The following is a 57033-nucleotide window of genomic DNA, read 5'->3' on the forward strand; positions in this document are numbered from 1 at the left end:
AGCTTGTCGAGACCATATCGTGCACGGATTATGGTCTCGACAAGCTCGACCAACGAACAACGAACAACGAACAACGAACAACGAACAACGTATCTCGACGGTTAGCCGACGTGGCCGGGGCGACGCCACCGCACGGCGGCGATGACCACGGCCACGAGGGCGAGCGCGGTGCCGGCAATCGTCGTCACGCCGAGCGGATGCCCGGCCGACGGTGCGAGCAGATCCAGCGCGAGGGCGCAGACCAGCTGGCCGGCCACGATGCACAGGCCGAGCATGAGCACCCCGGTGGTGCGCACGACGAGAGCGGCCCCGGCGATGAAGATGCAGCCGATCAGTCCGCCGGTGTAGAGCCACGGGTTGGCCGGCAAATCGAGCGCAAATCCGACCACCAGGCCGTTCACGACCGCGGCGAGCACGAGGGCGATGGTGCCGGGGAGAAAGTTCAGAAAGGTCGCCGTGAGGGCGCTCTGCGCGGTGACCCGCACCTGACCGTTGACGGCCTGCTGCCAGCCCTGGCCGATGCCGGCGATCAGCGGTAGCGCGAGCAACCAGAGCGCACCGCTGCCGTGCAATTCGCCGCTCACCGTGAACCCGACGGCGACCAGGGCGAGCAGGGCGCCGACGATCTTGGACGCGTGCAGCGGACGCCGACCACCCGGGCCGATGCCGAAGCGGTCCATGAGCACGCCGCTCACGGTCTGGCCGGCCACGACGGCGACGGTGAACAGGGCAATGCCCAGCGGCGCGGCGACGAGGCCCTGCGACAGCACGAAGAGGGCACCGGCCAGGCCGCCGAACAGGTGCCACCACGACAGGCTTTTCGCCGAGACCGCGCGCGCGACGAGTTGTAGGCCGCGGCGTCCGCGGCGGAACACGATGAGGCCGAGGCTGAGAATGACCAGGCCGGTACCGAAGGAGATGACGGCGGCGGTGAATCCGTTGCCGATTTGATGCCCGAGTTCGCCGTTCACCCGGGATTGCACGGCGTACAGCGCACCGATCAGCACCGAGAAGACGAGTGCAAGCCAGACCGGCACAGCGGATGCTGCGGGCGCGGCCGAGGCATCCATTCGGGTTTGTGCGCGCGTCTGGGTCACGTGGCAATACTACGAGACGGAGGCCGGAGGGCGAGACGAGGGCGGCCACACAGGGCGGCCACATAGGGCCGATCTCGCCGCGGGCCCACCTCCGGGCACTGGTTCCATGATGGCCCCATGATCTAATCCGGGCCCACGTTCCGGGCCCGGGCCCGGAACGTGAAACGGAGGCCGGCGCAGCGGGCGGGCTAGGCTGCGCGCACCTCGATCTCGCCGGGAGCGGCGCCGTCACTGCCGAAGACGAGGTGGCGATTGGCGATCTTGTCGGTGAAGAACCGGTCGTGGCTGACGACCACGACGGCGCCGGGAAAGTGCACGAGGGCGCGTTCCATCACCTGGGTGCTCGACATGTCGAGGTGGTTGGTCGGTTCGTCGAGCAGCAGCACCGAGGCACCGGAGAGCAGGCACTGGGCCATGGCGACGCGGGCGCGCTGCCCGCCCGAGAGGGTGCCGATCTTCTGCTTGAGGTCGGCCTCGCTGAACTGGAACATGGTCAGAAAGCGGTTGACCGACTTCTTCGTCGCGGTGAGGGCCAGGCTGCCGGGCATGGCGTTGACGGCATGACTGACCGTATCGCTCTCGTCGAGTTCGGCGAGAATCTGGTTGTACGAGACGACGCCGGCGCCGCTGGCCCAGGCGACGTCGCCGTGGTCGGCCGTTTCCTCGCCGGTGAGTACGCGCAGCAGGGTGGTTTTGCCGCTGCCGTTACTGCCGAGCACGACGATGCGGTTGCCACGGTGCACCTCAAAGCTGAGGTTCTCGAACAACAGCTTGTTGCCGTAGCTCTTGGCGAGGCCGTCCACCCGGCAGAGTACGTCTTTGACGTGCAGATTGCCGTAGATCTCGGTGATGATCTGGTCGACCGGGCGCGGCGTGCGCGACTTCTTGATGTGCGCGAGCTGGTTGTCGAGCTGGCGGCTCTTCGCTTTGGCGGCTTCGCGGCGGTCGGAGATGCCCTCGGCCTCAAAGGCGAGTAGCTCGGATTCGTGGACGAACTGGGCCTCGAGGGTTTTGAGTCGAAACTGCTTCTGCACGATGTACTCGCCGAAGTTGCCGGGGTATTCGTGCAGGTGAAAGTTCTCGACCTCGATGATGCGGGTGACGACGGCGTCGAGAAATTTGCGGTCGTGCGAGACAACGATGGCGGCACCCTTGAAGCTCTTGAACCAGGCTTCGAGCCACTCAACACCGGCCACGTCGAGGTAGTTCGTGGGCTCGTCGAGCAGCAGCACGTCGGGGGCTTCGAGCACGATCTTGGCCAGGGCGGCACGGTTGCGCCAGCCGCCGGAAAGCTCGTCGATGGCGCAGACGCGGTGCGCCTCGTTGAACCCGAGGGTGGTCAGCGCGGTGTCGATGTGGCGCTTGTAGTCCCAGCCGTCCAGGCGGTCCATCTCCTCGAACAGCTCGCCCTGGCGGGTGATCAGCCGGTCGAGTTCGGCGCTGGCCGAGGAATCGAGGGCGATCGCCGCGTCGATCCCGGCGAGTTCGGCCTCGGCCGCTTTCACGGCCACGAACAGTTCGTCGAGCACCTCGGTGATGGTCTGCTCGCCATTGAGCTCGGAGAACTGGGAGAAATAGCCCACGGTGACGCCCTCCTCGAGGGTGACCTCGCCGGTGTCGGGCGAGACCTGGTCGAGGATCAGCTTGAGAATGGTGGACTTGCCGGAGCCGTTCTTGCCGATCAGGCCGACCCGGTCACCGGGTTCGAGGCGAAAGAACGCTTCGCGCAGAATCTGCGTGTTCTCAAAGCAAATACTGACGTCGTCCAGCCGGATCAGGCTCATGCGCGTTTCCTCTCGGAGGTGCCGGCGCCGAGCTGCGCTAGAAGACCCCGGCATCCCAGTCGGGAGCAGGGGGTCACAGGGCCGGCCACGGGACTTGAACCCGTAACCCCCACTTTACAAGAGTGGTGCGCTACCAATTGCGCCAGGCCGGCATGAGGCATGGGCCTCAAGGAACCATCCTAAATGATTTCAGCGCCGCCACGGGCACCGCCGAAGCGGCTGCGCGCGGCGCGCGCCGGCGCATCCGCTTGACGGAACGAACGGCTAAAGCTACCCGCCCGGCGTCGGGGTGGGCGTCGGCGTCGGCGTCGAGGTGGAGTAGGTCTCGCCAAGGGCCTGCTGCACGAAGGACGCGAATTCCTTCGGGTCCTTGAGTGAGCCGGTGTACGGCTTGCCATTGACCAGGATGGTGGGGGTTCCGATGATGGACTTCATCGAGGAGTTGGGGATGGGGCCGTCGAGCGAGCGATCGGTCGCCGACTTGACCCACGACTCGTAGGTGCCGTCGTCGATGCAGGAATTGATGCTGGACACCGCCGTGCTCACGCCCGAACCCTTGGCGACGGCCTTGAGCTCCGCGTTGCTGCGGCCGGGCGAGGTTTCTTTCGGCTGGTCGACGAACAGCGCGGAGCTGAAGGCGAAGAAATCGTCGGGCGAGTAGTTGGCGACGCAGGCTGCCGCGTTCGCCGCCCGCAGGGAGTACCTGGTGCCAGCGGATTTGCTCGTGAGAATCGCCACCGGGTGAATTTCGACGGTCGCCGCGCCGGAGTCGACCCATTGGGCGATCTGCTCGGTATTGGCGCCTTCGAAGTCGCCGCAGAGCGGGCACAGATAGTCGACGTAGATGCGAATGTTCGCGACGGCGCCGGTGGGATCCGGTTTGGACGGCCGGGGCTTGGCATCGGGATCCAACGCGGGTGTCAGGGCCGTGACCATGCCCTCGCCGATCAGCGCACCGTCACTGGCCATGTTTTTGGGGCCGGGACCGGCCGGTTTGATCGAATTCACGATGATGACGGCGACCAGCACGACGATGGCGATTGCGGCGATGCCGATGCCGCCCTGCAGAAAGACCCTGTTGCGGCGGTCCTTCTTCTTCTGACTGACCCGAAGCTGTTTCGCCTTCACCCGGGCGGCGTCACGCCGGCGGTTCTTTGAGGGACTGCTGTCGCTTGGTCCGCCAATAGTCATAGAGGATCGCTTTCGAGAAGTAGGGGCGCGCTTGGACGCACCTGTCGAATAGTAGATGCCCTGACTGGGAAACGACCAAACGGGGAGCCGACCTCGAAAATCTGAGCCGCGGCATCCGTCGTGTAATAATGAGATGTATGCGTGCTGACTTCGGTCGACACGCGGCGAACAAATACTATTCACAACGGATCGTCCGGCACGTTCCTGCCGGTGAAGGAGTAATAATCATGGCTTCCGTGACCTTTGACAAAGCAACCCGGCTCTACCCGGGTTCCACCCGACCGGCTGTTGACCAGCTCGACCTGCAGGTCGCCGATGGCGAATTCCTGGTTCTGGTCGGCCCGTCCGGCTGCGGCAAGTCCACCTCGTTGCGTATGCTCGCCGGCCTCGAAGAAGTCAACGATGGCGACATTCTCATCGGTGAGCGCAATGTGACCGATGTTCCGCCCAAAGACCGCGACATCGCGATGGTCTTTCAGAACTACGCGCTGTACCCGCACATGACCGTCGCCGAGAACATGGGCTTCGCGCTTAAAATCGCCGGTATCAACAAGGATGAGCGCGCCGTCCGCGTGCTCGAAGCCGCCAAGCTGCTCGACCTGGAGCCGTACCTCAGCCGCAAGCCGAAGGCGCTCTCCGGTGGCCAGCGGCAGCGCGTCGCCATGGGCCGCGCGATCGTGCGCCAGCCGCAGGTGTTCCTGATGGACGAGCCGCTCTCCAACCTCGACGCCAAGCTGCGCGTGCAGACGCGTACGCAGATCGCCAGCTTGCAGCGTCGTCTCGGCGTCACGACCGTCTATGTCACCCACGACCAGACCGAGGCGCTCACCATGGGTGACCGGATTGCGGTGCTGAAGGACGGCATCCTGCAGCAGGTCGGTTCGCCGCGCGACCTGTACGCGAAGCCGCAGAACGTGTTCGTGGCCGGCTTCATCGGCAGCCCCGCGATGAACCTGTTCCTCGCGGACACCGTCGACGGCGGCATCAAGTTCGGCACCGCGATCGTTCCGGTGCAGCGCGAGACGCTCGCCAGCTCGACCGGCAAGAAGGTCACCGTGGGTATTCGCCCGGAGGACATCCAAATGTCGTCCACAGCCGGCGAGGGCCTGCAGATTGAGGTCGACCTCGTCGAAGAACTCGGCGCCGACGGCTACCTCTACGGTCACTCCACGATCGAGGGCAAGCGTACCGACATCGTCGCTCGCGTCGACGGCCGCTCGCACCCGAACGCTGGTGAGACGGTGTACCTCACGGCCACACCGAACCACCTGCACGTGTTCGACGCCGAAAGCGGCCTCCGCCTCGGCGGCGCCGTCACCGACTGATCGGTTCTGGAACGGCTGGAGGGAGTTCGCTCCTTCCAGCCGTTTTTTCGTAAGTTAGGGTCAAATAATGAGCGGTTCCCTCAATATCATCTCGGCCACGGCCGACCCTGCCCTGCTCGACCTGCCGTGGCAGCTGCCCCTCGACGCCTGGCCGAATGAGAACATCGCCTCGCTGCCCAAGGGCATCTCGCGGCACCTCGTGCGGTTCGCCCACCTGAGCGGGCGGGTGGTCGCCATCAAGGAGACCACGAGCGAAATGGCCAAGCGCGAGTATGACATGCTGCGCACACTCGCCAACCTCGAGATCCCCTGCGTCGAGCCGGTCGCCGTCATCACCAACAGAACGGATGCCGACCTCGAGCCGCTCAATTCGGTTCTGGTCACGCGTCACCTCAAGTTCTCACTCCCCTACCGTGCCCTGTATTCGCACGCCCTTCGACCGGATACCGCCACCCGGCTGGTCGATGCCCTCGCCGTACTCCTCGTGCGCGTGCACATGATCGGGTTCTTCTGGGGCGATGTTTCGCTCTCGAATACCCTGTTTCGGCGCGACGCCGGCGCGTTCGCCGCCTATCTCGTCGATGCCGAAACGGGGCAGTTGTACTCGGGCGGACTCTCGAATGGTCAACGTGAGAATGATCTCGAGATTGCCCGGGTGAACATCGCCGGCGAGCTCATGGATTTGGAGGCCGGCGGCCGCGTGGCCGACGAGCTCGACCCGATCCGGGTCAGCAACGGGATCGTCGCCGCATACCGACTGCTCTGGACGGAGCTCACCGGCTCGGAATCGTTCTCCAACTCCGAGCGCTGGCGCATCACGCAGCGCGTGCAACGCCTGAACGACCTCGGTTTCGACATCGAGGAACTCGCCATCAAGACCGACAGCGCCGGTTCGAGCGTTCGGATTCAGCCGAAAGTCGTTGACGCCGGGCACCATCAGCGTCGACTGCTGCGTCTGACCGGGCTCGACGCCGAAGAGAATCAGGCCCGCCGCCTGTTGAACGACCTCGACTCCTACCGGGCCGCCTACGGCGACCCCGGTGCCGACGAGGAGATGGTCGCGCACGAGTGGCTCGTTCGGGTGTTCGAGCCGGTGGTGCGGGCGATTCCCGAGGAGCTGCGGGGCAAGCTCGAGCGGGCTCAGGTGTTTCACCAGCTGCTCGATCACCGCTGGTTCATGGCGCAGAACCAGTCGCGGGATATTCCGTTGGCCGAGGCGGTGACGTCGTACGTGCAGGATGTGCTGCGGTACCGCCGCGACGAGGCGACCGTGATCGACCCGCTCACCGGCACCATCACGCTACCCATTCGCACGCCGCGGGGCGACGACGCGTCCACTCAACCCGGCGACGCCGACGACTGGATGCAGAAGGTCTAGCGCTCCCCTCCTCTCGTGTTGTCCGGGCCCGGGCCTCTCGTGTTGTCCGGGCCCGGGCCCGGTGCACAGAGAGGGGAGGGGCTAGTGCTTGGCTTTCTTGATTTGGGCACGGAGACGAGCCACCTCGTAGAGGGTGACGCCGACGGCGATTCCGGCATTGAGCGACTCGGTCGCGGCGCTGATCGGAATCGAGACGATCGCGTCGCAGGTCTCGGTGACGAGGCGGGACAGGCCCTTGCCCTCGCTGCCGACGACGATCACGATCGGACGCTCGGCGAAGCCGATGCCGAGGTCGGGCAGAAAGATATCGCCGCCGCCGTCGAGACCGAGCACAAACACCCCCTGCGCCTTGAGCGCCTTCAACGTCTGGGTGAGGTTGCTCGCCATGGCGACGGGTGTGCGTGCCGCGGCGCCGGCGCTGGTCTTCCAGGCGGAGGCGGTCACGCCGACCGAACGACGCTGCGGCACGATGATTCCGTGGCCACCGAACGCAGCGGTCGAGCGGATGATCGCACCCAGGTTGCGCGGGTCGGTGATGCCATCGAGAGCCACGAACAGCGGCTTGTGGCCGCGGCTGATGGTGAGTTCGAGCAGCTCCATCGGGTGCGCATACTCGTAGGCGGGAACCTTGAGCGCGAGACCCTGGTGCACGGCGTCGCGACCGGCGAGACGGTCCAGCTCGGGGCGCATGACCTCGAGAATGGGGATGTTGCGGCTCGTCGCCATCAACAGCACCTCCTTGACCCGCTCATCCATTTCGATGCGCGCGGCAATGTAGAGGGTCAGCGCGGGAATCTTCGCGCGCAGCGCCTCGAGCACCGAGTTGCGCCCGGTGACAATCTCGTGCTCGTCGATCTGCTTGGCCCGGCGCGTCGAGGATCCGCCGCCGCCGGTGTTGCCGGTGCCGCGCTGGGGGGCACCCTGGGAGGCGCCACGGACGCCACCACGCGGGGTTCCGCCACGGGCTGCTCCGGCGGGGCCGCCGCGCGCGCCGCCACGGTTGCTCGTCGCATCCGCTGCGGGGCGCGAGTTGAAGCCGCCGGCCGCGGTGAAGCGCTCGGCGGCCGCCTTGCGCTTGCCGGCGGGGTGGTACGGACGGTCTTCGGCCTTCGGGGTGGGCTTTTTGCCCTCAAGCGCCTGCCGGCCCTGGCCGCCGGAGCCGACCTGGGCTCCGCGGCTGCCCTTGCGCACCGCTCCGGTGCGCGATTTGCGGTCTAAGTTCTTCATCAGTCAAAGCTCCAATGGGCACCCGACGGGGTGTCTTCGATGGTGATTCCGGCGGCGACGAGTTCGTCCCGGATTCGGTCTGCGGCCGCATAGTCGCGGTTTTCCCTGGCGATGTTGCGGTCGCCGAGCAGTCGCTCGACCAACGCACTCAGGGCCACCATGGCCGGTTCGTCCGTCGCCACGGCCCAGCCGGGCGACAAAGGGTTGATTCCCAGCACTTCGCTCATCGCGAGTACTTCACTGCGAGCGGATGCTGCAGCGTGAAGGTCTTCGGCATCCAGCGCGGCGTTGCCGGCACGGACGGTGTCGTGGAGCACGCCGAGCGCCTGCGGAACGGCGAGGTCATCGTCCATCGCCGCGGCGAAATCATCGGGCACGACCTCGACGCCGCTCCCGGCGAAACGGGTGCCGGCAAGCCGGCGGTCGGCACGGTCGAGAAAACTTTCGACCCGTTCCAGGGCCGCTTCGGCCTCGGCCAGTGAACCATCGTTGTAATCGATGGTCGAGCGGTAGTGGGCGGCTCCGAGAAAATAGCGCACGACGATGGCCCGGGCCTGGTCGAGCAGTTCGACCGCAAACACCGAGTTACCAAGCGACTTCGACATCTTCTGCCCGTTGACGTTGACCAGGCCGTTGTGCACCCAGTAGTTGGCGAAGTCGCTGCCGGCCGCGTTCGACTGGGCGAGCTCGTTCTCGTGGTGCGGAAACCGCAGGTCGAGGCCGCCGCCGTGAATGTCGAAGTGGTCGCCGAGGTAGCGGGCGGCCATGGCCGAGCACTCGATGTGCCAGCCGGGACGGCCTTGGCCCCACGGCGAGGGCCAGGCGGCCGAGGTGGGTTCGCCCGCCTTGTGCCCCTTCCACAGGGCGAAGTCGCGCACGTCGCGTTTGGCGCGGGGGGAGACATCCGTCGCCGCTTCCATGTTGCCGGGCGACTGGTGGGTGAGGGCGCCGTAGGCGGGCCAGCTCGCGCTGTCGAAGTAGACGTCGCCGGACTCGTCGGGGGCGGTGTAGGCGTGGCCCCGTTCGATCAGGGTCGCGATCATGGCCTGCATCTCGGTGATGCTCGCGGTCGCGCGCGGTTCGTAGGTGGGGGCGAGAATGCCCAGCCGCTGGTAGCCGACGGTGAACTCGAGCTCGTACCGGTAGGCGAGGGCCCACCACTGCTCGTTCGAGCCCTGTGCGTTGATCAGAATCTTGTCATCGATGTCGGTGACGTTGCGCACGAAGGTGACGTTGAGGCCGCGGTAGCTGAGCCAACGGCGCAGCTGGTCGTAGACCAAGGCGCTGCGCAGATGGCCGATGTGCGGGCTGGACTGCACGGTGGGTCCACACACGTACATCGAGACCTGGCCCGCTACGAGGGGGACAAAGTCACGTAAGGCCCGAGCCTTCGAGTCGTACAGTTGCATGGTCACACCTCCCAGTTTAGGTCAGGGGTCGTGCCCGGCTCGGGCGTGCGGCTGGGCGCGGTCGGCTGCCCGGGGCGCGGGGCGGGATAGACCAGCGCGGTCGCCGTCGCCGCCACGCCCTCGCCGCGGCCGGTGAAGCCGAGCGCGTCGGTCGTGGTCGCGGCAATATTGACCGGTGCCGAGAGGATGCCGGCGAGTAGTCTTTCGGCTTCGGCCCGACGCGGCGTGAACCGGGGGCGGTTGCCGATGATTTGCACCGAGACGTTGCCGACGAGGTAACCGGCGGCGTAGACCAGTCGCACGGTTTCGGTGAGAAAGACGTCGCCGTGCGCGCCGCTGAACCGCGGGTCGGCCGTACCGAAGACGCTGCCGATGTCGCCGAGGCCGGCGGCGCCGAGCAGGGCGTCACAGATGGCGTGCGCGGCGACATCGCCGTCGCTGTGTCCGCTGAGGCCGCGCTCCCCCGGCCAGTACAGGCCGGCCAGCCAGAGCTCGGACGTGTCGGTCTTGTCGTCCTCGGTGGCGAAGGCGTGCACATCGAGGCCGGTGCCGATGCGTGGAAGGAGCGGGGGCTGCGACGCTGCGGCGGCGGCATGCAGGATGAGGTCGGCGCGTTCGAGGTCTTCGGGGGTTGTGATCTTGAAGGCGAGCGGGTCGCCGGGAATGACGCGTACCGGGTGCCCGGCGTCGGCGACGAGGGCGGCATCGTCGGTGAGCGCCTCGAACCGTCCGTTCTGCACGGCCCAGGCGCGGGCGGCCTCGAGCATGGCTCGGGGAAAACCCTGCGGGGTCTGCACCGCGGAGAGCTCGGAGCGGTCGACGGTGCCGAGGATGGCGCCGGAGCCAGCGACGCGCTTGATGGTGTCGACCACGGGCAGGCCCGGAATGATGCCGTAGCCGGTGGCGCGCACCGCGGCGACGACGTCGTCACAGAGGGCGGCGGGCGTCAGCGCGCGGGCGGCGTCGTGCACGAGCACGATGTCGACGCTCGGCAGCAGGGCGCTCATGCCCCGGTCGACCGAGTCCTGGCGGGTGCGTCCGCCGGCGACGATCGTGACCGTGCGGACAAGGCCCGCGGCGGTGCTGGTCGACGCAGTGTCGGTCGCTGGGGGGTGTGTCGCCGCAGGGCCCGGCCCGACCGAGTTGGAGGAGGCGAGCGCTCCGTGGCGGTTGGCGGCCTGTTCGGCGATGGCGCGGGCATCCGCTACCCGATCGCTAGGGGCGACCACGATGGTCTGCACCGGTTCAGTCATGCCGAAAATGGAATCCAGGGCGTGGTCGAGCAGGGAGCGCATATCAAGCAGAACGAATGCTTTGGGTTCGGCGTGGCCAAGGCGGGTTCCGCTGCCGGCGGCGACAACGATGACGGCGACCGTGGCCGCAGCGGCGGCGGTACCGGAAACGGGTTCGGCACGGGCGCCCGGGAGGTGCGCGGCCGGCAGCGCGAGGGGAACAGTCATATCTGGAGGGTATCTATCTGGGTTCGGGCTGAACAGCACGCTGGGGACGAACACGCAAAAGGCGGCACCTGTCGGCGCCGCCTCCCACGAAGCAAATGAAGAATTCAGGAAGCGAGGACCTCGTCGAGAACGGTGGAGGCCTTCTCTTCGTCGGTTTTTTCGGCCAGGGCCAGCTCGCTGATGAGAATCTGGCGAGCCTTGGCCAACATGCGCTTTTCACCGGCGGACAAGCCACGGTCCTGGTCACGACGCCACAGGTCGCGCACGACCTCGGACACCTTGAGGACATCGCCGCTCGCCAGTTTTTCAAGATTGGCCTTGTACCGGCGAGACCAGTTCGTGGGCTCTTCGGTGAACGGTGCACGCAACACCTCGAAGACCTTCTCGAGGCCTTCCTTGCCGATCACATCGCGCACGCCGACGAGGTCGACGTTCTCGGCAGGAACCTCAATGGTGAGATCTCCCTGGGTGACATTCAGCTTGAGGTACAGCTTCTCTTCGCCCTTGATAATGCGGGTTTTCAATTCGGTGATCATCGCAGCGCCGTGATGGGGATATACGACGGTTTCACCAACCTCAAACAGCATGGATGTGATCCCTTCAGCAGCGCAAAGCTTACCACAGGCGCAAGGTGCTACAGTACGCGCGCCCGCGAGGGGTGCCGACGATAAACCCCTGCCCACACACGCCGCTAAGCTAGTAACACAGAGAATTCTGCAGCGCCGGCCCACCGTCGAACGCTGCTTCAGTAGTGGAGGTCTTGTGAGAGCGCGCATCGCTGCATCCGTTGTATTGGCTGCTGGCATTCTGTTGGGCACGAGCGCGTGCGGGTTTTTTGCACCGCAGGCCACCATGATTCAGTACAACGCGAGTGACGGTGTGAGCGGGGATGTCGGAAAGATGCACATTCGCAATGCCCTGCTGCTGTCAACCGACGGCGAACGGGCCAACCTGGTCGTCTCCGTCGTGAACCCGACGGACACCCAGCAGAGCCTGCTCGTGCAGTATGAGTCCAGTACCGGAAAGGTGTCGCGGGAGGTTCCCGTCGACGGCAACACGACCGTGACATTCGGCACCGACGGCGCCCCCTCGGTGGTTTTGGAGAACATGGACAGCCAGCCCGGTTCGCTGTTCCCGGTGTTCTTCCAGTACGGCGAAGAGACCGGCGTCGAGCTGCTGCTGCCGGTTCTCTCGGGTATCCAGGGCGAGTATTCGACCCTGATGCCGACGCCCGCACCGACCGAGGCGCCATCAGAAACACCGACCCCGACAGCCACGCCCTCGGCGTAACCCGCGCCGCGTACAGCTCAGGCCGCCATCCTCTCGGGGACGGCGGCCTGATGTGTGTCTGGGTTCAGGCTTCGAAGCGGTAGCCGAGGCCGCGCACGGTCACGAGCATCACCGGCTCGGACGGTGCCGCCTCGATGCGTGAGCGGATGCGTTTGATGTGCACGTCGAGGGTTTTCGTGTCGCCGAAGTAGTCGGTGCCCCAGACCCGGTCGATGAGCTGGCCGCGGGTGAGCACCCGTCCGGCGTTGCGCAGCAGAAACTCGAGCAGTTCGAACTCTTTCAACGGCATGTTCACGATCTCGCCGGAGACCGTCACCACGTGTCGTTCCACGTCCATGCGCACCGTGCCGGCCGTGAGCATGGTGTCCATGTCGGTCGCGCTCTGATCTTCGTGCCGACGAAGCACCGCGCGAATGCGGGCGACCAGTTCACGGGTGGAATACGGCTTGGTAACGTAGTCGTCGGCGCCGAGCTCGAGCCCGACCACGATGTCGATCTCGGAATCCTTGGCGGTGAGCATGATAATCGGCACCGTCGAGCGGGTGCGAATCTCCCGGCACACCTCGGTGCCGGGAATACCGGGCAGCATGAGGTCGAGCAGAATGAGGTCGGTGCCGTTCTGGTCGAATTTGCTGATCGCGCTCGGTCCGTCTTCGGCGACGACGACCTCGTAGCCTTCACGTTCGAGCAGGAAGCTCAACGGTTCGCTCAGGGCGCTCTCGTCTTCAACCAAGAGAATGCGTGTCATTGTGTGTCTCCTGCGGCCGCACGGGCGACCGGTCGCGGTTTGGTCGGGCGTGGTTCGATCATGGGGCCAGCCGCCTCGGGTAGGCGGATGGTGAAGGTGGATCCGCTGCCGGGCTGCGACCAGACGCGAATGTCGCCGCCGTGGTTCTGCACGACGTGTTTGACGATGGACAGGCCGAGGCCGGTACCGCCGGTGTGACGGGACCGGGCCTGGTCAACGCGAAAGAACCGTTCAAACACCCGGTTCAGGTCGGTGTCGGCAATGCCGACCCCCTGGTCTGTCACGGTGATCTCGACGATGCCCTTCTGCAGGCGCACACCAACGCCGACCCGCGACCCCTCGGCGGAGTAATTCACCGCGTTCGCGACGAGGTTGTGCACGGCGACGGTGAGCAGGGCTTCGTCGCCATAGACCTGGGCGCCGGACTTCTTGCCGATGACGATGGTGATGCTTTCGGCTTCGGCGACGACCCTGCTTTGGTCGACGGCGGCGGCGACGATGTCGTCAACACTGAGATTCTCCGGTTCCGCGAGCGCGTCCTGCGCCTGCAGCCGGGACAGTTCGATGATCTCCTGGGTGAGGCGGCCGAGTCGGGCCGACTCCGTCGTTAACCGGTTGGCGAAGCGGCGAACCTGCTCCGGCTCATCCGCCGCCTTGTCGAGCGCTTCGGCGAGCAGGCCGACGGAGGCGATGGGAGTCTTGAGTTCGTGGCTGATGTTGGCCACGAAGTCACGGCGCACCTCGTCGAGGCGAAACGCTTCGGTGCGGTCTTCGGCCAGCAGGAGCACGTAGCGGGTGCCGAGCCGGGCCAGGCGCACCCGAAAGCGCATGCTCGCGTCGCCGAACGGACCGCGGGAGAGCACGAGGTCTTCGGAGATCGGCTCGCCGGTCAGGCGCACCCGCCGGGCGAGTTCGAGCAGTTCCGGGTGCACGAGCTGCTGATTCCAGACCAGGCCGAGGGTCAGGGCACCGGGGCTGGTTTTGATGACATTGTTCGACGGGTCGAGCACAACCCCGGCGGTCTCGAGGGCGTCGAGCACCTGGTCGATACCGTCGGGAACGGCCGGGTTAACCACCTCGGAGGCGCGCCGCCCGTGTCGTTCGGCGAGGTGCAGCAACGACACGAACCCGGCACCGACACCGAGTCCGAGTGCCAGCGACAGCAACACCAGCCACGTCGATTCCATAACCTACAGATTACTGACAGTCTTTGACCGTCGTTCGCAGCGGACCCCGCCCGCGCCCTGTACTTTAGAAAGTGTTCAAGTGGGCGGCACCTGCCGTTAACCTGAATTCGGCATCATAAACCGGTGCCCAAGGCTGGCCACACCGATCGTGCGTGTTCGCGCGGCAAGGAAGGATCACCCCATGCGCGATGTATTCCAACAAGAACTCGCCGAAGTTCAACAGCGACTCGTCGACATTTCGCGCCTCGTCGCGATCTCGATGGACAAGGCCACCCGCGCCTTCAACAAGAGTGACGTGAGCCTCGCCGAAGAGGCCATCACCGAAGACGAGAAGATCGACGAACTCTCGGTCGAGCTCGACGAACTGGCCATCACCATTCTCGCGCGCCAGCAGCCGGTGGCCCGTGACCTGCGCATCGTGGTCAGCGCACTGCGCATCAGCGCCTCCCTCGAGCGGATGGGCGACCTTGCCACACACATCGCGCAGCTGGCCCGTTACCGCTTTCCCGACAAGGTCATTCCCAAGGGGCTGCGCGGCACGTTCGCCGAAATGGGCGCGCTCGACGTGGTCATCGCGAACATGCTCACCGAACTGCTCACCCACCAGGACCTGCAGCTCGCCGATACGATCCGCAACGAAGACGACAAGGTCGACGCCCTGCACCTGAGCGTGTTCGAGGCCGTTCTCGGCGAAACCTGGAAGGGTCTCGCGGCCGACACCGTTGACGCAACCCTGGCCAGCCGGTACCACGAACGTTTCGCCGACCACGCGGTCTCGATCGCGAAGAAGGTGCAGTACCTCGCCACCGGCGCCTGGCACCAGGACGACCACATCTGATCTCGGGTACGAAAAAGGCCCCGGAGCATCCGCTCGCGGGGCCCGTTTCGTGACTGGGCCGGCTACCTCTTGTTGCCCTGGGCGGCTACGGCGGCCGCGCCGGCCGCGGCGGCCTCCGGATCGAGGTACTGGCCGGGGCCGAGCGGCATGAGGTCCTCGCCGAGCTGGTAGACGAGCGGGATTCCGGTGGGAATGTTCAGCCCGGCGATATCGGCGTCGCTGATGCCGTCGAGGTGCTTGACCAGTGCACGCAGGGAGTTGCCGTGCGCCGTGACCAGAACGGTCTTGTTCTCCCGCAGGTCCGGCGCGATGTCGGACTGCCAGTAGGGCAGCATCCGCTCAACAACGTCTTTGAGGCATTCGGTGCGGGGCAGGTCCGGGCCGAGGTCGGCGTAGCGCGGGTCGTGCGCCTGCGAGAACTCGGAATCGTCGGCGAGAACGGGCGGCGGGGTGTCGTAGGAACGGCGCCACAGCATGAACTGTTCCTGGCCGAACTTGGCTTGGGTGGCGGCCTTGTCGAGGCCTTGCAACCCGCCATAGTGGCGTTCGTTGAGGCGCCAGGAGCGCTTCACCGGGATCCACAGGCGGTCGGCTTCTTCGAGCGCGAGGTTCGCGGTCTGGATGGCGCGGGAGAGCAGGCTGGTGTGCAGCACGTCGGGCAGCAGGCCGGCGTCCTTGAGCAGCACGCCGGCGCGCGCGGCTTCGGTGGTGCCCTGGTCGCTCAGACGAACGTCCACCCAGCCGGTGAACAGATTCTGCTGGTTCCACGTGCTTTGGCCGTGGCGGAGAAGGACGAGTGTGTAGGGGGCAGACATGTGCCCACTCTATCGACCGTAGACAGTGCGTTGGTCGAGCCCGTCGAGGCCACTCTGAGGTTGTGATCTCGACACACTCGACCAACGGGCCTTGGTCGAGCGTGTCGAGATTTCGACCAACGACGGTGGGGCTAGTGACCGGGGGTGCGGATTCCGAGGCGGGGTAGGCGGGGGATATCGGCGACGGATCCGGCCGACTGCGGCACAATGATCTCCTGGCCGGCCGAGATGAAGATTCCCTCGGACTCGACGTAGAGCGTCGACGTCGCCGGAATGGTGCGCTTGATCACGGCGAGCGCGATCGGCCCGAGCTCGAAGTGGATGCCGCTTGAGGTGATGGCGCCGACTCTGACGCGTTCGGCTTCGCCTTCCGGCCGGACGCGGTCGGCCTGCACCGAATCGCCCGGGGCGGGCAGCACACCCTCCGACCCGTCGAGGTGCAGCATGACCAGGCGGCGCGGCGGGTGGCCAAGGTTGTGCACCTTGGCCACGGTTTCCTGGCCGCGATAACAGCCCTTGTTCAGGCGCACGGCGGTGCGCAGCCAGTCCAGCTCGTGCGGGAGGCTCTTCTCATCGACCTCGCGGGCCCGGCGTGGCCGCCACGCGGCGATGCGCAGCGCCTCGAGCGCGAGCAGGCCGGCGGGGGTGATGATGACCGGTGAAGCGGATGCTGCGGCTCCGGCGGCGAGAGCTCCGGCGGCGAGGGCTCCGGCGGCGAGGGCATCGCGCAGGGCGGGAAGGCTCGCCCGGGGCACGAGGGTCTCGCTATAGGTCCATCGGGTTCCGGGGTGCTCGGGCGTTTCCGCGTACTGGTACCCGCCGCGGGCCACCGCAGCCCACGGGTCGCGCCAGGTCAGCGGCACATCGTTCGGGGCGGCGGCGGCGATGCCGTTGGCGCTCAGTCCAACGGAGGCGGGGGAATCCGTCATGGCGCCGATCGTGGCGTAGGCGAGCGTGTGGTCGACGACCTGCACGCGCAGCGTGAACTTCATGCGGTCGAGGAACTTCTGTAGCCCGGGCAGCTCGGCGGCCTCGACGAGGAGCCAGGTTTCGACGCCGTCGTCGAGCACGCGGATGGCGTATTCGAGGCGCCCGGTGGGGTCGAGCAGCAGCATCTCGGTGGATTCACCGGCGGCGAGCGAGCGCAGTTCCTGGCTGGCGATCGAGTTGAGCCAGGTGAGCCGGTCGGGTCCGGAGACCCCGAGTACGCCGCGGTGCGAGAGGTCGACGATGGCTCGGCCGGCGGCGAGCGAACGCTGCTCGATCATGGGGTTGCCGTAGTGGGCGGCGACGCCGGCGTCAGTTCCTTCGGCCTGAACCGCGCCGGGCAGGCCCAGCAACGGTGAGGCGGGGGCCGACGGTGCGGAGGTCTGGATGGTGGCTACCTGGTCAGTCATGTCGCTCAATTCTGCCGACCCGGGTTGAGGGTCGGCGATCGTGCAGAAAGATCGTGGGCGTGCTTGGCGCACTACTCATCGAGATCAACACTACGGCCACACAATTTATTCGGGGGCGCGGTGCCCGGCCGGCCCGCCTTATGAACGCGGGCCCCTGATCTAACCCGGGCCCGCTTTCCGGGCCCGGGCCGGGTGCAGAGGGCGAGGCGAGCGGGGGCCTACTCGACGCGGGCGAGGCGGCCGGAGGCGTGGGTGCGCAGATCCTGGCCGAGGGCGGCGATGTCCCAGGCCCAGAGCAGGTGGTTGTCGACGAGTCCATAGAGACGGGTGGCGGCCGCGTAGGGTTTGGCACCGGCGGTGCGCAGCACGGCATCCGTGACGAGGTCGATGCGCGGGCCCTTGACTTGGCCGAGGTAGAGCTCGGCCACGCCGCCGGGGTGCACGAGGGTGACCTCAATGTCGAAGCCGCCATCGCGGTTGCGCAGGGTTTCCACGGCCGCGGCCGAGGTGAATGGGCGCTGGCCGGTGCCGGGCAGCATGCCGGGGCCCGGGTCGCCGTCGCCCTGGTGGCGACTGAGCCGCCAGTATCCGCTTTCGGTGACCAACGGGGTTTTCTCGTCGGACATCATCTCGGGGGGCAGGGTCAGCGCGGGCAGCGCGGCGGTTGGGGCGGCGGCATCCGTCTCGCTGGAAGGAACGGCAGGATCCGTGTCGGCGGGAGCAGCAGAAACGGGCGTTTCGGGCTCGAGCCAGGTGTAGGAGCTGTAGTTCAGGTGCGGGAGGCCGTCGTGGCTGAAGCTGATGCGGTGGCCAAAGGTGCGGCTGACCGACTCCTCGCCGATTTTGTATTCGAGCACACCGGAGCCCTCCCAGACTCCGATCAGCCAGGAAAGTGGAACAAGTTCGGACGGCAAGCCGACCGGGAGGTCAAACACGCGTACTTACCGCTGCCCCCGGAACAGCTTGTACACGACCATGCCGGAAACCCAGGCGATCGACAAGCTGGCCAGCCCGAGCAGGCCCAGAAAGAAAAGTTCTAGCGCTAACAGTTCCATGCTTCGAGTCTAGCGGGAGTGGTCAGGACAGGACGACGACGATGGTCGCCACCACGAGAATAACGAGGGCTCCGACGACACTGAGGGTGACCCGTTTGACATAACCCTCTTTGGTGCCGGTGGCGATCTGCAGGCCCAGCGTGACGAGCGTGCAACCGGCCAGGGTGAGGCCGATCCAGCTGATCGCGGAGGCCTCGGTGGCGAAAAATCCGGTGAGGATCGCGCCCACAATCGCCAGTACCCACACGGTAGCGATCGTTTTCCAGTGCCAGTTCACGTCTCTATTGTGCCTGACGGCCCGTGTTCCATGGCACGCTAGTATGAAATTCGAGATTCTTGGAGGGCGCGAGTGGCGCAGTTGTTGATCCTGACCTCGGCGGCCAACAATGACGTGCTCCCCGCCCTGGCATTGCTGTCACACAGCGCGAGGCTGATTCCCGCCCACGCGGACCAGCTCATCAACGCGCCGGATTCGGACCTCATTCTGGTCGATGCCCGCAGCAACCTTGCCGCTGCCAAGTCGCTCTGCCAGATTTTACGCACCATGGGCAACTCCACTCCCCTGCTGCTCGTGATCACCGAGGGTGGCCTGGCCGCCGTCAGCCCCGATTGGGGTATCGACGACGTCATTCTCGACACGGCCGGTCCGGCCGAAGTGGATGCCCGCATCCGCCTGACCGCGGGTCGGCTGGCCCGCACCGAGCCGTCGAACACGATTCGCGCGGCCGGGGTCGTCATCGACGAGGCGAGCTATTCAGCGAAGGTGCACGGCAAACCGCTCGACCTCACCTACAAGGAGTTCGAGCTGCTGCGGTTTTTGGCCGCGCATCCGTCTCGGGTTTTCACTCGCGAACAGCTGCTGAGCGAGGTCTGGGGCTACGACTATTTTGGCGGCACCCGCACGGTCGACGTGCACGTGCGGCGCCTGCGAGCGAAGCTCGGCGACCAGGAGTCCCTCATCGGCACGGTGCGCAACGTCGGCTATCGCTTCAATGTGCACGACGAGAACGATGAGCGGGTGCCGAATTCTATTCGCGCTTAGCACAGCGGATGCTGCGAAGCTGGCCGACTTTCACCGGGTCGCCTCGGTCGCGCTCGGCTTTGACGGGTACGCGCCCTTCAACGAGCAGGCGCTGTTTGACCTGCAGAGCGGCCTTCGGACGGCTTATGTGGTGCTCGTTCCCGGAATGGCGGTCTCGGCACGCTCGACCACCGAAGATGCTGACGTTTCACAGGCCGGGGGCAGTTCTGCGGATGATGGCGCGGGGCGCGGTTCCGAGGCCGGAAGTGGCGGCGTGGATGGCGGCACGGACGGCGGCGCGGACGCCACGATTGTTGTGGGGGCGGCGCTCGGCGGGCGCGGGGAAATTGACCTCGTCATCATCCCGGAGTATCGGCGGCGCGGATACGGGCGCGCGGCGGCTCGCGAACTCGTCGCCAACGAGCCGAACGGGCTGACCGCCTGGGCACACGGCGATCATCCGGCCGCGCGGGCCCTCGCGAGCGAACTTCGGTTCGTCGCCGCCCGCACGTTGTTGGAATTGCGCAAGCAGCTCATAGCCACCGAGGCCACGTCTGGGCCGGAAGCAATTGCAGCCGAGGCTGCGACGGCACCGGGAACCGCGCTGGAATCCGGGGCGGAACCCGCGGCCGAATCCGGGGCGGGGGCCTTCCGAGCCGCGGCGGCCCGCGAAACGGAGGCGGGAGCATCCGCCGCGCTTTGGGGCGGGAGTGTTTCGGCTTTTCGGCCGGGGGTTGACGACGCCGACTGGGTGGCGCTCAACGCGCTCGTGTTTGCGACGCACCCGGAACAGGGCGCGATCACCGAGGCCGACCTCGCGGCCCGGCAGGCCGAATCGTGGTTCAACGCCGACGACTTTCTGATTCTTCGCGACGCCGAAGACCGCATGATCGGCTACAACTGGCTCAAGGTTGACGGGGTGATCGGCGAGATTTATGTGATCGGGGTGCATCCGGATGCCGCTGGGCGCGGCCTCGGGCGCGTGCTCATGCAGGCCGGCCTGCAGCGCCTCGTCGATGCCGGCTGCGCCACCGCCGCGCTCTACGTGGAGGCCGACAGTGTCGGCGCCGTACACCTGTATCGGGCACTCGGTTTCGTCGACCACACCGTCGATGTGCAGTACCGCCGGCTGGCCGACTGAGGCCGCACCACAGCATCGGCGCGGCTACGCGGAACGTGACACTACCCACTCCGCATACCCGACGCACCGAAAAAGCAAGGCCTGCAAGATAATTTCGCCTGACGTTCACTCCGTTCGTCGCGGTGGCGTGACCAAGGGTGTCAGGATGGTCAGATGGACGGCGAAATCACTCAAGCGGACTCGGGTCTGGGCACAGACTTTGATGACGACTTTGACCCACTTTTCGGAAAGCTCGATCCGGCGCTGCCCGACGACCGCTACCTGGACCGTGAGCTGAGCTGGCTCGCCTTCAACCAGCGCGTGCTCGAACTGGCCGAAGATGAAACCCTGCCGGTGCTTGAGCGCACCAACTTTCTCGCAATTTTCGCGAGCAACCTCGACGAGTTCTTCATGGTGCGCGTCGCCGGCCTGAAACGCCGCATTCTCACCGGGCTGGCCGTGCCGACCAACGTCGGCCGTGCCCCGCAGGACGTGCTCAGCGACATCTCGGCGGCCGCACATGCCCTACAGAACCGCCACGCGCTCGCCTTTCAGAATCTCGTGCGTCCCGCCCTCGCCGAAGCCGGCGTCGACGTCGTCGGCTGGCAGAGCCTCGATAACGCCGACCGTCGTTCGCTGCGCACGTATTTCTCGAACCAGATCTTTCCGGTGTTGATGCCCCTCGCGGTCGACCCTGCGCATCCATTTCCCTATATTTCGGGCCTGTCGCTCAACCTCGCCGTGCGGGTGCGCAACACCAAGACGGGCAAACAGGAGTTCGCCCGGCTCAAGGTTCCGCCGATGCTGCCGCGGTTTGTGCGGGTGGATCGCACCGAGTCGGTCGATCGCATCCGCTATATCGCGCTTGAAGATCTCATCGCCAACCAGCTCGGCGATCTCTTTCCGGGCATGGAGATTCTGGAACACCACGTGTTTCGGGTCACCCGCAACGAAGACGTCGAGATTGACGAAGACGAGACCGAAAACCTGATCAAGGCGCTCGAGAAGGAGCTGCTGCGGCGCCGGTTCGGTCCGCCCATTCGCCTGGAGATCACCGAGGACATGGACGAGGTCACCCTCGGCCTGCTCGTGCGCGAACTCGACGTGACCGAGCAGGAGGTCTACCACCTGCCCGCACCGCTCGACCTCGGCGGGCTGTTCGACCTCCGCATCGACCGCCCCGACCTGCACTTCTCCAAGCATGTGCCGACAACGGCAGCCCAGCTGCTGCCGAGCGAACCGAACGCCGATCAGGATATTTTTGCGGCGGTCGCGCACCACGACGTGCTGCTGCACCACCCGTATGAGTCATTCGCGACGAGCGTACAGGCGTTTCTGGAGCAGGCCGCAGCCGACCCGAACGTGCTCGCCATCAAGCAGACGCTTTACCGCACCTCCGGTGACAGCCCCATCGTCGAGGCGCTCATCGCCGCCGCCGACAGCGGCAAGCAGGTGCTCGCCCTGGTCGAGATCAAGGCCCGCTTCGACGAACAGGCGAACATCACCTGGGCGCGCAAGCTCGAAAAGGCCGGTGTGCACGTGGTGTACGGCCTTGTCGGGCTGAAAACCCACTGCAAGCTCGCCCTCGTGGTGCGCTACGAGAAGGGCGTGCTGCGGCACTACAGCCACATCGGCACCGGAAACTACAATCCGAAGACCAGCCGTATTTACGAAGACCTCGGCTTGCTGACGGCGGATGCGCAGGTCGGCAAGGACCTCACCCGACTGTTCAACGAGTTGTCGGGTTACGCCATTGAGAAGAAGTTCAAGCGTCTGCTCGTGGCTCCGCTGCACCTGCGCAGGGCCCTGCTCAAGCAGATTCAGGCGGAAACCGAGAACGCCCTCGAAGGCAAGACCAGCGGCATCCGGATTAAGGTCAATTCGATGGTCGACGAGGACATCATCGACGCGCTGTACCGGGCCAGCCAGGCCGGCGTGCTGGTCGACGTCTGGGTGCGGGGCATCTGCAGCCTCAAGCCGGGCGTCGACGGCATGAGCGAGAACATTCGGGTGCGGTCGATTCTCGGCCGGTACCTCGAGCACTCGCGTATCTTCTCCTTTCACAACCTGGGCGAAACGCAGGCATACATCGGCAGCGCCGACATGATGCACCGCAACCTCGACCGCCGGGTCGAAGCGCTCGTGCGTCTGATCGACCCGGAACACCTGGTCGAGATCGAGGCGTTGTTCGAACGGGCGATGGATCCGCGCACCTCCAGCTGGTGGCTCGATGAAACCGGCCACTGGACCCGCCACGACGTGGACGAGAACGGCACTCACCTTGACGACATGCAGAACCGGTTGATGCAGCAGATCAGCCAGCGCAAGCGGCCGGACGGGCGTCGCTGATGGCGATCAAGGTTGTCGACCCCGCTGTCTACGCCGCCGGAGCAGTCTGCTGGCGCCTGATCGAGGGCCGCATGCACGTGCTGCTCATTCACCGCACGGTGCACGGCGACGTGACCATTCCCAAGGGCAAGGTGGATCCGGGCGAGTCCCTGCCCCGCACGGCGGTGCGCGAGGTCGAGGAAGAGACCGGCCTGGCCGTGGCACTCGGGGTTCCACTTGGCATCTCGCACTATGACATGCCGGATGGTCGCACCAAGATCGTGCACTTTTGGGCCGCCGAGATCACCCCCGACGCCATTGCACGCTCGACCTTCGTGCCGAACGGCGAGGTCGCCGCGATCGAATGGGTCACCATCAAGAAGGCCCGCACCTACCTGAGCTACCCGGCCGACGTGATCGTTCTCGAAACGTTCTCGGACCTTGTCGATGCCGGTGTGACCCGCACGTTCGCCGTCATCGCGCTGCGGCACGGCAAGGCGGTGTCGCGCACCGGCGCCGGGCCCGACGCACGTCGCCCGCTGACCGCCCGCGGGGTGATGCAGGCGGCGGGCCTGGTCGACACGGTCACCGCCTGGCGGCCGCTGCGCATCATCTCGAGCACGGCGACGCGGTGTGTCACGACGGTGGCTCCGCTGGCTGCCGCCACCGGCATCACGATCAAACAGACCGATCTGATCAGCCAAGACGCTCTCGAGAGCGGCGAAGCGGATGTTCGCACCGTCGTCGGCAAGCGAGTGCGCGCCCGCAAGACGGCCGTTCTGTGCAGCCACGGGCCGGTGTTGCCGGAGATTTTGCGCGAGATCGCACTGGCTACCGGCACGCAGACGTCGTCGGCACTCTTTGACGCCGCGGATTTGGACACCGGCGGGTTCTCGATCGTGCACCTATCGGCGGAGAACCCGGCCGCGGGTATCCTCGCGATAGAGACGTACCCCGCGACGGCCTGAGGATCGCGACGCGGCCGTTATCCCACGTTTACCTTCCGTTTACCCGGAGGTCGGTCGACGGTTACTTGACTTGTTTAACCTCTTTCTGGGCCAGCACCGGCCCGGCACCCGCAATCAAAGTCTTGTCAAACCCTCGAAAGGGAATCACGTGAACTTCAAGCGTTTCGGCCGCCCTGCGGTCATCGCCATTGCAGCAGGCCTCGCACTCTCGTCCTGTGCAGCAAACGAAGGTGGTGTCGCCAACACCGGCAACGATGCATCAGCCAGCACGCTCACCGGCACCCTCAACGGTTCCGGTGCGTCCTCCATGGCCGCCGCGCAGGAGGCCTGGGCCGCTGGATTCCAGACCGCCAACCCCGACGTCACCGTCAACTACGCACCCGATGGCTCGGGCGCCGGCCGCAAGGCCTTCTTCGCTGGCGGCGTTTCGTTCGCTGGTAGCGACTCCTACATGAGCACCGAAGAGCTCGCGGGCACCTTTGCCGCGTGTGCACCCGACACCAAAGCGGTTGACCTTCCGGTCTACATCTCGCCGATCGCGGTCATCTTCAACGTTGAGGGCGTCACCGATCTCAACGTCGACTCCAACACCCTCGCGAAGATCTTCAACGGCACCATCACCAGCTGGGATGACGCAGCACTCGTTGCACTGAACCCGGATGCAAGCCTGCCGTCCACCCCCATCACCGCCGTGCGCCGCTCAGACGACTCGGGAACCACCAAGAACTTCACCGACTACCTCGGCAAGACCGCGCCCGATGTGTGGACCAACGAAGCTTCTGACACCTTCCCGTTCACGGAGATCGAGGGCGCAAAGGGCACGTCCGGTGTCGTTGACGCTGTTACCAACGGTGTGGGTACCATCGGTTACGCCGACGCTTCGCAGGCCGGCGAGCTCGGTACCGCCAAGCTCAAGGTCGGCGAAAAATTCGTCGCGTACACCTCTGAGGCCGCTGCAGCAGTTGTTGCCGGTTCACCCCTGGTCGCCGACCGGGCTGTCGACGACCTCGCGCTCGACCTGAACCGTACGACCACCAACCCGGAGGAATACCCGCTGGTGCTGGTGAGCTACGCGATCGTCTGCAACGAGTACGCCGATGCCGCCCAGGGCAAACTCGTCAAGGCGTACATCGAGTACATCGCAAGCGCCGCAGGCCAGACCGTGGCCGAAAAAGCCGCCGGTGTTGCACCGCTGTCGAGCGAGCTTGAAGCCAACGTTGCGAGCGTGCTCGCGACCGTCAAATAACAACTCCACCCTGTCGCCCGATCCGGCATCCGCACTCATGCGGGTGCCGGGTCGGGCAGACTGGTGTTGGGCACCGTTTTTGCCCAGCCCCGATTTTCATCGTTTGACATCGCAGATGTTCCAGATCACTACCCAGGGAGACGCCCGGCATGTCGACTTCAATGGCCCCCCGGCCCATTAAGGCCAGGCAGCGACCGGGCGATCGAATCTTCTCGACGTCGACACTCGTCGCCGGCAGCCTCATCCTTGCGGTGCTGGCCGCAGTGGCCATCTTTTTGTTCGCTGAGAGTGTTCCAGCGTTCTTCGCCCCCGCCAATGCATTCACGGGGGACGTGACCAACTTCTGGTCCTACGTGACACCGTTCGTGTTCGGCACAATCTGGTCAGCCATTCTGGCCTTGATCATGGCTGTGCCGGTCGCCATTGGCATTGCCCTGTTCATCTCGCACTTCGCGCCCCGCAAGCTCGCCCAGGGCCTTGGCTACCTCATCGACCTGCTGGCCGCCGTTCCATCGGTCGTGTTCGGTCTCTGGGGCATCGGCGTACTGGCTCCCCTCGTGCAGCCGTTCTACACCAACATCGTCGACTGGTTCGGCTGGTTTCCGCTGTTCGCCGGCCCCGTTTCGGGCACCGGCCGTACCACCCTCACCGTCGCGATCGTGCTTGCCGTGATGATTCTGCCCATCATCACGGCCATCTGCCGCGAAATCTTTCTTCAGGCACCACTGCTGCACCAGGAGGCAGCACTCGCCCTGGGCGCGACACGCTGGGAGATGATCAAACTCGCGGTACTGCCCTTTGGCCTGCCCGGAATCATCTCGGCTTCGATGCTCGGCCTCGGCCGTGCCCTGGGCGAGACCATGGCTGTGGCCATGGTGCTCTCACCCAGCCCCGAGGTGGTCTTTGCGGTGCTGACCTCACAGAACTCGAACACCATCGCCGCCAACATCGCGCTGAACTTTCCAGAGTCAAGCGGCATCGGTGTCAACATTCTGCTCGCCACCGGCCTCGTGCTCTTCGTCGTGACACTCATCGTCAACATGATCGCGCGGGTCATCATCAATAGCCGCAAGGCATTCTCGGGAGCAAACTGATGGAATTCGTTCCCGCAGCCACGCCGCTCACCAACTCTTTGACCGCGGGCAAGCTGCCCCGACGCTCCCCGCTCTGGGTTCTGCTGGCGGGCTGGGCGGTGTCGGCCGCCTTCTTCACCATGCTTTTTCTGTCGGGAGCGGTCGACGGCTTCAACATTGTGGGCACGGTCGTGCTCGGCACCGTGCTGTACTGCGTGACCATCTACGTGCTCTCCCGCCAGGTCGAAGGCTCGCGAAAGGCGATGGACCGGTTGATGACGGCGCTCGTCACCGCCGCATTCGTCATCGCCCTGCTACCGCTCGTTTCGATCATCTACACGACCGCGGTCAACGGGCTTCCCGCGTTCCTCACGCCGACGTTCTTCACCGAGTCCCAGCGCAACGTGGTCGGCGCCGGTGGCGGTGTCCTGCACGCGGTCATGGGCACGCTCCTGGTCACCGGCGTGGCCACGCTCATCTCGGTGCCGATCGGCCTGCTCACGGCCATCTACCTCGTCGAATACGGCCGGGGCCGGCTCGCCCGCTCGATCACGTTCTTTGTCGACGTCATGACCGGCGTTCCCTCGATCGTCGCCGGATTGTTCGCGTTCGCCCTGTTCTCCCTGCTCTTTGACGACCCTGGCATCCGCTTTGGATTCGGCGGGTCGATCGCGCTGTCTGTGCTCATGATTCCGGTGGTGGTTCGGTCGAGCGAAGAGATGCTCAAGCTCGTGCCGAACGAGCTGCGCGAAGCAGCCTTCGCCCTCGGGGTACCGAAGTGGTTGACCATTCTTAAGGTTGTGCTGCCCACATCTGTCGCCGGCATCGTCACCGGAATCATGCTGTCAATCGCCCGCGTGATCGGCGAGACGGCTCCGTTGCTGATCATCGCCGGATTCACGGCGAGCATGAACTATGACATGTTCAACGATCGGATCATGACCCTGCCGGTTTTTGTGTACACGCAGTACGCCAACCAAGGCGCCGATTCGCAGGCGTACATCGATCGGGCCTGGGCGGCAGCCCTCACCCTGGTGCTGATCGTGATGCTGCTCAACGGCATCGCCCGCCTCATCGCCCACCTGTTCTCGCCCAAGTTCGGCCGCTAGCCTTCACTTCAGCTTCACAATTTTAGAAAGGGACTCATGTCCAAGCGCATCGAAGTTGCCGACCTCAACGTGTACTACAGCAACTTTCTGGCCGTCGAGGGTGTCAACCTCGTCATCGAGCCCCGCTCGGTGACGGCACTGATCGGGCCGAGTGGCTGCGGCAAGTCCACGTTCATTCGTACGCTCAACCGTATGCACGAGGTCATTCCCGGTGCCCGCGTCGAGGGTGAAGTGCTCATCGACGGCAACAACCTGTACGGTCCCGGTGTGGACCCGGTGCTCGTGCGCCGTCAGGTCGGCATGGTGTTTCAGCGCCCCAACCCGTTTCCGACCATGTCGATCCAGGACAACGTACTGGCCGGCGTGAAGCTCAACAACCGACGCATATCGAAAACGGATGCCGACGACCTCACCGAAAAGGCCCTCCGCGGCGCCAACCTGTGGAACGAGGTCAAGGATCGCCTCGCGCGCCCCGGCTCGGGCCTCTCGGGCGGGCAGCAGCAGCGACTCTGCATTGCCCGCGCCATTGCGGTCGAGCCCGACGTGATTCTGATGGACGAGCCGTGTTCGGCGCTCGACCCGATCTCGACACTGGCCATTGAGGACCTCATTGATGAGATGAAGAGCGACTACACGATCGTGATCGTGACGCACAACATGCAACAGGCCTCGCGCGTGTCGGACCGCACCGCGTTCTTCAACATTGCGGGCACCGGCAAGCCGGGCAGGCTCATCGAGTATGACGACACGACGACGATGTTCTCGAACCCGAGCGTGCAGGCGACCGAAGACTACGTGTCCGGGCGTTTCGGGTAGCGGTTCCGGCACGCTTGGGCGCGCCGTTCTTGGGCGCAGGCGGCTCAGTGCGCCAGGAGTGCGTCGCCGTGCGTGACGCGACCGGCCAGGAGCGTCGCTGCCACGGGCATCCGTTCGAAGGTGGCGTCGGAGACTGTGAGCGGGTCGCCGTCGAGCACGGCGAGGTCGGCCACGTCGCCGACGCGCAACCGGATGCGTCCGCGGGCTGAGGCGGCGAGTGCCTGGCCACGGGTGATGACCTGGTCGGGGCGCCAGGGTTCGCGGCCGTCACTGCGGGCCCGAGACGACGCGGCCGACATGGCCGTCCAGGGGTCGAGTGGCGCGACGGGGGCGTCGGATCCGAACGCGAGGGTGGCGCCGGCGTCGAGCAACGAGCGCAGCGCGAAGACGCGGTCGGCGCCGGCGGCCCACATCAGTTCCACCGCGTCCCGGTCGTCGAGCGCATGCTCCGGCTGCACGCTCGCGGTGACGCCGAGGCGGGCGAAGCGGGCGAAGTCCTCGGTCTGCAGAAACTGGGCGTGTTCGATGCGGCCGGTGACCTGCGCGCGATCGAAGGCGTTGAGCGCGACCGTGTTGGCCGCATCGCCGATGGCGTGCACCGCCGGCAACAGCCCGGATTCTTTGGCGGCGAGGAGAATCTCGGCCAGCTCGTCTTCACTCACGGTGAGTACGCCGTGCCCGCCGACCGGGTATTCCTCGACGCAGAATGCCGTGCGGGTGTTCAGTGAACCGTCGATGAGCAGCTTGAGCGGCCCGACCGTGAGCAGGCCGCGGGTGCCTCGGATGCGGTCGCCCGTGCGCATTCGCTCAGCACGGGCCCGGTCGAGATCGGCGAGGTAGATGCCGGCGTCGATTCGTAGGGCGTCGAATCCGTCGGTGATGCGGCGCTGCCAGACGTCGCGGTTCCAGGTCATTTCGAAGTCGACGACGCCGACGACGCCGCGGGCGGCTGCCCGCGTTCCGGCAGAGGCGGCCAGCGCGTCGACCGTGGTGTCCGGTAGCTGGCCGAGCGCGATTGTCAGGGCGAAGGCGGCTTGCTCGCGCAGCAGGCCGGTCGAATCGACCGGCACACCGAAGCGCCAGGCGGCCGCGCTGTTGAGCCAGACACAGTGCAGGTCGTGACTGATCAGGGCGGTCGGATGCCCCTGCGTCACCTCATCGAGATCGCGTAGGCTTGGCGCGTCGGCCCAGATCGCATCGCGAAATCTGACTCCGATCAGCGGGCTCGTTCCCGCGGCTGCTGTGATCTGCGCGCGCACGAGTTCGAGCGCCTCGCGCGCCGATGCGGCCACGGAGAGGTCGAATCGGCCGCCGGCGAGCGCCCACTGGGTGGCGTGCACGTGTTCGTCCCAGAGCCCGGGGATGAGGGTGCGGCCGTCGAGGTCGACGTGGGGGGCATCCGTTGGTACCGGGCCGGCGGGTGCGATCTGCGTGATGACGCCGTCGGTGATCTGCACGTCGGAGACGGTGGTGTCGCCGGGCTGCGTGACAGAACACAGAACGAGATCGGGCATGGTACGTCTTTCGATCGAGGGCCGGCACGAGTAGCCGCCGCCCCAGCAACCCTACAACCGCGTGGAGTCGTCGGCCCGTCGGCCAGCATTGCTCGCTGGCGGGTTCGGCGAGCTGAACGGACGGATTGGGCACGGCCCACAGGTGTTCGATTCGCTCACGGCACTCCTTCGAAAAGCGCGCACGTGTCAGAACGAGTGCCGCGAGCGATAACCAGCCACCAGACGGGCCCGGCCGGTGCGCCGTGAGCAGGTCGCCACCCACCAGCGGCTGGTTGAAGAATCGATTGCGCTGCGCGCCGGACGGCGCGTGGCACGTGAGAAAGGTTTGCCTGACGCGCCCGGACACGGTCGTGCTGACCCGGCGGAGGGCGGCCACCGTGCGCTCGGCCTGCACGCTGGTGGCGGGCCGTACGACGATGAAAATGCAGATGACGCGTTGCTCGGGCTAGAGGTACGCCCGATCAGCGGGACGGGCCAGCGACCAAAGGCTGCCGTGCCAGGTGCAGCCCGAGGGTGACAACGCGCGCCGCAAGGCCGCCGGGCTCCTCAGCCAGCGCCCGTACCTTGAGCGCCTGCTGAAGCACTGCCCCCCTGCGGTCGAAAAGGGCGATCCAGATATCGGCCACCGTATAACACAGCGAGATCGAGCCCGTGGCACTGGTCACCGACCATCCCGCGGCGAGCGCCGCAATGTGGCGTGCGCCGGGAAGGCCCGCACACACGGCGGTCATGGTCTGCGCCACCAGAATTCGATTTCTGAGGGTGTTCTCGTTGCCCATCACCGGGTCGGGGTAAACCGTCGTACCGCACGCTCCGCACATTTTCTGGTTCCTACCTGACTGATGGTCCGAGTTACTGCATCACGTCGCCGGAGTTCGGCCCGAGGGTCTGCCCCACATACAGGTTTCCTCCCGGCTCGCTCGCGAGCAGTAGCGCTGTGGGGGCAACTTCCGCTGCACTGCCGAATCGTCCGAGCGGCAGTTCAGCCCGCTTGGCGATCTTCCATTCTTCGGAGATGCCCTGCACGAGCGGGGTCTCTATCGGGCCGGGAGCGATGCTGTTGACGAGCACGTTGTCGCTGGCAACTTCAAGCGCCAGCGATTTCGTCAAGGCCACGACCCCGGCCTTGGCCGCTGAATAGTGGCTCAGTCCGGTGCCACCCTTGATGGCGAGCTGGGAGGCGATATTGATGATGCGGCCCCATTTCTGTTGGCGCATCTCCCCCACCACCTCCCGGCAGCACAGGAACACCCCGGTGAGGTCGACCGACAAGGTCTCGTTCCACATCGCGAGCGTCATGTCCTGCAGCCGTGACTCGGTGAGCAGCCCCGCACTGTTCACCAGAATGTCAATGGTGCCGAGCCGTTGGCGAGCAGTTCCGAAGGCCGCGCGCACGCTGTCTTCCTGCGACACGTCGACGCTGATCGCGTCTATGCCGGTGCCCGCGCGATCGAGTACCACCACGCGGTCGCCGTTAGCGACAAACGCTTCGGCGATCGCCCGTCCGATTCCACTACTGCCGCCGGTAACGACGACTCCGCGGCCGGTCGCCGCGCGATGTTGCTCGATCATTTCTGTTCCCGTCCTACGCTCGCATCTTCACGGTGAGTCCGCCGTCAACGATGAGGGATTGCCCGGTGACGTAACCGGCCTGCGAGGAGGTGAGGAACGCGATGACGCTGGCCACTTCGGCCGGTGTACCCACGCGACCCCAGGGAATGTCATTGCCGGCCCGGGCGAGGCCGTCAGGTCCAAGTGAATTCACCGGGTCGAGTGACTGAGGGGTTTCGATGAGTCCGGGAATCACCGCATTGGCGCGGATGCCCCGTGGCCCGAGTTCAACAGCCACACTGCGAATCAGACCGAGCACACCGGCTTTCGCCGCCGCGTAGTGGGCGTGACCCTCCCACCCGTATACCGCGCCGGCGATCGAGGAGACCGCCACCATGGCACCACCCTCAGTCATACGTACGGCTCCGGCGCGCAGTGTGCGCAGCACACCGGTGAGGTCGACATCGAGCATGTCGGTCCAACGGGTATCCGTCATCTCGGCGAGCGATGAATTACGCAGGATCCCCGCATTGGCGACGGCGTAGTCAAGGCGCCCGTACTCGTCGACCGCTCGTTGGGCGAAAGCGTCGACGGATGCCGTGCTTCGCACGTCAACCTCGTGCACGACGGCTTGGCCACCGACGGCGTGCACCAGCCGCAGTGTTTCTTGCGGGTCGTGTGGGTCGCCCGGAAAAGTGCCGACGATACTGCGCACTCCCGCCCCGGCGTAGTGCACGGCGAGAGCCCGGCCGATGCCGCTAGCGGCTCCGGTGATTATGGCGACGCGAGGCTCAAGCATGCTGGGCTTTCAGCTCGGTTTCCGGCTGGATAGCAAGGGGAGCTTCTGCCATGGGCTTGGCGGCGAACATCAGCACACCTGAAATAAGGGTGCCGAGGGCGCCGACCCAGAGCGCGGCGGTTCCCGTGTTGGATCCGGCGGCGACGGCGGTAAATAGCGCGCCGCCGACAACGATTCCGGGCTGGCTCATCGCGCCGATGAACGCCGTGCCGGTGGCGCGACAGCTCACCGGGTAGCACTCGGCCATGAAGTACTGGATAGCCGCGTACGGGCCCACCAGGAAGAAGAGACCAGCACCAAAGCTCGCGACGATGGTCACGGGGCTGTCGGCGAGGGGACTCAACATAATGGTGAAGGCGACCGATGCGAGGATCCAACCGCTGATGATGGTGCGCTTACGACCGATCTTGTCACCGAGCCACCCGTGAAACACGTAGCCGAAGTAGGCGAGAGCGTTGATGATAATGAGCATCCAGAAGGCATCGGAGAGTTCCACACCCTTGGCATTCTTGAGTACGGAGCTTCCCAAAATGCTGAAGATCATGATGCCCATGAAGTTGAAGATCCAAGCGAGCGAGAACACGATCGTGTTGCGGCGCAGCTTCGGCCCCCAGATGAGCTTGAGCGGTGCGGTCGACGAGTGCTCGACGCCGTACGACCCGGCGAGCAGGTGGGCTTCTTCGGTGCGCCCGGCCTTGTCGAGTCGGGTGAGTTCACTGTGGAGTTCGAACTGGGGAGTTTCCTTGAGCTTGCGTGCGATGGCCCACACAATGAGTGCTGCGGGGATGGTGGCCATCAGATACAGGGCACGCCAGCCGAAGGTCGGGAGAAAAGCCAAGGCAAGCGCACTCGCGAGCAGGAAGCCCAATGGCCAGCCGCCCTGAATAAAGGAGTAGCTGAAGCCCGGGCGCTTGCGCTTCTTCTCGTCTTCCGTGACCTGGTACACCTCGTTCATGTAGGTCGCGTTGACGGCCTGTTCGGAGAAACCCAGACCCCCAAAGGATCGCACGATCACGAGCAACCCACTGCTCAGGAAAGCCATCCCAGTGGGGATGATTGCCGTGAGACCGGAAACGATTGCCGTGCCACCGACGGTGACCATCATGCCCTTGCGTCGCCCGAGGCGGTCGATGACCGGGCCGACGCCAAAGCAGACGATCGCGGTTCCGACTGCGATCCAGGTATTGATCGCGTAGGCTTCCGGCGCGGTCCAGCCGAAGGATTCCTGCATGGCAGGTAGGAGCGTGCCGAACAAGCCGTAGTCAAAGACGGCAACGGTCCAGGCCAGGAGCGCAAGAATCGTGGCGGTGCGGGTCTGCTTGACGGTGAACGAGGGAAAACGACGTTTCTCGTTGACGGTCGGCGCCGTGAGATCGAGGGTGGGGGATTTCAGTTTCATGCGGAGGTGACCTTTCGGGGGGAGCGGGCGAGAAACGAATCTGCAATCTGGTCGAAGGTGTTCCAGCTGACTCCTGCATAGGAGTTGAAATGCTCGATGAGGCGCTCAAGCATGAGGAGCACCTGCGGGCGTCCGGAGACGTCGGGGTGGATCGTCATCGTGAAGACGGCCTGATCCATTTCGCGGTAGACCCAGTCAAACTGGTCTTTCCACATTTGCTCGATGTCGCGAGGATTCACGAAACCGTGCGAGTTCGGGGCGGCCTTGATGAACATCATGGGTGGCAGGTCATCGAGGTACCAGTTGGCGGGAATCTCCACGAGGTCGGTCGGGGTGCCGCGCACGAGCGGCTCCATCCAGGTCTGGGCGTTCTGGGCGTAGTCGATCTTTTTCCAGCTGTCACCGACGCGCACGTAGTACGGCTCGAAGTCCTTGTGCATGAGCGAGTGGTCGTACTTGATGCCGCGTTCGAGCAAAATTTCGTTCGTCACCGACGAGAACTCCCACCACGGGGCGACATACCCCGTGGGGCGGCGTCCCGAGACGTTTTCGATCAGTTCGATGGATCGGTCAAGGATTGTGGTCTCCTGTTCGCGGGTCATCGCGATCGGGTTCTCATGGGAGTAGCCGTGCACGCCGATCTCGTGGCCTGCCGCAACGATCATGCGGGTGAGCTCGGGAAAAGTCTCGATGGAGTGACCCGGAACGAACCACGTGGCGGGCAAGTCGTACTTGTCGAACAGGCGGATGAGACGAGGACCACCGACCTCGCCGCTGAACATGCCGCGGGAGATGTCGCACGGGGAGTCTTCGCCGCCGTAGGAGCCGAGCATGCCGGCGACGGCGTCGACGTCCACTCCAAATGCGACCTGGATATCTTTTTTCATGACCGTGCCTTTCGTTGAACTAGCAAATTTGTGCGGACTTGGTGTTTGCTGCCCCATACAGGGCAAAGGCGTGGGCGATCTCGTCATGGTCGTGGTCGAGGTGCAACAGCAGGCTGAGCAGAATCATCGATTGCGAGGGCCGCAGGAAGCCAGCGGGGAGCGCGCCGGCCGCGACGAGGTCTCGTCCTCCGCCGGCGCCGTAAACCGGGATGACCGGGCCGGCACTCACCCGAGTGCTCGTCACAACGACGGTGCCGCGCGCAGTGGCCGCGGCGACGGCGGAGCACAGGGCGGGGTTGGCGTTGCCGCTGCCCGTCGCTTGCAACACGATTCCGCTGGCCCCGGCAGAAACGGATGCCCGCAGCAAGATTCCGTCAGCCCCCGGGTAGGCAGACACCACGTCGACGCGCTTGGCCTCGCGGAGAGGGCGGAGAGGAAGGGGAAGCGGGGGCATCCGCTGTTCATGGCGGGTGATAACGACATCACCGGTCGCGGTCAAAAAACCGACCACACCAAAGTCTGGGTTGGTGAAAGCATCCAGCGCGAAGGTCTGTGCCTTACGCACACCGCGTGCGGGAAATATCTCGCCGGCGAAAACGATCAGCGCTCCCAAGCCCGCTGCCGCGGGTGATCCCGCGACCGCGATTGCATCGGCGAGGTTGCCGGGACCGTCGGGTTCAGCGGCGTCGGCGGATTTCTGCGCCCCGGTGAAGACCACCGGGCTCACGTCGTCGTGGGTGAGATCGGCCAGGTAGGCGGTCTCTTCCATCGTGTCAGTGCCGTGAGTGACGACCACCCCTCGCACCGATGGATCGGAGAGGGCGATCTTGATCTGCGCGCAGATCGCGATCATGTCGACGAGCGTGAGCAGGTATGACCCCTCGCAGACGACGTCAACGACCCGCACGGGGTAGGCCGGAGCTGCGGCCAAACCACGGAGAACTTGCGCCCCTCCGTCGGCGGCGACCGCGGCACCGTCTTCAGCTGAGCGGGCTCGCGACGAGATAGTTCCCCCGGTCGCCAGCAACACCACGTGGGTACCGGCACGATCTGTCATTTTTTCTCCGAAGGTCGATACCCAAACGATTGGGTTCTTGATGTAAGAGTAATTACCCAATGTTTCGGCCGACTGCACGCTTCGTTGCGGGTAAGTATCGTTTGCTACCCAATCGTTTGGGTAGTGAGGTGTTCAAACTATAGAATGGGATCAACGGGCCCGTCAAGCTTCGTATCCGGTTTTCTCGGATAATTGAAACTGGAGACAGCGAAATGACAGACATCAGACCGGGGTCCGTCACCCTGAAAGACCTGGCCGCCGAACTTGGCCTACACCCGTCGACCGTGTCGCGGATCCTGCATGGGAAAGCCGACGCGGCGCGGGGCGCCGCCGCGCCGGCTACGGCTCAACGCGTGCGTGACCTGGCCAAGAAGGTGGGGTACTCCCCCGATCCCCAAGCCACGAGCCTGCGCACACGGCGCACACACCTTCTCGGAGTCATCGTTCCGCGGCTTTCCGACCTCGTGCTTGCGGTCATGTACGAAGGCATCGACGAGGCAGCAGACGACGCCAACTACTCCACGTTCGTCATGAACTCCCGTGACGATACAGCGATACAGCGGCGCAAGATGGAGATCATGCTCTCTCGGCGGGTAGACGGACTCATCATCGGTGACGCGCATCTCGACGGCGACATTCTCACTGACCTCACCGAACGCAAAGTGCCTTTCGTGCTCATGAATCGCGCCGTGCCCGGTTTTGCATCAGCCACCTGCGATGACACCCTCGGTGGGGCGCTGGTGGCGCAGCACCTGTGGGACCAGGGCCACCGCGTTGTTTCCGTCATCGCCGGTGAACCCTATGCCAGCACTGCGGTCGATCGAACGCACGGCTTCGTCTCCCGGTTTCGCGCGCTCGGGGGCACGATCCCCGAGAGCGCCATCGTGTGGTCGCGCTTCGACACAACGGGCGGGCGTACCGCAGCAGATGGCATTCTTCGCGACGAAGATCGTCGACCCAGTGCGATCTTCGCGGTCAACGACTTCGCGGCCATCGGTGCCATGGGAGCGGCAAATTCTCACGGGTTACTCGTGGGCCGGGATGTGGCAATTGTTGGGTTCAATGACACGTCTCTGGCCGCGCAACTTCCCATCGCACTGTCGTCAGTGAGGTCGCCGATGCTTGACATCGGCCGAGTCGCCGTGAAGCTGCTCCTCCGGGTGATAAACGGAGACGCCGTAGAGTCGGTTCAACTCACTCCTGTCCTGTGCGTGCGGGACAGCAGTGATTTTGCGTGGGCGGCGTCGTAGGAATAGACGAAGGAATAGTCGAAAGAGTAAACGACGCGATGCTCCTCCGGGATGCGACACAACAAGGCTGAGCCTTCGTGGTACTCGAGCTGTTCGGGCTTGCCGATTCCCGACAGGGAACACGGCGTGCGGTCATGATGAGTGCGTTGACGCGCTTCAGTGCGGCCCTGTCGGTGGATCGGCAATCGTCCCAGCCGTCCGATGTGAAGGTGAGGGCGAACACCGGAGGTGCTCGTCATCATCCACAACGTCGTGCGGGGTGGCGAGACGGTCCTGCACTGCCTCAACGCGGCGGGAGGGCCGTCACGGTTCGGTAACGAGGTGTTTCACGGGGCATCCGCCATACTGCGGAGGCTACGGGTTTGGGGGCGGGGGCTACTGGCCGGAGACGGTGAGGGTGGCCCGGGGCCGGGTAGCCTCGATCAGGAGGGCGTTCTTGCCGTCGACGGACTCGGCCCAGGCCAGCGCGGCCTCGGGGCTCCGCCCGTGGCGTTCGTGCCGATCGACCAGGCGGCGAAGGCGCTCATGCTCGCTGGTCTCGCAGAACCAGGACTCGGCGAGCAGGGTAGAGATCTGCAGCCATGGCTCGGAGTCGGCGAGCAGATAGTTTCCCTCGACCATGACCACGCGTGCACTCGGCTGCACGGCGATCTCAGCCGCGATGCCCTCGTCAACCCGGCGGTCGAAGCTCGGTGCGTAGACGGTGTGGTTGTATTCGGTGAGGAGACGGCGGAGGAGAGCGAGGAATCCCCAGCCGTCGAAGGTGTCAATGGCCCCCTTGCGATCGTGCCGGCCCAGCCGATCGAGGGTGGCGTTGGCGAGGTGGTGGCCGTCCATCGGCAGGTGCACGGCGCAGTCGTCGCTGCCGACCAGCTCGTTGATTCTCGCCGCGACCTGGATGGCGAGGGTCGTTTTACCCGCGCCCGGGCTGCCTGCGATGCCGACCAGGATGCGCCCGTTCTCGGGCATGAGCGCGATGACGCGGCGAGCCAGCTCGGTCAATTGAGCGGATTCCAGCGGTGTGGCCGTGGCAGCAGGGTCAGTGTTCGGCATGAGTCGACTCCAGAGCGGTGGCGAGGTAGGTGTGGCGTGGGCTGTGAGCGCGGAGGGGTCGTTCCAGAGGTTGCGCCAGATGACCCGATCATTCAGGAGGGCGGTCGAGACGATCGCCGAGGAGAAGGGCTCGAAGGTGTTCAAGCCCCGGTCGTTGATGTCGGCGGGCGGCAGAGGTCTTTTCCCGCTCAATGAGGGTCGTTGCTGTGCCGGGATGACGGTCTCGGCAAGCTCGACCAGCGGATGGTGGCGACTCGCAGGCTCATCAACGCGGGGGTGGCGTGGGCGTGTGTTCGTTTTTTTGTGGGGGCAAATCGGGTCAGGGGCCGGTGGGGGGCCAGATGCCGTCGCATCCGTCTTGCTGACAAGAGAATTGCCAGGCCTCACCGTCGGGCACGATCTGCATGGGTATGAGGCATCGGGGGCAGTTGGGCGAGCGCACCTCGGGTGGAACAGTGCTCGCCAGCTCGGCCTCGGAGTAGGGCGGACCGAAGTAGAGCTGCGTGCACGCGAAGTTCGCGCAGCCATAGTCGTACCCCGTACCGTGCCAGGTCACCTCCATGGCCTCGCCGCACTCGGCGCACATGCGCGGCTGATCCACGTCTTTCTTCTGAAAGACCCACGCGACGTTGTCGTCCATGGGCTGAGACTAGTCCCCGAGGCGAAAAACGTGTCGAGGTATTACGGATCTGTGGAGAATGGAGCCGCGCGGGCCGGGCTGCGCCGGGCGGACGCGGGGCGGTGGATGCGGAGCGGTGCATTCGGGGCGGTGCATTCGGAGCGGTGCATTCGGGGCGGTGCATTCGGAGCGGTGCATGCGCCCTGGACGACGCGGGCAAACGGATGCGCACAACCTCGAGCAGCGCGTCCTAGAGCCACGTGCGGCCGGCGTCGGTGGAGCGGAGGGTGGCATCGCCGATCCAGAGCCAGAGGGTGCCGTCGGCGGAAGCGACGGCGATGTTCCCGGCCAGCGTGGCGGGGGCGTCGGCGGTGACGTAGCACCCGGCGGTCGCGGCGGTCAGATCGGCGGCGGCGTCTCCCGCAGTTTCGCCGGCAGTTTCGCCGGCAATTTCTCCGGCGGGGTCGATGCTGAGGTCGATGACGCTCAGGCCGAGGCAGGTGGCCGGGTCGGCGGTGGCAGCGGGCGTGGCGGTCTGCTCGGCGCTGCTGGTGGCAGCTCCGGCGGCCATCGCGATGTAGCCCCCGGTGGTCGCCGTGAGGGTGAGCGCTCCGGGAACGGTGAGCGGCGCTGACCAGGAGGCGGCGGCATCCGTTGTGGCGAAAACTCGTGCGTCAGCGCAGAGAACAGCGGCGGCGTCGGCATCGGCGTCGGCGAACCCGGGCGCAAGGGCGACAACCGTGTCGCACGGGGCTGGGTGGAATCCGTCGGGGCCGTGCAGCTCGGAGCGGTCGACGGGGTCGACGTACCACGCGGTGTCGAGCTCGTCGTCGGCGGAGGAGTAGTTGTCACCGCCCACGAAGGTGCGCACGACCTGGGCTGAACAGTCGGACTCGGAGAATCCGAGGAACTGGGCGACCGAACCGTTGGTCGCGGCGATGCTCTGCAACGCGGTTACCTCGGTGGGGCCGTTGGCGTCGGTCGTGGTCCAGGTGGCGCCGGCGTCGGTGCTGACCTCGGGCGCGGCGAGCGGGTCGGGGCAGATTCCGGTGACGGCCCGCCAGGCGACGGTTGACGACACCGCCGAGAGGATGCGCGTGGCCGGCACTGGACTGACGGCGGCCGCCGCCGAGGCGGTCGGGCTGGGCGTGGGGGTCGCGCTGGGAGCGAGAATCGCGCGCGGCGTTGCGGCCGGGAGGCCGGTGTCGGCCCGGGTCGACGTGAGTGCGGTGGTGACCAGGTAGGCGTCACAAACGAGGAACAACCCGACGGCAAGATAGACCCAGATGCGGCGGCGCGAGGCATCGCGCGTGGTCGATCGGCGAAAACGGCGCATATCAGTGCTGACGCAAGGCTGGGGCCAGGGCCGCCGCGATGGTCGTGACCGACTCGTCGATGATCGCGGCGACGCCGGTGTAGACGGCCGCGGACTGCCGGTACGGGTCGTCGATATCGTCACGGGTGGGTGGATTCGGCGACGGGTGAAGGCCGCGCGTGGCAGCGATCGACGCGACGAAAGCCGAGAAAGCGGATGCCTGTGGCCGTGGTGCTGAGGCGGGTACATCCACTCGCGGGGCCCACCCCATGACACCGGGCCCCTGTTTTATCGTGGCCCCGCTTTCCGGACCCGGGCCCGGACGGTTCGGGGCGGGATTCTCAAGGCCCCCCGGGTCGGCGATGGCGCCCACCAGACGGGCGAACTGGTTGAGGGTGAAGGTATAGCGGGTGGCTTTCGGAAGCAGGGTGACCACCTCCCGGCGATGGTCTCGCGTGGCCGTGAGGATGAGGTCGGCGGCGCCCACGAGGTGCTCGGTCAGCTGCCGGGCCGCGTGCTCGGTGGAGTGGGCACCATGCGTGAGCGAAAGCGCGGCGGCCTCGGCCGTCATGGGGCTCGCCACCATGGCTCGGGTACCAGCGCTCTGCACGTCGGCTTGGAGGCCGAGCGCCTCCAAACGAGCTCGCAATAGCTGTTCGGCGAGCGGAGACCGGCAAATGTTGCCGGTGCAGACCAAGAGAATTCGGGGAACGCTCATGCTCGGGCTCTCGATCGACGAAAGAAGGACGGGGGGACCATTCCAGGTTCGGTCGTGAGGTCACCGTAGGTGTGACCATAGCCGTATTGCCCGTAGTGACCGTAGCCGTAGGCATCCGGTCCCTTGGTGTGCAGCATGGTGAGCACCAGGCCGCTAATGGGCGCGCCAACGCTGTGCAGGGCTGCAATGGCCCCCTTGAGCTGGTTCTTCTGGGTACGCCCGGCGGCGACGATGAGAATGGCACCGCCGACACTCTTGGCGAGAATCGCGGCATCCGTTACGGGCAGCAGGGGCGGCGAGTCGAATATGACGACATCGAAGGTTCGGTTGAACTCCTCGATGAGCGTGGCCATGCCGACTGATCCGAGCAGCTCGCTCGGGTTCGGCGGAATGTGGCCGGCGGGGAGCACAAACAGCTGTCCGCGGCCCCACGGTTGAATGACGTCGCTGAGGTCAGCCCGCCCGATGAGAACGTCGGTGAGACCGACGCCACCCTCAATATTCATGTACTCGGCGACTTTCGGGCGACGCAGGTCGGCGTCCACGAGCAGCACGCGTGCGCCGGAATCGGCCAGAGCAATAGCGAGATTGGCGCTCGTCGTGCTCTTGCCCTCGCTCCCGATGGACGATGTCACGACGAACGAACGGTCAGGGCGGCCCGGATCGAGGTACTGCAGGTTCGTGCGCAGGGTACGAAACGATTCGGCTCGTGGGCTGCGCGGATCAGCGTGCACGATGAGGGGGCGGTCGGTCGCTTTCGGATCGAACACGATGCCGCCGATGACCGGCATATCGGTAACCTGTTCCACGTCGCGCTGACTGCGAATGCGGGTGTCGAACGTTTCGCCCAGCACGGCCAACCCCACGCCGAGAGCCAACCCGACGAGCGCGCCGAGCGCGATGTTGAGCGGAACGTTCGGGCTCACCGGCTCGATTGGCACGCTGGCCACCTGCACGCGGGTGAGCTTGACCGGCGCGGCCGCGTTCGCGTCGTCGGGCTGCTCGATCTCCTGCACGCTCTCCGTGAGGCTCTGCGACACCGCATTGGCGATATCGGCCGCACGAACTGGATCAGCGTCGGTGACGGTGATATCAATAATCGACGTGTCAAGCGGTGCGGAGACCGAGATCGCCTCGGCGAGGTCGGCTGGCGTCGTGTCGAGCTTCAGGCTCTCAATGACCGGCAGCAGCACGAGCGGAGTGGTCGCGAGACCGGAATAGGTCTTTACCCTGGCGACCGTAAAGCTGTTGCCCTGCACCAGATCAGAGGTGGTGCCGCTTGATTGCGTCGACACGAATACCTTGGAAATGGCACTGAAAGCAGGCGTTTGCATGATCGAGAAGACGGATGCTGCGGCGACGGCCACGAGCGTCAACGCCACGATATGGAGCCAACCCTTACGCAGGATGCGAATGTAGTCGCGGAGTTCCACGTAGCGACCTTTCGTTGCGGTACATAACTGTCCACCCGTAGCTTCCCACAGATCGGTGGCCACGTCGCCCAGTGTCTACCCCGTAATCAGGGGACTGAGCATAAACTAGGCGTGCTGTTTGGTTGCCGACCGGCGGCGCACCAGCACGAGGGCCAGTCCCAGCACGAGCATTGCCGCCACGACGTAGAGCAGGAGCACCGGCACCCCAAAGCCGGCCGAAGGCAAGCTGGCCGCGCCATCTGCCGCAACGACGGTGATGGTAGCCGTACCCACATTCTGGGAGCTCAGGCCGGTGGCGGTGAGCGTGTACGAACCGGTGGCATCGGCTGGCAGCCTCACGATCAGATCAAGCGCGCCGAGGCGGGTCGCTGATCGCACCACACCGACGGTGGCTGCCTGCACTACGCCAAACGTCACGGGGCCCTCGCCGGAGACAGCCACGGAGACGCGTTCCGCGTTCTCGAACGCACCGTCGTCGAACTCGACGCTGACCTCGCCGCCCGCCTGCGGGTCACCACTGACCGAGATGAGGTCGGCGGCAACATAGCCCGTGGCATGCGCGGCGACCGGCAGCGCCAGCACAGCGACTCCGGCAATGGCGAGTGTGGCGAAAAATTTCTTGAGCAAAGTGTGGATCCCCCGAGGTCTGGCGCAATGAGCCCGCTGCGACAAGCTCTAACAACCCAAGTCTAGTTGCGTGGCCGCGTGCAGCGCGATCAGCGGCGTACTGCGCAGTTCGAGGGCACCGGTGAAGGCCTGCGCCCCGAGCCAGCTGAAGCGCAGCACAGCGCTCTCCCCCGGGGCGAGTTCGATGCCGATCGAACTCACCGGGTAGGTCGCGTCGGTGGCCGGGTGATAGGGAACGGTGGCTCCGTCGCGGGTGACGCCGAGATTCTGCACGCCGGGGGGGCCGTAAGCGGACAGCACGGTCTTGATGGTGCCGAGGGGCACCCCAAAGGCCCCTCCGCCGGTGACGTAGGCTGGCAGGCTCGTGGCGGCATCCGCTGGAGCAGTGTTGGTGAGGGTGACCTCGACCGAGTATTGCGGGCGCAGGTCTCTGCGACAGGTCTGCTGGCCGATGGCTGTCTGCACGTCGAGGTAGAGGTCCATCTTGGCACCGGTGCCGTCGTTCAAATAGAGGCCGAAGCGGTTCGTGGTGCTGTCACTGGCCGGGCGTGCTCCGACGAGGGTGGTGTCGGCGAGAACGGCCTGCTCGGACTCGGCGGCGTTCCAGACCAACACCCGGTTTTCGGCTCCGGCCCGGGCGAGCGCGGCGATGAGTTTGGTCGGGTCGGCGCGGCCGCTCTTGACGGCGTCGAACACGGCCCCTGCGGCTGCAGCGAAGAAGGCATCTTGCTCGCGCGGCACCTCGTAGCGCGCGTAGACGTCGCGCAGCAGCAGGTGCACGGCGTTGTCGGATGTGAGCTCGTCGCCCGTGGCGAGGGTGATCGGGCCGGTGGCATCGAGCAGATAGCTCAGCGCGACCGGATCGACCGACAGCACGCCGTCTGCCACGACACCGAATTCGAGGCGCCACATTTCACGGGCAAGGGCGCCGCTCTGCGCGAAGTCGGGCGTCATGGTGACGTTTTGAATGAACTGGCCGGTGATGTCACCGTAGATGCTGCGGATCTCATCGCCGAGAGGCAGCACGGGAGCCGGGTATTCGCGAAACGAGCTGGAGCTGGCCTGCTGGGTGAGCTCGATGCTGCCGGCATCGGTGTGCAGCAGGGCCAGGGCACCCGGGATGCCGCCGGTGGAGCGCAGTTCAGCCGGATTTTGAAAGAGCAGAATGTAATTGCGCGGTGTGTCAGCACCGAGCATGGCCGGAAGAAGGGTGACCGCGCGGTTCAATCCGTCGAGAGTGACCGCGGTGTCAACCGTGACAGTCTGCAACTTCGTGACGGCGCTGCGAACAACCTCAAGCACGTCGCCGGTCTCAATATCGCTGACATTCGCCGCCGCCCGCGACAGCGCGGCATCCGCCGCGGCGACCGGCGGTTGCGCGTCGATGAGGGGCTGCAGGGCGATCTTTCCGTCGACCGGTTTGAAATCGTTCAGGTTGAGGTTGCCGGCGAGTGCGGTCAGCGGCGTCACGGCGTTCTTGGCCACATCGTCGACCACCGCGGCGAGCTCGCGCACGGCTTGCAGGTTCGGACCGAGAAAGGGAACCAGTTCGAAGGTGCGCCACACCGGATCGCTCGTGCGCGCTCGGGCCGTCTCGGCATAGTCAGCAAGTTCGACCGCGGTCGTTGCCGCGGCGGCGGTGTCGCCGGCCACGATCTGCTCTTTGATGGTGCCGGCGAGCGGCACGGCAGTCTGTAGGGCGTCCCGGGCCTGCAACCCACGAATCCCCACCCAGGCGGTAGCAGCGATCAGGACGACCAGCACCCCGAGTACGACCAGCCCGGCGATCGTGCGCGATCGTTTCGGGGGTGCGGCGTGCGGGCGGGAAGTTGACATTGCCCTATTCAAGCAGAGCGTGGCAGCGTGGCAGCGTGTCAGCGTGTCAGCGTGTCAGCGTGTCAGCGTGTCAGCGCTTGGCGCGCGCGCCGCGGGTGCGTTCCGGCACTGCCGTGGGAACGAGTGCCGGAACGGTGGTCTCGCCGTAACCATCGCCGTACCCATAGTGCCCATACCCGTAGGCGTCGGGCCCCTTGGTCGGCAGCATGGTGAGCACGAGGCCGGAAATCGGCGCCCCCACGTTGTCGAGCGCGGCGATTGCGCCCTTGAGCTGGTTTTTGTGGGTGCGACCGGCGGCCACCACGATGAGCGCGCCACCCACATTCTTGGCGAGAATGGCGGCATCCGTTACCGGCAGCAGCGGCGGCGAGTCAAAGATGACGACGTCGAAAGCCCGGTTGAACTCGGTGATGAGCTGGGTCATGCGCGTGGAGCCGAGCAGCTCGCTCGGGTTCGGCGGCACGTGACCGGCCGGTAACACGAAAAGCTGGCCCGTGCCCCACGGCTGAATGACATCGGCCGGATCGGCCCGGCCGATGAGCACGTCGGTGAGGCCGACCGACCCCTCAAGGTCCATATAATCGGCGAGCTTGGGGCGGCGCAGGTCGGCGTCGACGAGCAGAACGCGCGAGCCGGCATCAGCCAGGGCAATGGCGAGGTTGGCTCCGGTCGTGCTTTTTCCCTCGCTCTCAATCGACGAGGTGATGACGAAGGAGCGGTCGGTGCGGCCCACATCGAGATACTGCAGGTTGGTGCGTAGCGTACGAAACGACTCGGCGCGGGGGCTGCGCGGGTCAACGTGCACGATCAGAGGTCGGTCCTTGGCTTTCGGATCGAACACGATGCCGCCGAGAATGGGCAACTCGGTGAGCTGTTCGACATCGTGGGTGTTGCGAATGCGTGTTTCGAGCGTTTCACGCAGCACCGCGAGACCCACGCCGAGCGCGAGGCCCACGAGGGCCCCGAGAGCGATGTTGAGCGGCACGTTCGGGCTGACCGGAATGGTCGGCACGATGGCTTCCTGCGCACGGGTCAGTTTGACCGGCGAGGCCGCATCGGTGGAGACCGGGGTTTCAATGTCTTCGACGATGAGGGTGAGGCTGGCCGAGACGGCATTGGCCGTGTCAGCGGCGCGCACGGGATCGGTGTCGGTGACGGTGATGTCGATGATCGACGTATCGAGGGGGGCAGAGGCGGCAACCTTGAGGGCGAGTTCATCGGCCGTGATGCCGAGGTTCAGGGTGGCCACGACCGGCAGCAGCACGATGGGAGTCGTGACGAGCGCGGAATAGGTCTTCACCCGGGCCACGGAGAAATTGTTGCCCTGGGCCAGGTCAGACGTGGACCCACTCGACTGGGTCGACACGAAGACCTTCGACGTTGCACTGTATTTTGGCGTCTGCACAATGGAATAGGCGGATGCCGCACCCACGGCCACGAGGGTGAACATGACAATGAGCACCCAGCTCTTGCGCAGTATGCGAATGTAGTCGCGAAGTTCCATTCGACGGCGTTCCCTTCAGGTGTTCCGGGGAGATTCAGCCGGTGCGCGTCGCGCTTTTTCAACCGCACGATCGTGCGTCTCCCCTCATCTGAGGGTAGCGAACTTTAGCCGCACACTCTGACCGTGCACCCGACGTGGGTATATGAGTAGTTTTATGGAATGGGCATTACTGCAGATGTGACGGAACCGGCGAGGATTCGACCGCACGACGTCGGTTCAGCCCTCGCGCCGGCCACGCTCGGCGTCACCGTGGCGATGGCGCTCATCGTCGTCGTGGGGTCACTAACCTTTGCCGACGGCCGATTGGCGCTACTGCTCGGCTACCTGTGCGTGTGGGTGCCGCTGCTCGGTTCCCTCGTAGTAGCTGGCGGGCGCCCCGAAGCGGGGTTCTGGCTGGGTTTCCTCAGGTTGTCCGTGCGGCCGATAGACCTGATCTGGGGGCTCGGCGTGGGACTTGTGGCCCGCACGGCGGCGAGCCTGATCGAGATCTGGGGCTACGGCAGCATCGGCTCGGCCGGCGTTCGCCTCGGGGAGACCGTCTATGACGGCTGGTGGCTGTTCGGAGCACTTCTCGCGCCCGTGCTGCTCGCTCCGCTCGTGGAAGAGGTTTTCTTTCGTGGCCTGGTGCTGCGTGCGGTGCATGACCAGGCGGCAGCCCACGGCGCAAAGTGGGCAGCAGCCCCGGTAGCCGTCGGCGTGAGCGGGCTGACCTTCGCGCTCATGCACCTCATGGCACTCGATCTCGGCAGCACGGCGACCGTGGCGGTTGTCGCTGGCTCGACCCTGATCTTTGGCCTGGCCGCGGCATGGCTGTCACTGGCAACCGGCCGAATCGGCGGGGCGATCATCGCGCACGTAACGTTCAATGCGCTCGTGATTGTGCCGACGCTGTTCTAACCGGGTGCAGCCGAGCCGAGTGCCCCCTGATTTGGGGATGTGAACAAGCTCACTGACTGAGCGAATTTTTTCAATCGGTTCACTAGTATCAGCACGACCAGCATTTAATCGGCTTTTGAACAAGTGTGCAATACCCGAGGTTTTCTGCGATAAGGCCCCTAAGCCAGCCGTAGTGCCGTGCGAACGATGAGGCGAAACATGGGCAGGTTCACCTACGACTCCAATCTGACGGCCGACTTCGATGACCGCATTTTGGCGCATATCCAGCTCGTGATCGGCGCGAAACTGCGCCGCGGCGAATCGTTCTATTTCTCATGGCGTGACGACCCGCTCGCCGGAGGGGGCCGCAGCACGGTTTGGCTGCATCCCGGCATCTCCCTGGCCTACAAATATTTCGGCAGCAGAGTACCCACGCTCAACCGGGACTGGGTCGAAGCGCTGTCGCTCTCCGCGAACTCGACCATCGGGTTGCAGCTCGTTGCCGAACCGCAGAACAACGTTCCCTAACCGAGCGAATGGGTACCGCCTGCCAGAGTGTCGGCCGGCCGGCCGCCGGGCGGGCTGGCGGGCTGGTGGGCTGGCGGGCTGGCGGGCTGGCGAAGCAGCGCGACCTCCTGGTGCCGTTCAGGTGACGGACCACGTGTCTGCCTGTTTCATCGGGCACGATGGCACAGCAAACGCCCCGACACCACAGGGCGATCGAGGCGTTTGGTCGAGCGGCCAAGGGCTACTCGGAGGACTTATTTACGCGGCAGTGTGCTGGCGGCGAACCGAGATGCGCACGAGCACGAGTGCAACACCGAGCACGAGGATGCCAGCGGCGCCCCAGATGATGAGCACCGGAACGTTATAGCCGGTCGACGGGAGGCCGGTGCTGGTTCCGGCGTCTGCGGCGATGATGTCAAGGATCGCGGTGTACGTGGCCGAGGCAGCAGTAGCGGTGACCGTGTACTTGCCGGTTGCATTTTCAGGAATGGCAACCCTGAGCGACGCAGAACCGTTGGCAGCGGCGTTCTTGGTGAGCGAGGTGGTGGCAGCGGTCTTGACGACGCTGAGTGTGGCGGCCTGCGATCCCGTGACGGAGTACGTCACGCTTTCGTTTGCCGTGAAGGCACCTGCGGCGAAGGCGACGACGGCAGTTTCGCCGGCAACGGGCGCAGCCTGAATGCTCACGAGGGCGGTGTTCGACACATAGTCGGCGGCGATAGCGGCCGGTGCGAACGCGAAGACGGCAAAAACGGCCAGTGCGGCCGTGGCTAGACTTTTCTTGAACAAAGTGAGGTTCCCCCTGGATGATGGTTGGTTGCTACGTCGAATTCAACGTTCCCGGCACATCGTCGTGAAATACCTAGGCGACTTTCACGTTAGCGCCCCGTTGGTGCAATACACACGCGGTTTCAGCCAGCGCCCCCGCAAAACGCCGATACCCCACCCGAAGTGGGGGTGTTTTCTACAGAAAACGCGCTCAGATTTGCCGCACTGTGCCAGCACTGGCGATGAGTGGCCGTCGGCGTACGGAGGCGTCATTCGGGGTGGTCTTCACGATATTCGTGGCGAGTGCGGGTCACCGCGTCGGTGCTGGTGAACCGTTCGAGAGAGGGGCGAGCCATGGCCTCAAAGCGCGCAACCTGCAGCTATCGTTCCGACGTGGTCGCGCCGGTCTGAGCCACGAAAGTCTCCTGTTGGGACCGATCGCGATAGAGGTCGCTGAGATTACGCGAGGAAGACTGCAGGCCCACGGAGAACAGTGTTCCGGCCAGAGGGGTGACCGCGTGGCGGCTCATCAGCACAGCGAATTGGCCGTGGCGACGGTGACCGTCGGGATGCCCGAAAGCACGAGCGCCCAGGGCACGTCGTCGACTCCGCGGCGGCGGGCGCCTCGCCCGCTGCACGTCAGGCGGGATTTGGCCGGCTGCGGTTGTTGAGCACGCCGTGGCTCTCCTCGAGGTAGCAGCTGCCACACAGCGACTCGTAGGTGACCTCTTCGCCGTCGATGGCCACCTGGTCTCCGTTGAAAACATAGACGCCGCCGATCTTGCGCCCGTTGAAGATGGCTTTGCGCCCGCAGCGGCAGATGGTTTTGAGCTCCTCGAGACTATGGGCGACCTCGAGCAGGCGGCGGCTTCCGGGAAAGGCGACGGTCTGAAAGTCCGTGCGAATGCCGTAAGCCAGTACCGGCACGTTCTCGAGAATCGCGATGCGCAGCAGGTCATCGACCTGGGTTTCGGTCAGAAACTGGGCTTCGTCGAGCAGCAGGGCGCTCACGTCCCGGCCGAACTGGTGGAGTACCTGGGCGCGGTGCTGCTGGAACAGGGCGTAGGCATCCGTTTCGGGGGTGAGTAAAAAATCGACCGCTCGAGTGACGCCCAAACGGGAGAGAATGCCGCGGTCGCCCTTGGTATCGACCGACGGCTTGGCGAGCAGCACGTGGTGCCCGCGTTCCTCATAGTTGTATGCCGCTTGCAGCATAGAAGTGCTTTTCCCGCTGTTCATGGCGCCGTATCGAAAGTACAGTTTCGCCATTATCTTGTGCCTTTGGTCTTGGTGAGGTGGCCACGTTCAGCGTCGAATTCTAGCGTGAGCAGCGGACGCCGGCTGGTGACCCGCACCCGGGTGAACACCGCGCGCAGCACGCTGAGGTACGGACGCAGGGCGCGGCGCCGCTGAAACGGCGGCAGGGAGATGCCGGCCTGGATGGTGATGGTGTCGGTGGCGCGGGAGCCGGCGTCAGTCGTACGCCGGGGCGTTCGCGGCATGGTGGCGGCGTACACCTGGTCCTGCGCACGGGCCTGGGCCCTGGCCTGGGCGGCGGCCTGCGTCTGGGCTGGGGTGACGATGTCGAGGGTTGTGGTGTCGGTGGCCGGCGTCGGGCGGGCCCCACGGTGACCGAAGGCCTGCGTGATTTGATCGGTGTCGGTGGGTGCAGCGCCGGATCCATCGATCTGTACGACGAGGCTCGTGGGGTCGAAGCCCTTGAGGGTGCAGAGCGCCACGATCACGGCTCCGACGGCGGCACGCTGGTCGGAGTCGAAGCCGGTCGCCCGGCGTTCCGGGTCGGCGATGACGCAGAGCGGGTTGAGGCCGTGCTCGGTGAGGCCGATGCGTTCGCGGTCGATGAGGTCGTCAAGCCAGGTGTGGTCGACCTCGGCGACGAGCACTCGGCGCACCTGAAAGGCGAGGGAGCGCGCGCGTTTGATGTCGGAGGCGGTGAGGGTTTGCCGCGCGAGAACGTCGGCCAAAAAGGGAAGCACATCGGCGCCGAGATTGGTCAGGCGATGGTCAACCACGGATTGCGCGAGGAGGCCGCGACTCTCTTCGGTGCGCGCTCGGATGGCGCGGCGGGCATCCGTTTGCCAGCGGTAAATGGAGTTGACGACCTGGCGCGAGTACGCGGCGGCGGCGAGGGTGGGCGCGAGTACCTGGGTCATGGCGATAATAACGAACAGCACGGGCGGTGTCTGGATTCCGAGGAACGGCGACTGGACGAGGGCCGTAACGCCGACCGTTACGGCGACTGAGACGCCGAGCAGGAGGATTTCCTTCCACGGCCGAAAGGGCGCGAGGGCGAGGAGCAGCAGGCCGAGGCCGATCGGGGCAAAGTCGTCCTGGATCATGCCGTTGAACTGCCAGGTGCTCGCCGCGGCGAGCAGGTGTGCCCCGACGCCGAGGGCCACGATCACGATGGCGCGGGTGCGGGTGAAGGGGGCCAGATCGGGGCGGGCTGACCAGACGAGCACGGCGGCCGCGATCATGAGGGCGGCGACGGCGGCCGCAGCGAGTTCGACGTTCTGGATCTCGTGCGGGCGCGAGATCGTTGCGACGACGGCGTAGGTCACGACGATGAGGGCAACGACCGGGGCGATCGGCCAGGCGGCGAGGCCTCCGATCGGGTCGAGGCGCTGCTGCGAAGCGGATGCCGGTGCGCGCGGCCGCCGCGGAGTGGGGGTGGCGCGGGTCATGGGGTGGGCCGCCTGGAGGCTGCGTTTGGGGTTTGGTTTGGGGTTTGTTTTTGCGCCGCGGGCACGGTTAGGCGCACGCTCGTGCCGGCACCGGGGCGGCTCCAGATGAGCACGGATCCGCCGAGCTGTTCGATGCGGCGCCGCACGGACTGCCGCAGACCCAGGCGGTCGGAAGCGGATTCCGACTCGGTGAAGCCGCGGCCGGCATCCGTTATGAGAAGTGAAATTGTGGTGAGGTCGGATTCGATGGCAACCTCGGCCGAAGCGACTCCGGCGTGCAGGATGACGTTGACGAGGCACTGTTGCAGGGCGAGACCGACGTCGCGGTCACTGTCGGCGTCGAGGCGGGCGAGGGCGTCGCGGTCGCCGGTGACCTCGACGACGAGTCCGCGGTCACGGCAGCGTTCGATGGTGATGTAGACGGCGCTGGACAGCCAGGAGTGGTTGGCGGTTGATTGCGCGGTCAGTGTGGGCTTCGGGGCTGTTGCACTGCGGGCGTCGATGTCGGTGAGCCAGTTCGTGTCGTGCAGGGTGGTCAGGGTGTCGTTCAGGCTCGCGCGCAGCCCCGGCGAGAGGGCGCCGGGCTCTTCGAGCGACAGGGCCACCAACTGGGCGACGGTCGTGTCGTTGAGCAGGGCGATGGCGCGGGTATCGAGGGCGTCGCGCAGCTGCCGGTTGGCGCCATCCTGGACCGCGCGGTGAATGGCGGGCTGGGCGGCGTTGCTCGCGCGCCGGTCGATGCCGGCGAGCACCATGACACCGACCAGCACGAGGTAGGTCGAGAGGGTGAACAGGTCGGGCCGATAGGGCACCGCAGTGCCGAGAATTGCCAGGAGCGCGGCGGCCTCGGCCAGGAGAAAGGCCGCGGTGCTCCAGAGCACGCCGGCGAGGGCGGTGGATCCGGCGCCGCCGACCATGACGAGCGCCATCTTGGGCAGGGCAACGAGGAACATATTCGACGCGGGAAATACGTCGGGAACGCCGAGCACGGTCAGGGTGAAAACATAGACGCCGAGGGTTCCCACGGCGAGAAAGGCGACGGCGAAGGCGATCCGGCGGTGCCGGGTGAAGAGCACGAGCAGGGCGCCCATGGCGACCACGACCACGGTGGTGATCCAGAGTTCGGGGCTGCGATTCAGGCTGAGGATGGCGACCGACACTGCCGCCGCCATGAGGCAGGTCAGCGCAAACCAGTGCGCGGCCCGGGCCAGGGCGCGCGCGAGCGTCAGCTGGACCAGATGGCCGGGTAACCCTAGAGACATATTTTCCCCCTGGTTCAGTATGCCACCGGCGTGGGGAGGGGTAGCGGGAGGGGGTAGCGGTATCCGCTCACCGGGCCCACCTCGGACACCGGGCCCAGGCTATCGTGGGCCCACTTTCCGAGCCCGGGTGGGGTTACGCGGCAGATCAGAACAGGGTGGGAGCCCGTTCGGGCGGGAGTTCGGCGGCGATCAGGGGCCGGGCGGCGGGGACGAACGTGGGGGTTGGGCGGGGGGCCGGCGGGGGCATCCGTTCTGGGGAGGCCGGCAGAGCGCTGGACCGCAGGCCGCCGGTGGCGGGGTCGACGACGCCGCGCTCGAGGCCGTGCGCGCGAATGAGCGGCTTGATGCGTGCGGCGAGCCAGGTGCGGTACTCCTTGGGCGCGTACTGGCCGCGGGCGTAGAGCTCCTGGTAGCGGCCGACGAGCTCGGGGTGCTCGCGGGCGAGCCACTGCAGGTACCAGTCCTTGACGGCGGGCTTGAGGTTGAGGCCGCTGTAGAGCACGCTCGTGGCGCCGGCCGCTTTGGCTTGCCGCAGGGCCTCATCGAGGTGGGCGCGGGTGTCAGTGAGGAACGGCAGAATCGGCATGAGGAAGACGCCGCAGTCGAGTCCGCGTTCGCGCACCGCGGTGACCGTGGCGAGGCGCGCCTTCGTGCTGGGAGTACCGGGCTCGACCGACTGCTGCAGATCGTCGTCATAGATTGCGATCGACATGGCCAGGTCGACAGGAACGTGCGCGCTCGCCTCGACGAGCAGGTCGAGGTCGCGGCGCAGCAGGGTGCCTTTGGTGAGAATGGAGAGGGGAGTGTTGCTGTCGGCGAGCGCCGCGATGATGCCGGGCATGAGCCGGTAGCGCCCCTCGACGCGCTGGTACGGGTCGGTGTTTGTGCCGAGGGCCACCGGGTGCCTCCCCCACGTAGGTTTCGCGAGCTCCTTTCTGAGCACCTCGGCCACGTTGACCTTCACGATGATCTCGCTGTCGAAATCTTTGCCGGCGTCGAGGTCGAGGTACTGGTGGGTGGGCCTTGCGAAGCAGTAGGTGCAAGCGTGCGAACAGCCACGATAGGGGTTGATCGTGTACCCGAACGGCAGCGCGCTCTGCCCGGGCACGTGGTTGAGGGCGGACTTGGCGAGGATCTCGTGAAAGGTGATTCCGGCGAACTCGGGCGTTTGCACGCTGCGCACGAGGTTGTTCAGGCGAGCGAGGCCGGGCAGCGCGCCGACCTGTTCGGCCTGTAGTTTCTGCCCACTCCACCGCATGATGCTAGTCGAACACAGGTTCTAGTGAATTGCAAGTGCTCTGCGAATCAGCCGGAGCAGGGCGGATGCAGTGGGCCGCGTCGTTCCCAGGTGGTCGTGTGCGCGCCTGGCGACACTCGTGGGGGAAGAAGGCACGTGATCTACCCTGCGCCCGCTTTCAAACACGGCCCGCGCAGGCCCGCGCCCGCTCGGTGCGGCGCGTACGACCCGCGGTACGGCATCAGCCTTCGCGCTGGGTGGAGCAAGTCGCAGTACTGTTTCCGGCATGCGAGCAGAGACGGCACGTGCATGACCCGGCTACGACGCAGCGACCCGACCCGGCCGGGATACACCCGGCGACGCTCGGGTACGGGGTTCAGCTACCGCGACCCCGCCGGGGACCGCGTCACCGAGAAAGAACTGCGCGAGCGGTTCGCAGCCCTGGCGATTCCGCCGGCGTGGACCGAGGTGTGGATCTCGTCGCACCCCAACGGGCACATCCAGGCGATCGGCATCGACGCGGCCGGGCGCCGCCAATACATCTACCATCCGGTCTGGCGGGAACAGAAGAACCGACTCAAGTTCGAACGTGCCCTGCAGCTGGCCGAATCGCTGCCGAGGGTGCGCGGCCAGGTCACGCGGGAACTGCGCGGAGACGGCCCGCCGCGCAGCCGAGCGCTCGCCGCGGCGTTTCGCATGCTCGACCTCGCCTCACTGCGCATCGGCAGCGAGCGCTACGCCGACACCTATGGCAGCCACGGGCTCTCGACCCTCCTCTGCTCGCACGTCGCGGTGCGCGGCGACGTGGTGCACCTGAATTTTCCGGCCAAGAGCGGGCAGCAATTTCAGGGCGTAATAACGGATGCGGACCTCGCGACCTATCTGCGCGCCCGGCTGCACGACCGCCCGGCCGCACCACTGCTCTCATGGGTGTTGGATGATGTGGAGGGCGCCGTCTCGGCCGCCGACATCAACGATTTCATCAAGGAACGCACCGGCGGCGAGTTCACCGCGAAAGACTTTCGCACCCTGCGGGGCACGGCCGCCGCCGCGCAGAGCCTGGCGCAGAGCCTGGCGCAGAGCCTGGCAGCCGGGACCCAGCCGGCGGCGTCCGCTGCGCTGTTTGCTGCACCGGCCTCGTCTGGTGCACGGGCGTCTGCGGCTGCGCCGGCCTCGTCTGGTGCACGGGCGGCGTCCGCTGCCCGGCCGCCGCGTGCGGCGACGCGCAGCCGTCGCGACGACGACCGCGCCATTGCCGAAGCGATGCGGCAGGCCGCTGATGTTCTCGGCAACACGCCGGCGATCGCGCGCACGAGTTACGTTGATCCGCGAATTGTCGACCTGTTTCGCGCGGGTGAAACCGTTGACCCCGCGGGCCGAGTCTCGGTCGAAACAGCGCTGCGCGCGCTCCTCCTCGGCGAGGGAGCGTAAATGTTACTGAATGTCATCCGTTCGGGGTATAACTTGTATGCCGCCCAGCCGGGGCGTTTGCTGTCGCCGTTTAGAAAGGTATGCCCGTGACCCACGACTCTGACCCCATTGAAGAGCCCCCACTCGACGCTCCTGATACCGGATCGACGCCCGTTGTACCCAGCTCACCCAGCAATCCCGACCAGCTCGTCGGACCGGACGGCCCCGACGGCCCGGCCGAGGAACACACCGGCTCGGCCGTTCCGGTCGCCAGCGCGAGCACCGGGCCCGATGGGCCCGCCCCCAGCCAGGAGGGATCGACACCCGGAGAAGCCGCCGTGGCGACCCCGGCAGACTCAGACAGCGACACCGAAGACGACCAAGACAACCTCGACAACGAGGCGAATCTCGACGATATCGATCCCGCCGACAACCCGTCGAACCCCGATCTGGGCGGCCACGACCGGGCCGAAGAAGACCCGCCCCGCACCGAACCCACCACATAACCCATAGGAGTCCCCCATGAAAGGCAAATTACTGTTCCTCGCCGGCATCGCGACGGGCTTCGTGCTCGGATCCAAGGCTGGCCGCCAGGCCTACGACCGCATCAGCGCGAAAGCTCACGGGCTGTGGGGCGACCCCGCCACGCAGAAGGTCATCTCGCAGGCCGAGTCCATCGCCCGCGACGCTGCATCCGTGGCACAGACCACGGTGAGCGATCTGCTGGACCGCACCGAGGCATCCATCAAGAAAGAGCGCAGAACCAACCCCACAACGGATGCCGAAAGCTACGAAATATAGGCGACCGCGCGGCGCCAACATTCCGGCTGATGCGCCCGGCGCGGGGTGTCGGCTGCGGAGTATCGGCTAGTTCGTGACGCGTGCGCCGGACTGGGCAACTGGCGTCGCATAGGGCGTGACGCGTGATACGGCCGGCTTGCTGGGCCGCGGTATCGAGCCAGGCCTTGTGCCCGATGTTGGCGCACCCCGAGCGAGAAAGCTCGCCTGTGCCCGGTCGAACGACGAGTAGAACCACCTCGTGGTGAGCACGCCAAGCTTGGTCACCTCATAGGCGTCTCCGCTTTGCTGGATGACTCCGAGCAGAGCGGCCGGGTCGCCGTCAAGAAACTGCTGATCTCGCACCAACCATTCCGTCGGTGTGAGCTGAAGGATACCGAGCTGCGATACGCGCAGATTCTCCGCATCCGAAACGCCATTGTTCGGGTTCACTTGCCGCCTCCGGGCCGCTTTGGGCCTTAAGTAAACATCCGCTAACTGCCGCATTCAAGGGGTTGACAGGACCCTCATACCGAACTTCGATGGCGCTCCGCGTCAATCGCCGCTGAGGACGGCGGGCGCCGCAACCTCCCCCGGCAGGCCAGCAACCGGCCCGACCGGGGGTTAGTTCAAAAAATCCATCGGACGGCCAGACCCGAGCCGCCAAATTCCAGGTTGGCCGAGGCCCTCTCCCGGCAAATTTCCTGAACTGGCCACGCACGACCTCCGGAAACCGGCGCCGAGCCTCGAGTACTAGTTGCTGAGGTGCAGAACCTCGGCGGTCGCAGCGAGCGAGGCAGCAGCAGCTGCCGGATCGTCGGACAACTTGGTGCCGTAACTCGGGATCATCTGGCGGATGCGCGGCTTCCAGCCCTCAATGCGGTCGGGGAAGCAGCGGGCCAGCAGGTCCACCATGATCGGCGCGGCCGTGGAAGCTCCCGGCGAGGCGCCGAGCAGGCCGGCGATCGAGCCGTCGGACGAGGTGATGACCTCGGTGCCGAACTGCAGCACTCCCCCGAGCTTGGCATCTTTCTTCATCACCTGTACACGCTGGCCGGCCGTGATGAGCTCCCAGTCGTCGGAGACCGCGGCGGGAATGAATTCGCGCAGGGCCTTGAACTTGGCGTTGCGCGACGCGAACACCTCGCCGATCAGGTATTTCATGAGGTCGAAGTTGTGGCGAGCGACGGCGAGCATCGGGCCGAGATTGTGCGCACGAATAGAGAATGGCAGGTCGAACCAGGTGCTGGTCTTCAGGAACTTCGGGCTGAAACCGGCGTACGGGCCGAACAGGAGCGACATTTCGCCATCGACCACGCGGGTGTCGAGGTGCGGCACCGACATGGGCGGGGCGCCCTTGGCCGCCTTACCGTACACCTTGGCCTGGTGCTGGGCGACGAGCTTCGGGTTGGTGGTGCGCAGAAACTGGCCACTGATCGGGAAGCCACCGAAGCCCTTGACTTCGGGGATTCCGCTCTGCTGCAGCAGCGCGAGGGCACCACCGCCGGCACCGACGAAGACGAAGCGGGCGTTGATGGCGCTGCGGGTCTGCCCGACGTGGCGCAGCAGCTTGAGGTTCCACGTGCCATCCGCTTTGTGTTTCAGACCGACGACCTGCTCGTTCATGTGCATCGTGACCCCCTGCGTTTCGAGGTTCTCGAACAGAAAGTGGGTGAGCGCGCCGAAGTCGATGTCGGTGCCGCTGACGATGCGCGTGGCGGCGATCTTCTGGCCGGCCGGGCGCTTGCGGGTGAGCAGCGGGGTCCAGGTGCCGATCTTCTCGACGTTGTCGCTGAACTCCATGCCAGCGAACAACGGCTCGGTGGCGAGCACGGCGTGACGCTTGCGCAGGTACTCCACGTTGGCTTTGCCGTGAACGAAGGTCATGTGCGGGGTGGAATTGATGAACTTGTTCGGCTCCGGCAGGGCGCCGATGGTGACGAGGTGCGCCCACAGCTGCCGGCTGATCTGGAACTGCTCATTGATGACGACGGCCTTGTCGGCGGTGACAGAACCGTCGGGCGCCTGCGGCATGTAGTTGAGCTCG

Annotated in this window: 55 protein-coding genes and 1 tRNA gene (1 of these 56 only partly in view); 18 read left to right on the forward strand and 38 right to left on the reverse strand. The window is 65.7% G+C overall.

The annotated features are described in order from the left end of the window. Positions 1-101: 101 nt before the first annotated feature. The 4 genes from LH475_RS06225 to LH475_RS06240 form a co-directional block, all read right to left on the reverse strand. Positions 102-1097 (reverse strand): DMT family transporter, encoded by a 996-nt coding sequence (locus tag LH475_RS06225; protein ID WP_297413126.1) that lies wholly within the window; start codon positions 1095-1097, stop codon positions 102-104. A gap of 188 nt (positions 1098-1285) precedes the next feature. After that, the gene (locus tag LH475_RS06230; RefSeq protein WP_297413127.1) at positions 1286-2881 is read right to left on the reverse strand and encodes an ABC-F family ATP-binding cassette domain-containing protein; all 1596 of its coding nucleotides are present in this window, start codon (positions 2879-2881) and stop codon (positions 1286-1288) included. Positions 2882-2960: 79 nt separating this feature from the next. Next, positions 2961-3033 (reverse strand) — tRNA-Thr (locus LH475_RS06235). 118 nt (positions 3034-3151) lie between these two features. Continuing rightward, the gene (locus LH475_RS06240; RefSeq protein WP_297413128.1) at positions 3152-4009 is read right to left on the reverse strand and encodes a thioredoxin domain-containing protein; all 858 of its coding nucleotides are present in this window, start codon (positions 4007-4009) and stop codon (positions 3152-3154) included. Positions 4010-4299: 290 nt separating this feature from the next. On the opposite strand from LH475_RS06240, the gene ugpC reads away from it, so the two are divergent. Next, complete coding sequence (gene ugpC / locus LH475_RS06245; protein WP_196844794.1) at positions 4300-5397, forward strand: sn-glycerol-3-phosphate ABC transporter ATP-binding protein UgpC; 1098 nt, start codon at positions 4300-4302, stop codon at positions 5395-5397. A 67-nt stretch (positions 5398-5464) separates the two neighbouring features. Further along, the gene (locus LH475_RS06250) at positions 5465-6775 is read left to right on the forward strand and encodes a DUF4032 domain-containing protein (protein WP_297413129.1); all 1311 of its coding nucleotides are present in this window, start codon (positions 5465-5467) and stop codon (positions 6773-6775) included. An 81-nt stretch (positions 6776-6856) separates the two neighbouring features. On the opposite strand, the gene rlmB is transcribed toward LH475_RS06250, so the two are convergent. The 4 genes from rlmB to LH475_RS06270 all read right to left on the reverse strand — a co-directional run bounded on the left by rlmB (position 6857) and on the right by LH475_RS06270 (position 11458). Next, positions 6857-8002 (reverse strand): 23S rRNA (guanosine(2251)-2'-O)-methyltransferase RlmB, encoded by a 1146-nt coding sequence (gene rlmB, locus LH475_RS06255; RefSeq protein ID WP_196844796.1) that lies wholly within the window; start codon positions 8000-8002, stop codon positions 6857-6859. Beyond that, on the reverse strand, positions 8002-9417 hold the full coding sequence (cysS, locus tag LH475_RS06260; RefSeq protein ID WP_297413130.1) for a cysteine--tRNA ligase: 1416 nt from the start codon (positions 9415-9417) through the stop codon (positions 8002-8004). Before cysS ends, rlmB begins: the two co-directional genes overlap by 1 nt. Next, complete coding sequence (gene ispF, locus LH475_RS06265; protein ID WP_297413131.1) at positions 9414-10871, reverse strand: 2-C-methyl-D-erythritol 2,4-cyclodiphosphate synthase; 1458 nt, start codon at positions 10869-10871, stop codon at positions 9414-9416. Before ispF ends, cysS begins: the two co-directional genes overlap by 4 nt. Before the next feature lie 104 nt (positions 10872-10975). Further along, positions 10976-11458: a CarD family transcriptional regulator gene (locus tag LH475_RS06270; RefSeq protein WP_196844799.1), complete on the reverse strand. Its 483-nt coding sequence runs from the start codon at positions 11456-11458 to the stop codon at positions 10976-10978. Positions 11459-11633: 175 nt separating this feature from the next. Between LH475_RS06270 and LH475_RS06275 the strand changes: the two genes are divergently transcribed. Then, positions 11634-12161 (forward strand): hypothetical protein, encoded by a 528-nt coding sequence (locus LH475_RS06275; RefSeq protein WP_196844800.1) that lies wholly within the window; start codon positions 11634-11636, stop codon positions 12159-12161. A gap of 64 nt (positions 12162-12225) precedes the next feature. Here the strand turns inward: LH475_RS06275 and LH475_RS06280 are convergent, their stop codons facing one another. Together LH475_RS06280 and LH475_RS06285 are read right to left on the reverse strand one after the other, a co-directional pair. Then, a complete protein-coding gene (locus LH475_RS06280; RefSeq protein ID WP_196844801.1) occupies positions 12226-12909 on the reverse strand; it encodes a response regulator transcription factor in 684 nt (227 codons plus the stop codon). Next, the gene (locus LH475_RS06285; protein WP_196844802.1) at positions 12906-14096 is read right to left on the reverse strand and encodes an ATP-binding protein; all 1191 of its coding nucleotides are present in this window, start codon (positions 14094-14096) and stop codon (positions 12906-12908) included. The genes LH475_RS06280 and LH475_RS06285 overlap by 4 nt, the downstream gene beginning before the upstream one ends. A 181-nt stretch (positions 14097-14277) precedes the next feature. Here LH475_RS06285 and phoU point away from each other — a divergent pair, with 181 nt between their 5' ends. Beyond that, complete coding sequence (gene phoU, locus LH475_RS06290) at positions 14278-14934, forward strand: phosphate signaling complex protein PhoU (RefSeq protein ID WP_196844803.1); 657 nt, start codon at positions 14278-14280, stop codon at positions 14932-14934. A gap of 62 nt (positions 14935-14996) precedes the next feature. Here the strand turns inward: phoU and LH475_RS06295 are convergent, their stop codons facing one another. The 4 genes from LH475_RS06295 to LH475_RS06310 all read right to left on the reverse strand — a co-directional run bounded on the left by LH475_RS06295 (position 14997) and on the right by LH475_RS06310 (position 18478). Then, entirely contained in the window at positions 14997-15749 is a 753-nt protein-coding gene (locus tag LH475_RS06295) for a phosphoglyceromutase (RefSeq protein WP_297413132.1), read from the reverse strand. A gap of 131 nt (positions 15750-15880) precedes the next feature. Next, positions 15881-17146 carry a folate-binding protein gene (locus tag LH475_RS06300; protein WP_297413133.1) on the reverse strand — a complete coding sequence of 422 codons (1266 nt, stop codon included), beginning with the start codon at positions 17144-17146 and terminating at the stop codon, positions 15881-15883. Positions 17147-17364: 218 nt separating this feature from the next. Further along, positions 17365-18081 (reverse strand): FABP family protein, encoded by a 717-nt coding sequence (locus tag LH475_RS06305; RefSeq protein ID WP_196844806.1) that lies wholly within the window; start codon positions 18079-18081, stop codon positions 17365-17367. A 142-nt stretch (positions 18082-18223) separates the two neighbouring features. After that, complete coding sequence (locus LH475_RS06310; RefSeq protein WP_196844807.1) at positions 18224-18478, reverse strand: hypothetical protein; 255 nt, start codon at positions 18476-18478, stop codon at positions 18224-18226. Positions 18479-18550: 72 nt separating this feature from the next. Here LH475_RS06310 and LH475_RS06315 point away from each other — a divergent pair, with 72 nt between their 5' ends. The 8 genes from LH475_RS06315 to pstB all read left to right on the forward strand — a co-directional run bounded on the left by LH475_RS06315 (position 18551) and on the right by pstB (position 27882). Further along, positions 18551-19243, forward strand: coding sequence for a response regulator transcription factor (locus LH475_RS06315; RefSeq protein ID WP_196844808.1), 693 nt, complete (start codon positions 18551-18553; stop codon positions 19241-19243). After that, positions 19212-20363, forward strand: a complete 1152-nt coding sequence (locus LH475_RS06320; RefSeq protein ID WP_297413134.1) for a GNAT family N-acetyltransferase — start codon at positions 19212-19214, stop codon at positions 20361-20363. The genes LH475_RS06315 and LH475_RS06320 overlap by 32 nt, the downstream gene beginning before the upstream one ends. 153 nt (positions 20364-20516) lie before the next feature. After that, positions 20517-22691 carry an RNA degradosome polyphosphate kinase gene (locus LH475_RS06325; RefSeq protein ID WP_196844810.1) on the forward strand — a complete coding sequence of 725 codons (2175 nt, stop codon included), beginning with the start codon at positions 20517-20519 and terminating at the stop codon, positions 22689-22691. Then, positions 22691-23638, forward strand: coding sequence for an NUDIX domain-containing protein (locus LH475_RS06330; RefSeq protein ID WP_196844811.1), 948 nt, complete (start codon positions 22691-22693; stop codon positions 23636-23638). Before LH475_RS06325 ends, LH475_RS06330 begins: the two co-directional genes overlap by 1 nt. Positions 23639-23786: 148 nt before the next feature. Then, positions 23787-24884 carry a phosphate ABC transporter substrate-binding protein PstS gene (gene pstS / locus LH475_RS06335; RefSeq protein WP_196844812.1) on the forward strand — a complete coding sequence of 366 codons (1098 nt, stop codon included), beginning with the start codon at positions 23787-23789 and terminating at the stop codon, positions 24882-24884. Positions 24885-25033: 149 nt separating this feature from the next. Beyond that, positions 25034-25978, forward strand: coding sequence for a phosphate ABC transporter permease subunit PstC (pstC, locus tag LH475_RS06340; RefSeq protein WP_196844813.1), 945 nt, complete (start codon positions 25034-25036; stop codon positions 25976-25978). Then, on the forward strand, positions 25978-27066 hold the full coding sequence (pstA, locus tag LH475_RS06345; protein ID WP_196844814.1) for a phosphate ABC transporter permease PstA: 1089 nt from the start codon (positions 25978-25980) through the stop codon (positions 27064-27066). The genes pstC and pstA overlap by 1 nt, the downstream gene beginning before the upstream one ends. Positions 27067-27102: 36 nt before the next feature. Continuing rightward, positions 27103-27882 (forward strand): phosphate ABC transporter ATP-binding protein PstB, encoded by a 780-nt coding sequence (pstB, locus tag LH475_RS06350; protein ID WP_196844815.1) that lies wholly within the window; start codon positions 27103-27105, stop codon positions 27880-27882. A 44-nt stretch (positions 27883-27926) separates the two neighbouring features. Here pstB and LH475_RS06355 read toward each other — a convergent pair whose 3' ends face one another. From LH475_RS06355 to LH475_RS06385, 7 genes are all read right to left on the reverse strand, one after another. Then, entirely contained in the window at positions 27927-29396 is a 1470-nt protein-coding gene (locus tag LH475_RS06355; protein WP_297413135.1) for an amidohydrolase family protein, read from the reverse strand. A 461-nt stretch (positions 29397-29857) separates the two neighbouring features. Then, the gene (locus tag LH475_RS06360) at positions 29858-30178 is read right to left on the reverse strand and encodes a hypothetical protein (RefSeq protein ID WP_196844817.1); all 321 of its coding nucleotides are present in this window, start codon (positions 30176-30178) and stop codon (positions 29858-29860) included. A 70-nt stretch (positions 30179-30248) separates the two neighbouring features. Further along, complete coding sequence (locus LH475_RS06365; protein WP_297413136.1) at positions 30249-30968, reverse strand: SDR family NAD(P)-dependent oxidoreductase; 720 nt, start codon at positions 30966-30968, stop codon at positions 30249-30251. A 13-nt stretch (positions 30969-30981) separates the two neighbouring features. Next, positions 30982-31746, reverse strand: a complete 765-nt coding sequence (locus tag LH475_RS06370; RefSeq protein ID WP_196844819.1) for an SDR family oxidoreductase — start codon at positions 31744-31746, stop codon at positions 30982-30984. Next, positions 31739-33145 carry an MFS transporter gene (locus tag LH475_RS06375; protein WP_196844820.1) on the reverse strand — a complete coding sequence of 469 codons (1407 nt, stop codon included), beginning with the start codon at positions 33143-33145 and terminating at the stop codon, positions 31739-31741. The genes LH475_RS06370 and LH475_RS06375 overlap by 8 nt, the downstream gene beginning before the upstream one ends. Continuing rightward, complete coding sequence (locus LH475_RS06380) at positions 33142-34032, reverse strand: polysaccharide deacetylase (RefSeq protein WP_196844821.1); 891 nt, start codon at positions 34030-34032, stop codon at positions 33142-33144. The genes LH475_RS06375 and LH475_RS06380 overlap by 4 nt, the downstream gene beginning before the upstream one ends. 19 nt (positions 34033-34051) lie before the next feature. Beyond that, complete coding sequence (locus LH475_RS06385) at positions 34052-35089, reverse strand: asparaginase (protein ID WP_297413137.1); 1038 nt, start codon at positions 35087-35089, stop codon at positions 34052-34054. A 212-nt stretch (positions 35090-35301) separates the two neighbouring features. On the opposite strand from LH475_RS06385, the gene LH475_RS06390 reads away from it, so the two are divergent. After that, entirely contained in the window at positions 35302-36339 is a 1038-nt protein-coding gene (locus LH475_RS06390; protein WP_196844822.1) for a substrate-binding domain-containing protein, read from the forward strand. Here the strand turns inward: LH475_RS06390 and LH475_RS06395 are convergent. The 9 genes from LH475_RS06395 to LH475_RS06435 all read right to left on the reverse strand — a co-directional run bounded on the left by LH475_RS06395 (position 36279) and on the right by LH475_RS06435 (position 45444). Next, positions 36279-36581 (reverse strand): type II toxin-antitoxin system YoeB family toxin, encoded by a 303-nt coding sequence (locus LH475_RS06395; protein WP_327012187.1) that lies wholly within the window; start codon positions 36579-36581, stop codon positions 36279-36281. The two genes, LH475_RS06390 and LH475_RS06395, sit on opposite strands and share 61 nt — an antisense overlap. 133 nt (positions 36582-36714) lie before the next feature. Then, positions 36715-37584: a nucleoside/nucleotide kinase family protein gene (locus tag LH475_RS06400; RefSeq protein ID WP_297413138.1), complete on the reverse strand. Its 870-nt coding sequence runs from the start codon at positions 37582-37584 to the stop codon at positions 36715-36717. 127 nt (positions 37585-37711) lie between these two features. Further along, complete coding sequence (locus tag LH475_RS06405) at positions 37712-38032, reverse strand: hypothetical protein (RefSeq protein WP_196844823.1); 321 nt, start codon at positions 38030-38032, stop codon at positions 37712-37714. Between the two features lie 229 nt (positions 38033-38261). Beyond that, a complete protein-coding gene (locus LH475_RS06410) occupies positions 38262-39347 on the reverse strand; it encodes a hypothetical protein (RefSeq protein WP_297413139.1) in 1086 nt (361 codons plus the stop codon). A gap of 1 nt (position 39348) precedes the next feature. Then, complete coding sequence (locus LH475_RS06415; RefSeq protein WP_196844825.1) at positions 39349-40044, reverse strand: low molecular weight phosphatase family protein; 696 nt, start codon at positions 40042-40044, stop codon at positions 39349-39351. Continuing rightward, positions 40041-41477: a polysaccharide biosynthesis tyrosine autokinase gene (locus LH475_RS06420; RefSeq protein ID WP_196844826.1), complete on the reverse strand. Its 1437-nt coding sequence runs from the start codon at positions 41475-41477 to the stop codon at positions 40041-40043. The genes LH475_RS06415 and LH475_RS06420 overlap by 4 nt, the downstream gene beginning before the upstream one ends. A gap of 105 nt (positions 41478-41582) precedes the next feature. After that, positions 41583-42104: a hypothetical protein gene (locus LH475_RS06425; protein WP_196844827.1), complete on the reverse strand. Its 522-nt coding sequence runs from the start codon at positions 42102-42104 to the stop codon at positions 41583-41585. A gap of 48 nt (positions 42105-42152) precedes the next feature. Beyond that, positions 42153-43940 (reverse strand): DUF4012 domain-containing protein, encoded by a 1788-nt coding sequence (locus tag LH475_RS06430; RefSeq protein ID WP_297413140.1) that lies wholly within the window; start codon positions 43938-43940, stop codon positions 42153-42155. 70 nt (positions 43941-44010) lie between these two features. Beyond that, complete coding sequence (locus LH475_RS06435) at positions 44011-45444, reverse strand: polysaccharide biosynthesis tyrosine autokinase (protein ID WP_196844829.1); 1434 nt, start codon at positions 45442-45444, stop codon at positions 44011-44013. A gap of 159 nt (positions 45445-45603) precedes the next feature. On the opposite strand from LH475_RS06435, the gene LH475_RS06440 reads away from it, so the two are divergent. Next, positions 45604-46341: a CPBP family intramembrane glutamic endopeptidase gene (locus tag LH475_RS06440; RefSeq protein WP_297413141.1), complete on the forward strand. Its 738-nt coding sequence runs from the start codon at positions 45604-45606 to the stop codon at positions 46339-46341. Between the two features lie 198 nt (positions 46342-46539). Further along, positions 46540-46848 carry an ATP-dependent DNA ligase gene (locus tag LH475_RS06445; protein WP_196844831.1) on the forward strand — a complete coding sequence of 103 codons (309 nt, stop codon included), beginning with the start codon at positions 46540-46542 and terminating at the stop codon, positions 46846-46848. A 237-nt stretch (positions 46849-47085) separates the two neighbouring features. On the opposite strand, the gene LH475_RS06450 is transcribed toward LH475_RS06445, so the two are convergent. The 6 genes from LH475_RS06450 to LH475_RS06475 all read right to left on the reverse strand — a co-directional run bounded on the left by LH475_RS06450 (position 47086) and on the right by LH475_RS06475 (position 52820). Beyond that, on the reverse strand, positions 47086-47616 hold the full coding sequence (locus LH475_RS06450) for a hypothetical protein (protein ID WP_196844832.1): 531 nt from the start codon (positions 47614-47616) through the stop codon (positions 47086-47088). A 359-nt stretch (positions 47617-47975) separates the two neighbouring features. After that, positions 47976-48125: a hypothetical protein gene (locus tag LH475_RS06455; RefSeq protein ID WP_196844833.1), complete on the reverse strand. Its 150-nt coding sequence runs from the start codon at positions 48123-48125 to the stop codon at positions 47976-47978. Positions 48126-48234: 109 nt separating this feature from the next. Continuing rightward, positions 48235-48864, reverse strand: a complete 630-nt coding sequence (locus LH475_RS06460; protein WP_196844834.1) for a thymidine kinase — start codon at positions 48862-48864, stop codon at positions 48235-48237. Next, entirely contained in the window at positions 48864-50300 is a 1437-nt protein-coding gene (locus tag LH475_RS06465; RefSeq protein WP_297413142.1) for a hypothetical protein, read from the reverse strand. Before LH475_RS06465 ends, LH475_RS06460 begins: the two co-directional genes overlap by 1 nt. Beyond that, complete coding sequence (locus LH475_RS06470; RefSeq protein ID WP_196844836.1) at positions 50297-51562, reverse strand: ATP-binding protein; 1266 nt, start codon at positions 51560-51562, stop codon at positions 50297-50299. The genes LH475_RS06465 and LH475_RS06470 overlap by 4 nt, the downstream gene beginning before the upstream one ends. Positions 51563-51707: 145 nt before the next feature. Next, the gene (locus tag LH475_RS06475) at positions 51708-52820 is read right to left on the reverse strand and encodes an Rv2578c family radical SAM protein (RefSeq protein ID WP_297413143.1); all 1113 of its coding nucleotides are present in this window, start codon (positions 52818-52820) and stop codon (positions 51708-51710) included. Positions 52821-53108: 288 nt separating this feature from the next. Between LH475_RS06475 and LH475_RS06480 the strand changes: the two genes are divergently transcribed. The 3 genes from LH475_RS06480 to LH475_RS06490 all read left to right on the forward strand — a co-directional run bounded on the left by LH475_RS06480 (position 53109) and on the right by LH475_RS06490 (position 55010). Then, positions 53109-54230 (forward strand): DNA topoisomerase IB, encoded by a 1122-nt coding sequence (locus LH475_RS06480; protein ID WP_297413144.1) that lies wholly within the window; start codon positions 53109-53111, stop codon positions 54228-54230. 86 nt (positions 54231-54316) lie between these two features. Beyond that, positions 54317-54715 (forward strand): hypothetical protein, encoded by a 399-nt coding sequence (locus LH475_RS06485; RefSeq protein ID WP_297413145.1) that lies wholly within the window; start codon positions 54317-54319, stop codon positions 54713-54715. A 16-nt stretch (positions 54716-54731) separates the two neighbouring features. After that, positions 54732-55010: a hypothetical protein gene (locus LH475_RS06490; RefSeq protein ID WP_196844840.1), complete on the forward strand. Its 279-nt coding sequence runs from the start codon at positions 54732-54734 to the stop codon at positions 55008-55010. Between the two features lie 66 nt (positions 55011-55076). Here LH475_RS06490 and LH475_RS06495 read toward each other — a convergent pair whose 3' ends face one another. Together LH475_RS06495 and LH475_RS06500 are read right to left on the reverse strand one after the other, a co-directional pair. Further along, positions 55077-55439, reverse strand: a complete 363-nt coding sequence (locus LH475_RS06495; protein WP_196844841.1) for a hypothetical protein — start codon at positions 55437-55439, stop codon at positions 55077-55079. Between the two features lie 300 nt (positions 55440-55739). Further along, a protein-coding gene (locus tag LH475_RS06500) for a malate:quinone oxidoreductase (RefSeq protein ID WP_297413146.1) crosses the window boundary here: on the reverse strand, positions 55740-57033 show its 3' portion. Its footprint extends 185 nt past the window's final position; 1294 of the gene's 1479 nt are visible here — the last part of the coding sequence; its start codon lies off the right edge, out of view; its stop codon occupies positions 55740-55742.

It is taken from the genome of Cryobacterium sp. (assembly GCF_026786305.1).
Taxonomy (GTDB): domain Bacteria; phylum Actinomycetota; class Actinomycetes; order Actinomycetales; family Microbacteriaceae; genus Cryobacterium.

Excerpts from the sequence above, each read along its gene's own strand:
- LH475_RS06230 (WP_297413127.1), bottom strand. The coding sequence starts at position 2,881 with ATGAGCCTGATCCGGCTGGACGACGTCAGTATTTGCTTTGAGAACACG.
- ugpC (WP_196844794.1), top strand. The coding sequence starts at position 4,300 with ATGGCTTCCGTGACCTTTGACAAAGCAACCCGGCTCTACCCGGGTTCC.
- LH475_RS06250 (WP_297413129.1), top strand. The coding sequence starts at position 5,465 with ATGAGCGGTTCCCTCAATATCATCTCGGCCACGGCCGACCCTGCCCTG.
- rlmB (WP_196844796.1), bottom strand. The coding sequence starts at position 8,002 with ATGAAGAACTTAGACCGCAAATCGCGCACCGGAGCGGTGCGCAAGGGC.
- ispF (WP_297413131.1), bottom strand. The coding sequence starts at position 10,871 with ATGACTGTTCCCCTCGCGCTGCCGGCCGCGCACCTCCCGGGCGCCCGT.
- LH475_RS06270 (WP_196844799.1), bottom strand. The coding sequence starts at position 11,458 with ATGCTGTTTGAGGTTGGTGAAACCGTCGTATATCCCCATCACGGCGCT.
- LH475_RS06280 (WP_196844801.1), bottom strand. The coding sequence starts at position 12,909 with ATGACACGCATTCTCTTGGTTGAAGACGAGAGCGCCCTGAGCGAACCG.
- LH475_RS06285 (WP_196844802.1), bottom strand. The coding sequence starts at position 14,096 with ATGGAATCGACGTGGCTGGTGTTGCTGTCGCTGGCACTCGGACTCGGT.
- phoU (WP_196844803.1), top strand. The coding sequence starts at position 14,278 with ATGCGCGATGTATTCCAACAAGAACTCGCCGAAGTTCAACAGCGACTC.
- LH475_RS06295 (WP_297413132.1), bottom strand. The coding sequence starts at position 15,749 with ATGTCTGCCCCCTACACACTCGTCCTTCTCCGCCACGGCCAAAGCACG.
- LH475_RS06300 (WP_297413133.1), bottom strand. The coding sequence starts at position 17,146 with ATGACTGACCAGGTAGCCACCATCCAGACCTCCGCACCGTCGGCCCCC.
- LH475_RS06320 (WP_297413134.1), top strand. The coding sequence starts at position 19,212 with ATGAGCGGGTGCCGAATTCTATTCGCGCTTAGCACAGCGGATGCTGCG.
- LH475_RS06325 (WP_196844810.1), top strand. The coding sequence starts at position 20,517 with ATGGACGGCGAAATCACTCAAGCGGACTCGGGTCTGGGCACAGACTTT.
- LH475_RS06330 (WP_196844811.1), top strand. The coding sequence starts at position 22,691 with ATGGCGATCAAGGTTGTCGACCCCGCTGTCTACGCCGCCGGAGCAGTC.
- pstC (WP_196844813.1), top strand. The coding sequence starts at position 25,034 with ATGTCGACTTCAATGGCCCCCCGGCCCATTAAGGCCAGGCAGCGACCG.
- pstA (WP_196844814.1), top strand. The coding sequence starts at position 25,978 with ATGGAATTCGTTCCCGCAGCCACGCCGCTCACCAACTCTTTGACCGCG.
- pstB (WP_196844815.1), top strand. The coding sequence starts at position 27,103 with ATGTCCAAGCGCATCGAAGTTGCCGACCTCAACGTGTACTACAGCAAC.
- LH475_RS06355 (WP_297413135.1), bottom strand. The coding sequence starts at position 29,396 with ATGCCCGATCTCGTTCTGTGTTCTGTCACGCAGCCCGGCGACACCACC.
- LH475_RS06365 (WP_297413136.1), bottom strand. The coding sequence starts at position 30,968 with ATGATCGAGCAACATCGCGCGGCGACCGGCCGCGGAGTCGTCGTTACC.
- LH475_RS06370 (WP_196844819.1), bottom strand. The coding sequence starts at position 31,746 with ATGCTTGAGCCTCGCGTCGCCATAATCACCGGAGCCGCTAGCGGCATC.
- LH475_RS06375 (WP_196844820.1), bottom strand. The coding sequence starts at position 33,145 with ATGAAACTGAAATCCCCCACCCTCGATCTCACGGCGCCGACCGTCAAC.
- LH475_RS06380 (WP_196844821.1), bottom strand. The coding sequence starts at position 34,032 with ATGAAAAAAGATATCCAGGTCGCATTTGGAGTGGACGTCGACGCCGTC.
- LH475_RS06385 (WP_297413137.1), bottom strand. The coding sequence starts at position 35,089 with ATGACAGATCGTGCCGGTACCCACGTGGTGTTGCTGGCGACCGGGGGA.
- LH475_RS06390 (WP_196844822.1), top strand. The coding sequence starts at position 35,302 with ATGACAGACATCAGACCGGGGTCCGTCACCCTGAAAGACCTGGCCGCC.
- LH475_RS06395 (WP_327012187.1), bottom strand. The coding sequence starts at position 36,581 with ATGATGACGAGCACCTCCGGTGTTCGCCCTCACCTTCACATCGGACGG.
- LH475_RS06405 (WP_196844823.1), bottom strand. The coding sequence starts at position 38,032 with ATGGACGACAACGTCGCGTGGGTCTTTCAGAAGAAAGACGTGGATCAG.
- LH475_RS06410 (WP_297413139.1), bottom strand. The coding sequence starts at position 39,347 with ATGCGCCGTTTTCGCCGATCGACCACGCGCGATGCCTCGCGCCGCCGC.
- LH475_RS06415 (WP_196844825.1), bottom strand. The coding sequence starts at position 40,044 with ATGAGCGTTCCCCGAATTCTCTTGGTCTGCACCGGCAACATTTGCCGG.
- LH475_RS06430 (WP_297413140.1), bottom strand. The coding sequence starts at position 43,940 with ATGTCAACTTCCCGCCCGCACGCCGCACCCCCGAAACGATCGCGCACG.
- LH475_RS06435 (WP_196844829.1), bottom strand. The coding sequence starts at position 45,444 with ATGGAACTTCGCGACTACATTCGCATACTGCGCAAGAGCTGGGTGCTC.
- LH475_RS06440 (WP_297413141.1), top strand. The coding sequence starts at position 45,604 with ATGGGCATTACTGCAGATGTGACGGAACCGGCGAGGATTCGACCGCAC.
- LH475_RS06445 (WP_196844831.1), top strand. The coding sequence starts at position 46,540 with ATGGGCAGGTTCACCTACGACTCCAATCTGACGGCCGACTTCGATGAC.
- LH475_RS06455 (WP_196844833.1), bottom strand. The coding sequence starts at position 48,125 with ATGAGCCGCCACGCGGTCACCCCTCTGGCCGGAACACTGTTCTCCGTG.
- LH475_RS06460 (WP_196844834.1), bottom strand. The coding sequence starts at position 48,864 with ATGGCGAAACTGTACTTTCGATACGGCGCCATGAACAGCGGGAAAAGC.
- LH475_RS06465 (WP_297413142.1), bottom strand. The coding sequence starts at position 50,300 with ATGACCCGCGCCACCCCCACTCCGCGGCGGCCGCGCGCACCGGCATCC.
- LH475_RS06470 (WP_196844836.1), bottom strand. The coding sequence starts at position 51,562 with ATGTCTCTAGGGTTACCCGGCCATCTGGTCCAGCTGACGCTCGCGCGC.
- LH475_RS06475 (WP_297413143.1), bottom strand. The coding sequence starts at position 52,820 with ATGCGGTGGAGTGGGCAGAAACTACAGGCCGAACAGGTCGGCGCGCTG.
- LH475_RS06480 (WP_297413144.1), top strand. The coding sequence starts at position 53,109 with ATGACCCGGCTACGACGCAGCGACCCGACCCGGCCGGGATACACCCGG.
- LH475_RS06490 (WP_196844840.1), top strand. The coding sequence starts at position 54,732 with ATGAAAGGCAAATTACTGTTCCTCGCCGGCATCGCGACGGGCTTCGTG.